Consider the following 44847-nt stretch of genomic DNA (forward strand, 5'->3'; position numbering starts at 1 on the left):
GTGTTCATCAGAGAAGCTCCATTCGGGGGTTGGCGCACCAGACCGATGGGGGTCGGCTGTGCGCAAGCACCGTCAGGCGCTAACAGGAAAGTCTTAGGGGGATCATCCGGCGCGCGGGGCGGGGGGCCTCTTCGTCGCGCCGGGACCATGTACAACGACCGGCCGGCCACCATCATTCCGGGCCCGGCACACCCACCGCGGCGGGCGGCCACCCGCCGTGCGCGGCGGTCTTCCTCGGCCGTTCACCCGGATACAACGACCCCCACCCGCCAGCCATTCCACCGTCGGGGTGCCGCCGACCACCCCCACAAACCGGACACCGCACGCAGACCGGGACGGTCGGTGGAACGGCATGGAGGTATCCCGGCCCCGGAGACATCCATGGCGTTCCACTCACCGCCCCGGGCAGGGCAGGAACCGGACATTCCACCAGATCGGGCCGGCGGCTTCTGCCCTGGGCAGATCCGCTCACCGTGAACATTGCTCACCGAAGCAGGGGTCGCGCGGCAGGGTGGGACGCATGAGACTGCTGATGCTGGGTGGTACGGGCTTCGTCGGTGGGGCCGTGGTGACCGAGGCGGTTCGCCGGGGCTGGTCCGTGACGGTGTTCAACCGGGGGCTGCACGGCACCGTGCCCGAGGGCGTACGCCGGTTGCGGGGTGACCGCACCGCGCCGGACGGGCTGGCGGCGCTGGCCGGCGGCCAGTGGGACCTGGTGGTGGACACCTGGGACGGGGCGCCCCGGGCGGTCCGGGATGCGGCGCGTGCCCTGACCGGGGCGGTGCCGCACTACGTCTACGTCTCCAGCGGCTCGGTCTACGCGCCGCCCGTCGGGCTGGGCACGGGCGAGGACGCCCCGGTCTTCGCCGCCGAGGCGGATGCGGGCGACGGGGACTACCCGCACAACAAGGCGGGTGGGGAGCGGGCCGCCGTGGAGGTGTTCGGCGACCGGGCGTTGCTGGTGCGGGCCGGGCTGATCCTCGGGCCGGGCGAGGACATCGGGCGGCTGCCCTGGTGGCTGCACCGGGTCGCCCGGGGCGGTGAGGTGCTCGCCCCCGGCCCGCGCGACCTGCCGGTGCAGTACGTCGACGCGCGGGACCTGGCGATCTGGCTGCTGGACCGGGGGATCGAGGGCGTCGGTGGGGCGTACAACGTGGTCAGTCGGACCGGGCACACGACGATGGGTGAGCTGCTCGACGCGGCCGTGGCGGTGACCGGCGCGGACGCGACGCTGCGCTGGACGGCGCCGGACCGGCTCCTGGCGGCGGGCGTGGAGCCCTGGAACGACCTGCCGATCTGGATCCCGCGCGGGCACGAGTACCGCTGGTTGCAGGAACGGAACGTCGAGCGGGCCTACGCGGCGGGCCTGGTCTGCCGGCCGGCGGCCGACACGGTCGCGGACACGTGGCGCTGGCTGTGCGAGGTCGGTCGGGTGCCGGCCCGGGCGGGTCGCCCGGCGCGGGCGCCGGTCGGCCTGGCCCCCGAGCGCGAGGCGGCCCTCCTGGCCGCCCTACCGGCCTGACCACCGAGCCCCGCCGCCCTAGCGCGCCGGCAGGCCGCGGCGAGGCTGGGCGGCGGGTCAGCGTCAGGCCGGTGCGACCGGCACGTCGAGTACCTCGTCGACCGGGCGGCGCGGGGTGGGCCGGCCGGGCTGGCCGAACCCGATCCGCATGACCATCTGCGGGGTGCCGAACCGGCCGAGGGACAGCCGCAGGGCCTCCCGCGCCCCGGGCACCTCGATGGGCTGGGAGAGCATCGACACGGCCAGCCCGGCGTCGGTGGCGGTGAGCAGCACCCGTTGCAGGGCCTGTCCGGCGACGATCTGGTCGGTGGCGGTGTTCCCGGCCGAGCCGAGCACGGCGACGAGCGGTTCCGGCTCGAAGTCGCGGCCGGGGGCCCGGTTGCGGCCGCCGAAGCCGCGCTGCGGCAGCAGGTCCTGCGGCTCGCTCTGCGGCCCGCCCGCCGTGGTGGGCACGCCGTCGGGGGACGGCTCGGAACGGATCCACCGGGTCCGCTCGGTGACGTAGGCAGGATCGCGCTCCAGCACCCGGTGGGCGCTGCGGGCGATCTCGGCGAACGCGTTGACCGCGCTGGTGCCGATGACCAGCTCCAGCCAGCACTGCTCGGCGCGGGCGGCCTCGCCGAGGTGCCAGCGGGCGTCGGCGGGGACCGGGTCGGGCCAGAACGGCGCCCGGTTGCTGAACCGGCGGCCGACCGCCCCGTGCAGGCTCTGCTCGGCAGGGGTGGGGCGGCGCGGCACGTCGGGGACGAGCCGGGCCACCACGTCCGGGTCGCCGGGATACGGGCGGAGCCGGACCATGGCCGGGGTGCCCGCCACGGCGAGCGCCAGCCGCAGGTTGAACAGGGCCGCGCCGCAGGCGATCCGGGCGCCCCAGCCGCTCGGGTCGGTGGCCGGCAGCCGGCGCCCCGGGTCGACGGCGAGTTCGATCCCGCCGTCGACGAGCCGGAACCGCCACGGCTGGGTGTTGTGCAGCGACGGCGCGCGCACCGCGTCGGCGGTCGCGTTCCGCAACTGTTCGACGGTGTAGCCCGTGGTCATGGTGGTGCTCCCTCCGTGCGGGCCGGGTCGCCCTGCCGGTCGGTCCATCCCCACGGTGCGTCACCGGTCGGTGCCGGGAGCAGGGCCGGAGGTCCCCACCTCGCCGGGTCCGTCTGCCCGCCGGGGCGCGTGACGGTCGGGACCTTCGGCCCGTGCGGGACGCCCGTGCGGGAGGGTAGAAAGGACGGATGATCCGGGTGTTCCTGCTTGACGACCACGAGGTCGTCCGTCGTGGCCTGGCCGACCTGCTGCAGAGCAGCGGCGACATCGAGGTGGTCGGCGAGTCCGGCTCCGCCCAGGAGGCGTCCCGCCGTATCCCGGCGCTCCGCCCCGACGTGGCGATCCTCGACGCCCGGCTGCCCGACGGCAACGGCATCGACGTCTGCCGGGACATCCGCGCCGTGGACTCGTCGATCAAGGGGCTGATCCTGACCTCGTACGAGGACGACGAGGCGCTCTTCGCGGCGATCATGGCCGGCGCTGCCGGCTACGTGCTCAAGCAGATCCGCGGCACCGACCTGGTGGACGCGGTCCGGCGGGTGGCGGCTGGGCAGTCCCTGCTCGATCCGGCGATCACCACCCGGGTGCTGGAGCGGATCCGCAGCGGCGTCGAGCAGCCGCGCGAGCTGAAGTCCCTCACCGAGCAGGAGCGGCGGATCCTGGAGTACGTGGCCGAGGGGCTGACCAACCGGGAGATCGCCGGCCGGATGTTCCTCGCCGAGAAGACGGTGAAGAACTACGTCTCCAGCGTGCTGGCCAAGCTCGGCCTGGAGCGTCGTACGCAGGCCGCGGTGCTGGCCACCCGGCTGCTCGGCAAGACCCACTGAGGCGCGGGGCGCCCCGCCCGCTCAGTCGCCGAGCGGGACGCTCCAGCGCAGCTCGGTGCCGTGCGGGGTCACTCGGCTGAGCCGGAAGTCGCCGCCCAGCCGCTCGGCCCGCTCGCGCAGGTTGACCAGGCCGCTGCGGGCCGCCTCCGGGTCGCAGCCGATCCCGTCGTCGGTGACCGTGACGCTCACCCAGCCGGCGTCGACCCGCACCTGGACCGACACCCGGTCGGCCCGCGCGTGGCGTACCGCGTTGGAGAGCGCCTCCCGGAGCACGGCGGTGAGCTCGGGGCGGAGCTGGTCCGGGACGGCGCTGTCGATCGGGCCGACCAGCTCCAGGTCGGGTCGGAAGCCCAGCGACCCGGCGGCCACCTCGATCGCCTCGCGGATCTCGGTGCGCAGCGCCGCGCTCATCGGGGTGCGCAGCTCGAAGATGGTGCGGCGGATGTCGCGGATGGTGGCGTCCAGGTCGTCGACCGCCTGGTTGATCCGCTTGGCCACCTCGGGCCGGGTGTTCATGGCCCCGCTCTGCAGTTGCAGGCCGGTGGCGAACAGCCGCTGGATCACCACGTCGTGCAGGTCGCGGGCGATCCGCTCGCGGTCCTCCAGGACCACCAGCAGCTCCCGTTCCTCCTGGCCGCGGGCCCGCTCCATGGCCAGCGCGGCCTGGCCGGCGAAGCTGCCCAGCAGGGCCACGTCGTCCTCGGCGGCGGGACCGCGGTCGGGCCGGTGCGCGATGACCAGCACGCCGTGCAGGGTGTCCGCTGCGGCGAGGGGGGAGACCACCGCCGGCCCGGCGACGACCGGCTGTGACCAGGGGGCCGCCTCGGCGAGGTTCTCCAGCAGCTCGTGGCGGCGTTCGGTGACCGAGGCCACGAAGGTGGTCTCGTCGGCCGGCAGCACCGCGCCGACCAGCTTCCGGGCGGTGTCGTCGGCGCCGTCGACCACCTCGACGGTGAACTGGCGCTCGTCCTCGTCGTAGAGCAGCACGAGGGCCAGTTCGGCGTCGGCGACCTCCCGGGCCCGCCGGGCGACCAGGGTCAGCGCGTCGGTGCGGCGGACCTCGCCGAGCAGCACCGAGGTGATCTCGGCGGTCGCGGCCAGCCAGCGTTCCCGCCGGTGCGCGAGGGCGTAGAGGCGGGCGTTCTCGATCGCCACGCCGGCCGCCGCGGCGAGCGCGACCACGATCTCCTCGTCGTCCTCGGTGAACTCGGCGGCGCCCTGCTTCTCGGCCAGGTAGAGGTTGCCGAAGACGTGGTCGCGGATCCGCACCGGGACGCCCAGGAAGCTGTGCATCGGTGGGTGGTGGGCCGGGAAGCCGTAGGACCGGGGATGCTGGGTGATGTCCGGCATGCGTAGCGGGCGGGGGTCGTCGATGAGCAGGCCGAGCACGCCCCGCCCGTGCGGCAGCTCACCGATCTTGGCATGCAGCTCGTCACTGATGCCGTGGACGATGAAGTCGTGCAGCAGCCGGTCGGCGCCGATCACGCCGAGCGCGCCGTAGCGGGCGCCGACCAGCTCGCAGGCCGACTCCACGATCCGCTGGAGGGTGCTGCGCAGGTCGAGGTCGGAGCCGATGCCGACGACCGCGTCGAGCAGGGCGCGCAGCCGCTCCCGGTTGGTGACCACCTCGCCGACCCGGTCCAGCATCTCCTGGAGCAGCTCGTCGAGCCGCACCCGGGACAGCGGGGTCAGCCCCAGCGACGGGGGGACGTTCTCGTTGCGTGGGTTCGGTGCGCTGGCCACCCGGCGATGCTATCGCCCGGTGGCCGCCCGCAACGAGGTCCGTCAGGAGAGCTGGCCGCGCACCGCGGAGGTGTCCACGGTCTTTGCGGTCTCCAGCCGCGGGGTGTGCGGCGGGCCGGCGTGCGTCGGGTCGGCCAGGCCGAGGCGCAACGAGATGTACGGGAAGCCCAGGCCGGACAGCATCTGCCGGAGCGTCTGGCGGGTGCCCTCGACCTCGACCACGCCGGAGAGCGGCACCAGGGACACGCCGTGCCGGGTGGCGGTGAGCCAGGCGGCGGAGAGCGCCTCGCCGGCGCGCAGCCAGCTGTCCGGCTCGTCCTCGGCGCCCCAGAGGATCCCGTAGACGGCGGCCCGGTCGTGCCCCTCACCCACGGGCAGGGTGCCGGGGCCGAAGTCGCGGGTCGGGACGGTGGTCCGGGGGGCCTGCTCCGGCAGCACCTCCGGCGGCAGCCCGGTGCCGGGGGCGGCCCGACTGGTCCAGTACGCCAGCTCCTCCTGCAGCTCCGGGCTGCCCTTCTCGACCTCCGCCGCGTGCTGGGCGGCGGCGGCCAACTCGAGCTTCTGGTCGTCGTCCAGCACCTGCAGGTTGACACCCTCCCGGGTGGCCGCCCGGTCGATCTCGCCCAGCACGGCGGTCGGGATCGGCTCGTCGCTGACCGGCCGGCGGTCGGTGTGGCGGACCTGCATGCACTGGACCGTGCGCATGGCGTCCGGGTCGGCGCCGGTGGGCTTCAGCCCGGTCAGCCGGGCGACCAGATCGGGCTGGCCGGGGTCGGGCATGCGCTCCACCACCGGCGTCCAGCCCTCGGCGGCCAGCGCCACCCGGGCGTGGTGCAGCGCGACGCCGCAGCTCAACACCAGCAGCCGGCCCTCCGGATCCAGGACGCTGAGGTGACGCTCCCGGACCACGCGCAGTTCCAGCGCGTCGGGCAACACCGTCCAGTGCCACGGCTGGGAGTTGTGCACCGAGGGGGCGTGGCCGGCCATTCCGGCGGCCTCCGCGAGCGCGGTGGTCAGCGGGCGATCGGTAGCCGGCGTCTCGTGGCTCATCGTCACGACCTTTCCTGTTTCTCCCCATCGTGCCCCACGCCCCGGTGCGCCCGGGTGGGGATGCCGCTCGCACCATCCTCGGCCATGTCCGCGGTGGCCGCACGCGTCGCACGTCCCGCGCCCACCCCGCCCCGCCCGCCGGGAGGGGTCAGCGTTCGCGGACCACCGCGACCGGGCACTGGGCGTGCTGGATGAGCTGCTGGCTGACCGAGCCGAGCAGCATCCCGCGCAGCCCGCCCCGGCCCCGGCTGCCGACCACCACGAGCTGGGCCGCCCGGCTCTCCTCGACCAGCAGCGCGGCCGGGCTGCCCGGGCTCGCCACCACCTCGACCGGCACGTCGGGGAAGGACTCCCGCCAGGGGGCCAGGTCCGCCTCGGCGGCCGCCCGCTCGGTGGCGTTGGCTTCCTCCTGGTCGAAGCCGGGCGGCACCCGCCGCTCGCCGGGCGGCTGCCAGACCCGCAGCGCCCGCACCGGCACGTCCCGCTGCACGGCCCGCTCGACCGCGAAGCCGAGCGCCTGCACGGAGGACGGCGAGCCGTCCGCGCCGACCAACACCGGCCCGGAGGTGGCCGCCTGGCCGTCCCGGACCACGATCACCGGGCAGTGCGCGTGGGCGGTGACGGAGATGGCCGTGGAGCCGACGAGCAGCCCGCCGAAGCCGCCGTGGCCCCGGCTGCCCAGCACCAGCATCTCCGCCTCGGCGGAGCGTTCCTGGAGGACCAGCGCGGGCGGCCCGTCGAAGACCTCGCCGTGGACGGTGAGCCCGGGCCGCTCGGCGGCGGCGTCCGCCGCCGCCTTGCGGACCAGTTCCTCGACCTGCCGCCGGGCCGTCTCGTCGGGCCAGACGCCGGGGGCCACCCCGGGACCGATCCAACCGGCCACGGTCAGCCATTCGAAGACGTACGCCAGCCGGACCGGCCGGCCCGAGCGGCCCGCCTCGTCCAGCGCCCAGTCCAGGGCCACCGACGCGTCGGTGGAGCCGTCGTAGCCGACCAGGATCTCCTCGGTGTTCACGGTGCTGGCCTTTCGTTCGCGACTGCGGGGCTCGCAAGCTCACTCCTCACGCTCACTGGCCGCCCCGCACACCCGGGTCGGTCTCCCGGATCCAGCGCCACTCGGCGACCCGGGGGTCGTCCTCGCCGCAGCGGCGGGTGTAGTCGCGGCAGGACTGCCGCGTGTCCACCATCTGCTGGCGCAGGTGGGCGGCGCGCGAGCGCAGCCCGGGCGTCCGGTCGATGACGTCGATGACCAGGTGGAAGCGGTCCAGGTCGTTGAGCATCACCATGTCGAACGGCGTGGTGGTGGTGCCCTCCTCCTTGTAGCCGCGGACGTGCAGGTTGTCGTGGTTGGTCCGGCGGTAGGTGAGCCGGTGGATCAGCCACGGGTAGCCGTGGTAGGCGAAGATGACCGGCTTGTCGCGGGTGAAGATGGTGTCGAACTCGCTGTCCGGCAGGCCGTGCGGGTGCTCCGACGGCGGCTGGAGGCGCATCAGGTCGACCACGTTGACCACCCGGACCTTGAGGTCGGGCAGGTGCTGACGGAGCAGGTCGGCCGCGGCCAGCGTCTCCAGGGTCGGCACGTCGCCGGCGCAGGCGAGCACCACGTCCGGCTCGCTGCCGTCGTCGGTGCTGGCCCAGTCCCAGATGCCCAGGCCGCGGCGGGTGTGCTGGATCGCCTCGTCCATGGTCAGCCAGTTGGGTGCCGGCTGCTTCCCGGCCACCACCACGTTGATGTAGTGCCGGCTGCGCAGGCAGTGGTCCATGGTGGAGAGCAGCGTGTTGCCGTCCGGCGGCAGGTAGACCCGGACCACCTCAGCCTTCTTGTTGACCACGTGGTCGATGAAGCCCGGGTCCTGGTGCGAGAAGCCGTTGTGGTCCTGCCGCCAGACGTGGCTGGAGAGCAGGTAGTTCAGCGACGCCACCGGCTCCCGCCACGGGATCTGCCGGGTCACCTTGAGCCATTTGGCGTGCTGGTTGACCATCGAGTCGACGATGTGGATGAACGCCTCGTAGCTGGTGAAGATGCCGTGCCGGCCGGTCAGCAGGTAGCCCTCCAGCCAGCCCTGGCACAGGTGCTCGGAGAGCACCTCCATCACCCGGCCGTCGGGGGAGAGGTGGTCGTCGCCCGGCAGCCGGCTGCCGACGAACGCCCGGTCGGTGACCTCGAAGACGGCGCTGAGCCGGTTCGAGGCGACCTCGTCCGGGCCGAACAGGCGGAACGTCTCCGGGTTGCGGGTGATGACGTCCCGGACCCAGGGGCCCAGCGCGCCGGCGGCGCCGGCCATCGGCGTGCCCGGCTCCTTGACGTCGACCGCGTAGTCGCGGAAGTCGGGCAGCTCCAGCTCGCGCAGCAGCCGGCCGCCGTTGGCCACCGGGTTGGCGCTCATCCGCCGGTCGCCGGTCGGCGGCAGGTCGGCCAGCTCGGGGACCGGCCCGCCGGTGGCGTCGAACAGCTCCTCCGGTCGGTAGCTGCGCAGCCACTGCTCCAGCTCGGCCAGGTGCGCCGGGTTCTTCCGGACCGCGTCGATCGGCACCTGGTGGGCGCGGAAGGTGCCCTCGACCTGCTTGCCGTCGACGTCCTTCGGCCCGGTCCAGCCCTTCGGCGTACGAAGGATGATCATCGGCCAGCGGGGGCGCTCGACCTCGCCGCCGGAGCGCGCCCGGCGCTGGATCTCGGCGATCTCGTCGACCGCCCGGTCCAGCGTCGCGGCGAGGGCCTGGTGCACCCGGGCCGGGTCGTCGCCCGCCACGACGTACGGCTGGTAGCCGTAGCCGCGCATCAGGTCGAGCAGGTCCTCCGAGGGGATCCGGTCGAACACCGTCGGGTTCGCGATCTTGTAGCCGTTGAGGTGCAGGATCGGCAGCACCGCCCCGTCCCGGGCCGGGTTGAGGAAGACGTTGGACAGCCAGCTTCCGGCCAGGGGGCCGGTCTCCGCCTCGCCGTCGCCGACCACGCAGGCGACCAGCAGGTCCGGATTGTCGAACGCGGCGCCGTACGCGTGGCTCAGCGCGTACCCCAGTTCGCCGCCCTCGTGGATCGAACCCGGCACCTCCGGCGCCACGTGGCTGGGGATGCCGCCGGGGAAGGAGAACTGGCGGAACAGCCGCTGCATGCCGGTCTCGTCGCGGGCGATGTGGTGGTACAGGTCGCTGTACGTGCCCTCCAGCCAGGTGTTGGCCACCAGGGCGGGGCCGCCGTGGCCCGGGCCGGTGACGAAGATGGCGGACAGGTCCCGGTTGACGATGACCCGGTTGAGGTGCGCGTAGAGGAGGTTGAGGCCGGGGCTGGTGCCCCAGTGCCCCAGCAGCCGCGGCTTGATGTGCTCGGGCCTGAGCGGCTCGCGGAGCAGCGGGTTGTCAAGCAGGTAGATCTGCCCGACGGTGAGGTAGTTCGCCGCCCGCCAGTAGGCGTCAATCCGGCGCAGCTCGTCCTCGGTCAGTGGGCTGTGCAGGTCCAGAGCGGTGTCCATGCTGCGTTAGCCTCTCGCGGCTCGGGGTCTTCTGCCACCCGGGAGCGGATCCGCCGCCCCCGGCCCGTCCAGCCTCGTCCTGCGACCACCGGGTCGGGCAGGGCCGTAGGTCCCGCGCCCGGCGGGCGTCACGACCCCTCCCCGTTCTCGGGGTCGAGTCCACGGACGACGATCACCGGGGCCGGCGAGTGGTAGAGCAGCGTCTGGCTGACCGCGCCCAGCATGCCCCGCAACGGCTCGTCGCCGCGCGCGCCGACCAGTGCCACCTGCGCCGAGCGGGACTGTTCCAGCAGGACGGCCCCGGGGTCGCCGCGGACCGTGTGACACTCGACGGCGACCCGGGGATGCCGGGCCCCGTGCCGGGCGACGGCCTCGTCGAGCAGGTGGTCGTCGTCGGGGTGGCGGTTGGGCTCGACCACCCGGATGGCGAGCAGCCGGGTGCCCCGGCCCTCGGCGCAGTCGAAGGCGTACGCCAGGGTGGCGCGGGAGCTGTCCGAGCCGTCGAAGCCGACCAGCAGCGGCCCCTGCGGGGGCGGCTCGGTCCGGGCGACCAGCACCGGGCAGCCGGCCCGGGCGGCGAGCTGCACCGCCGGCGCGTCGGCCGGTACGCAGGACGCGCAGCCGGCCATGCCGCCGTCGCCGACCGCCAGCAGGAACGCTGAGTCGGAGGCCCGGACCAGCGCCTCGACCGGAGAGCCCTCGACGATCTCATCGGTCACCGGCACCGCCGGCGCGGCCTCGGCGACCGCCCGCCCGGCCTGCTCCAGCAGCTCCTCGGCGGCGGCGCGCGGGCCACTCACCGAGAACGACTCCATGGCCGCCGCCCAGTTGAAGGCGTGCAGCAGGTGCAGCGGCCGGTCGTGCGCGGCGGCCTCCCCGGCGGCCGTCCGGACCAGCTGCAGGTCCTCCGCCGAGCTGCCCACGCCGACCACCACCGCGCCGTGGGTGGGTGCGGGCATCCCGGCTCACCTCCCGACCGCGCTCTCCTCACCCACCGTAGTCGGGTGCGTGCCCGCCGGGACCGGGTCGGCGGAACTGCTGCCGGCGGGAGGGTCAGCGCGGGTTGGGCAGGGCCGGGTGGACGCGTACGACGACGGCGGTGGCGTTGTCCTCGCCGCCCTCGGCCAGGGTGGCGGACAACAGGGCCTGCGCGGTCCGGGCCGGGTCGCGCCGCGCGGCCAGCAGGTCCCGCAGCCGGTGGTAGTCGAGCTGGTCGCTCACCCCGTCGGTGCAGAGCAGCCAGGTGTCCCCGCTGCGCAGCGGCACGGCGAGCAGGTCGGGCTCGGGCTTGTCGGGGTGGCCGACGTAGCGCAGCAGCTGGTAGCGGGCTCGGGCCGCCTCCGGCGAGTCGGGCGGCCACCAGCCGTGCAGCAGGCCGAGCCAGGCCATGGTGTGGTCGACGGTCACCAGTTCCAGCAGCCCGTCGCGCAGCCGGTACGCCCGCGAGTCGCCGAGCTGGACCAGCCAGCCCTGCCCGCCGCCCGGCTCGGCCACGAGGGCGGTGAGCGTGCACCCGGCGAGCCCGGCCAGTCCCGCGCCGGCCCGGCGTACCCGGAGTTGGGTCTCCGCCGTGGCGGCGCGCAGCCCGGCGGCGTCGACCGCCGGCCAGCCGGCGCGGACCTGCGCCACGAAGGTGGCCATCGCGGTGGCGCCCGCGATCCGGCTGCCCTCGCCGTCGCCCATGCCGTCGGCGACCGCCGCCAGCGGCAGTTCCGGGTCGACGTGCAGCACGTCGAAGTTCTCCGGGTAGCGGTGCCCGACCACGCTGCCACCGGCGATCTCCAGGGTGAGCCGGCCGACGGTCAGCCGACGGGTGGCCTGGACCGGCTGGTCCAGGGGGCGGCGGCGGAACACCTGCGGACCGTAACACCGGTCCGGGTCGCGGATCGGCAGGTCGCGCCCCGTGTCGGTCTGTCAACCGGGGTTGACAAACGGGCTCCGTCAACCTACGTTGACAGAATGAGTCAGGCGACGGAACTCGCGGCGGCGGCCGGCAGTACCGACCCGAAGGTCGGGCTGCGGGCGGTGCTCGCCCTGCGCCGACTGCTCGAACGGCTGGAGGTGGTCCAGGTGGACAACGCCCGACGGCAGGGCTGGTCCTGGCAGGAGATCGCCGACGCCCTCGAGGTCAGCCGGCAGGCGGTCCACAAGAAACACGCCGGGCGACCGGCGGTCCGCGGAAGCTGGGAGGCGTGATGTTCGAACGGTTCACCGACCGGGCCCGCGCGGTGGTGCACCACGCGGTGGACGAGGCGCGCACCGAGGGCCGGCGCCCGGTCGGCACCGAGCACCTGCTGCTCGGCGTGCTCGCCGACGGCGACAACCTGGCCGTCCGGGTGCTGTCGGCCGGCGGCATCCGGGCCGACGACCTGCGGGCCGCGGTGGCCCGGCACACCGCGCACGGGGTCGACGGCCTCGGCGCGGCGGACGCGGCGGCGCTGCGCGAGATCGGCATCGACCTCGCCGCGATCGTCGCCCGGATCGAGGAGTCCTTCGGCCCCGACGCGCTGCGCGAGGCGGCCCCCGCGCCGCGCCGCTGGTGGGGGCGGCGTCCCGACAGCGGCCGGTTCTCGCCCCGCGCCAAGAAGGTGCTGGAGCTGTCCCTGCGGGAGGCGCTGCGGCTGCGCCACCACCACATCGGCACCGAGCACATCCTGCTCGGCCTGCTGCGGGAGGGCAACGGGCTGGCCGCGCTGGTGCTCACCGAGGCCGGTGCGGACCTCGACGACCTGCGCCGGCGGGTCGAGGCGGCGCTGCGCACGGCGGCCTGACCGATCCGGCCGGCCGCCGACACGGGGCCGGCCGGGTTCAAACCTGTTTGCGGTTCTCGCAACGTCGGCCGCCGTCGGGTCGCTGCGCCGCCCCGGTTGCTGCACACTGGCGCCGTGGACGGTGGAGACGACAAGCGCCCGGTGACCGCGGACAACCGCACCCCGCGCTCGGCCGTGGTGGTCAACCCGGTCAAGGTGACCGATCTCGACGATTTCCGCCGGACGGTGGAGGGCGCCCTCACCGCCGCCGGCTGGCCCGAACCGGCCTGGTACGAGACGACGGTCGAGGACCCGGGCCGGGGCCAGACCGAGGCGGCCGTCAAGGCCGGCGCCGAGGTGGTCTTCGCCTGCGGCGGGGACGGCACCGTGATGGCCTGTGTCACCGCGCTGGCCGGCACCGACGTGGCGCTCGCCGTGCTGCCCCAGGGCACCGGCAACCTGCTCGCCGCCAACCTCGGCCTCTCCAACGACCTCGCGGCCGGCCTGGAGGTCGCCGTCGAGCGGGGCATGCGCCGGCTCGACGTGGGCGTGGTCGGCGACCAGTGCTTCGCCGTGATGGCCGGGATGGGCTTCGACGCGCAGATGCTCGACTCCACCTCCGAGACGACCAAGAAGCGGATCGGCTGGCCGGCCTACCTGGTGGGCGCGGCCAAGCACCTGCGGGACCGGCCCATGCGGGTCTCCATCCGCATCGACGACGGGCCGCCGCTGCGCCGGCGGGCCCGCTCGGTCCTGGTCGCCAACGTCGGCCGGCTCCAGGGCGGGGTACGCCTGCTCACCGACGCCGAGCCGGACGACGGCTGGCTCGACGTGGCCGTGCTGACCCCGCGGACGCTCGGCCACTGGCTCGCCATGGGCTGGGCGGTGCTGCGGCGGCGCGGCAGCGTGCCCCGGATGGAGGTGTTCCGGGGCCGCAAGGTCGTGATCACCAGCAACCGCGCCCAGCCCCGGCAGCTCGACGGCGACCTCATCGAGCCGGGCCGGTCGCTGAAGGCCCGGATCCGGCCCGAGTCGCTCTGGCTCTGCGTGCCGCGGCCGGCGCGCCACCCCGACCTGTCGGTGGACGCCGACGCCGCCGCCGAGCGCGGCGAGCGGCTGGTCGAGGAGGGCCGCCGTGAGTAGCACCAAGCTCGTTCCCGAGACCCGGCTGATGGCGAAGGAGGAGCTCTCCGCCGACGACGCCTGGCGCACCCTCCGCCGGCACGGCGGCTGGTGCCTGCTGCGGGACGCCTTCATCCGGTTCCGCTACGGCGACGGCTTCAGCCACTCCCGGGCCTTCGCGTTGCAGCTCTGCCTGGCCGTGGTGCCGTTCCTCATCGCACTCACCGGCCTGATCACCGACCTGGGTGTCGACGAGGGCGGCAAGGTGGTCGCCGACACGGTGCTGGCGATCACCCCGGGCCAGAGCGAGTCCGTGGTCCAGGAACTGCTGGCCGACTCCGAGCGCACCGAGCGGGCCGGCGAGCTGGCGCTGACCCTCGGTCTGCTGACCGGCCTGGTCGCGCTCACCGCCACCATGGCCCAGATCGAACGGGGCGCGAACCGGATCTACGGCGTCGAGCGGGACCGTCCGGCCCTGTTCAAGTACCTGCGCGCCGCGGTCCTCGCGCTTCTCGCCGGCGTGCCCGCGCTGGCCGGGTTCCTGATCCTGGTCGGCGGCCGGGCGATGGGCGACTCCGTACGGCGGCACTACGAGTGGGGCGACCTTGCCCACGGCGCCTGGGACGTGATCCGCTGGCCGCTCAGCCTGGGCCTGACCGTGCTCGCCGTCGCGGTGCTGTTCCGGCACGCGCCCCGGCGCCGGCAGCCGGGCCTGTCCTGGCTCTTCTTCGGCGCCGGCATCGCCACCGCGCTCTGGTGGCTGGCCAGCCTGCTGCTCGCCGCCTACGTGAAGTACAGCGCCGGATTCGGGCAGACGTACGGCGCGTTGACCGGGATGATGGCCCTGCTGCTCTGGGCCAACCTGACCGGGATGGCGCTCTTCGGCGGGCTGGCCTTCGCCGCCCAGCTGGAGGCGATGCGGATCGGCGTGGAGGAGCCCGCCCAGCCCGACCTCTGGGAGCCGGAGGCCGAGCGCGAGGAGGTCCTCGACACCGGCGAGATGACCGCCCTCTGACCCGCGCCGCGCCCTGCGGCGTGTACGCGGAGCCGGAACCGGGTACTGCGCGCCTCGCAGAAGGCAAGGGAGGTGCGGGGTGACCGCGGTCAAGGAGGCGACGCGCCGCCCGCTCGGCCACTTCGCCGAGCGGAGCCTGGCGGGGCTGCTCGTGGTGGCCGGCGCGGGCGTCGGGTTCGGCGTGCTGCTCATGCTCGTCCGGTTCCACTGGGGGCCGCTCTACCACGCCGACCACGAGGCGGCCGAGTGGTTCAACAGCCTGGTGGCGCCGCACCACCCGCTGGTCACCGTGCTCCAGGCGGTCACCGACCTGGGCGGGCGGCCGGTGCTGATCTGGCTGATCACCATCGCGGTGGTCGGCCTGCTGATCCGCCGCCAGTCCCGGCTCGCGGTCTACCTGATCATCACGGGGGTGGGCGGGCTCATCCTCGACCCGTCGCTCAAGGCGCTGGTCGGGCGGCTGCGCCCGGTGGTGGACGTGCCCGTGGCCAGCGCACCCGGCAACAGCTTCCCCAGCGGCCACGCGCTCGGCTCGTTCGTCGCGTACGGGGCGCTGCTCCTGGTGTTCCTGCCGGCCGTGGCGCCGCGCTGGCGCAAGCCGGCCATCGCGATCGCCGCCGTGCTGGTCCTGCTGGTCGGGCTGACCCGGATCGCGCTGGGCGTGCACTTCGTCTCGGACGTGCTCGGCGGCTGGCTGCTCGGCGCGGCCTGGCTGGGCGTCACCGCGTACGCCTTCCGGCTGTGGCGGCGCGAGCGCGGCCGGCCGGTGCCCCCGATCGCCGAGGGCCTGGAGCCCGAGGCGGGGGAGGAGATCAAGCCGGCGCCGGCCGAGGAGCACGTGCTGGAGCACCCCCGCTCGGCCGTCGCCGAGCTGCTGGTCGGCTGGGTGCTCGTCTTCGGCGCCCTCTACGCCTTCGGCATGTACGTCAGCTACCACGCCAAGGGCACCGTCTTCGACACCCTCGACACCGAGGTCCCGCGCTGGTTCGCCGACCGGCACACCGACGCGCTCACCGACCTGAGCTGGTGGTGGAGCAAGTTCGGCGACACCCACGCCATCCTGCTGGTCTCGCTGGTGTTCTGCCCGATCGTGCTGGCGGTCTGGCGGCGCTGGCGCCCGGTGCTCTTCGTGGTGCTGGCGATGTTCGGCGAGCTGAGCCTCTTCCTGGCCAGCGCCCGGGTGGTGGAGCGACCCCGCCCGCCGGTGGAGAACCTGGACGGGCCGATGCCCACCTCGTCCTTCCCGTCCGGGCACATCGCGGCCACCATCTGCCTCTGGGCAGCCATGGCGATCATCGTGCTGCCGCGCACCGACCGCTGGTGGCGCTGGCTCTTCGTGGCCATGGCCGTGATCATGCCGGTCGGGGTGGCGACCTCCCGGATGTACCGGGGCATGCACCACCCGACCGACTTCATGGGCGCGATCCTGCTCGGCACGCTCTGGCTCTCGCTGCTCTGGTGGGTGGTCCGCCCCAACGCGGACGTGGCCCAGGGCAATTGGCCGGCCATCGAGTCGGAGCAGGTCCACGAGCTGGACGACGAGCTGGCGAAGGCCGGCCGGGAGGACTGACCGGGCGCCGATGCTGCGAGTGATGACCTGGAACATCCGGACCGGCGGGCGGGACCGCGACGGCACCGACCGCCGGGACCGGATCGTCGCCGTGGTCGCCGCGCAGCGCCCCGACCTGCTGGCCCTTCAGGAACTGCGCGGACTGGACCGCGGCGGCGGGCTGACCGGGCTGGCGGAGCGGGTGGGCATGGAGCCGCACCTGGCCCGGTCCTGCTTCGGGCAGCCGGTGGCGGTGCTGGTCCGCCCGCCGCTGCGGGTGCTCCGCGACGGCCGGGTACGCCGCCCGTTCCACCACGCCACCGCCCGGGTCCAGGTGGCCACCGGGGCCGGCCCGTTGACCGTGTTCAGCACCCACCTCAACCCGTACTCGGGTGGGCGGCGGCGGATGGAGGCCGACTGGCTGGCGGTGGCGGTGCGACGGACCGGGGGAGAGCTGGCCCTGCTCGCCGGCGACCTGAACACCCTGGAGCCGACCGTCGACCACACCGCCCGGCTGGCCGGCCTCGCCGCCCCCTACCGGCGGCGCCACCTGCGCCGCGACGGCCGCACCGTGGACACCCGCGCGGTGGGCCGGCTGCTCGACGCGGGCCTCGTGGACCTCTGGCCGCACGCCGGCGGCGCCGAGCCGGAGGGGCTGACCGTGCCGACCCGGCACGGCGGGGCCGAGTTCGCCGGGATGCGGCTGGACTACCTGCTCGCCACCCCGGCGCTAGCCGCGACGGCCCGGGCGGTCCGGGTGGTCCGCGGCGGCGACGCGGACAGCGCCTCCGACCACTACCCGGTCGTCGCCGACCTGGCGCTGGCGCCCGGCTGACCGGACCGGCCCTACGGCCCGCGGCCGGTTCAGACGAGCAGGTTCAGCAGCACGGTCAGCACGACCGAGGCGAGGATCGAGAAGAGGATCATCAACAGGCAGCCGAGGCCGCCGCCGGCGGGCCGGATCTCCGTGTTGCCGATGCGCATGGACTCACCTTCGCAGGACGGGCGCCAGCAGGTCGCGGATCGCGTCGGCGACCGGGCCGGGCGCGGTGGTGGCGACGTTGTGCGCGGCCCCCGGCACGGCGGCCGTCCGGGCGTCGGGGACCAGGCGGGCCGCCTCCGCGCGCCAACCGGCCGGGACGACCGGGTCCCGGGCGCCGGTCAGCACCAGCGTCGGCACGGTGACCCGGACCAGGTCCGCCTCGATGGCGTTGCGCACCGAGTGGGACAGGGTGGCGAGCACCCGCCACGGTCGGGCGTCGAGGACGTCGCGGAGCAGGATGGGCACCTGCCACTTCGCCTCCCACAGCGTGTCCACCAGCCACCGCCCGAACTGGCCGCGCCTGGAGCGGGCGGCCGGATCGCTGGTCGGGCCGGCCAGCACCAGCGCGCTCACCAGGTCGGGGCGGCGGGCGGCGAGCGCCGCGGCCACCTCCGCGCCGAACGAGTGGCCGAGCAGGCAGACCGGCCCCAGCCGGTACGCGGCCAACCACTCCGCCAGGAACGCCGCGTGCCGGGGCACGTCGTAGGCCGTGCCGGGGCGCTCGGTCAGCCCGAAGCCGGGCAGGTCCGGCACGTACACCGGGTGGGTGGCCGACAGGGCCAGCGCCAGCGGGGTGAGGTAGCGGTGCGAGACGGCGAGGCCGTGCACCAGCACCACGGGCGGCGCGTCCCCGCCCGGGTCGGCCGACCGGCGGGTGTGCGTACGCAGACCGTCGACCAGCCGGAACTCGCTGGTCAGGCCGGCGGCCGGCCGGGGTGCGGCCAGGGCCAGCCGCAACTCCGCCGGCCCGAAGCGCCCCGGTGGCGACGGCCGGACCGCGAGACCGGTCACAGCTCGCGCAGCCGGGGCAGCAGCTCCTCCTGGGCCCAGTCCAGGAACATCGGCTGGCTGTCCCCGCCGACCTGGACCAGCGCCACGTGGGTGAACCCGGCCTCGACGAACTTCTTGAACGCCTCGACGTGCCGGTCGACGTCCGGCCCGCAGGGGATGCTCTCGGCCACGTCGTCCTCGCGGACGAACTGGCTGGCCGCGGCGAAGGCGTCCGGGCCGGGCAGGTCGGCGTTGACCTTCCAGCCCAGGCCGAACCACCGGAACTGGTCGTGCACGATCTTGCGGCATTCGGCCTCGTCGGGGCCGTAGCAGATGGCGACCTGGCCGTAGCGCGGGCGACCGGCGCCGCCGGCCTCCTCGTACATCTCGACCAGGTGCGGCAGCGGGTCGGTGGCGATCATGGCGTCGGCGTAGTCGGCGGCGAGCGTGGCGGACTGCCGGCCCGAGGCGGCCACCGCCATGGGCACCGGCCGGTCCGGCCGGTCCCAGACGTAGGCGTCGGGCACGTCGTAGTGGTTGCCGGAGAAGGTCAGCGTCTCGCCGTTGAGCAGCGGCCGGATGATCTGGAGCGCCTCCTCGAACATCTCGTGCCGCTGCTGCACGTGCGGCCAGCCGCCCACCACGTGCTCGTTGAGATTCTCCCCGGCGCCGAGGCCCAGGGTGAACCGCCCGTCCGAGAGCACCCCGACGGTGCTGGCCTTCTGCGCCACCACGGCCGGGTGGTAGCGCCGGATCGGGCACGTCACGAAGGAGAGCAGCTCGGCCCGGCTGGTGGCATGGGCGACCGCGCCGAGCACCGACCACGCGTACGGGGAGTGGCCCTGCGAGTCCAGCCAGGGGGAGTAGTGGTCGGACATGACGAGGTGGTCGAAGCCGGCGGCCTCGGCGCGGACGGCGTGGTCGACCAGCTGCTTGGGGCCGGCCTGCTCGCACATGAGGGTGTAGCCGACGTTGACCATGGCACATCTCCTTCCGGGCGGATCGTCACCGGATACCCCGCGCAGCGGCGGTCAACCCTGGTGTCCACTTCGGCGGCCGGCCGTCTTGACGCCGGTGGCGATGCTGCCTACGGTCCGGCTTAACCGGTTCAGGCCGGGTGGCGCACCATCCTGTGGTGGGGATGACCGCCCCTGCGGCGGCCCGTGGGCGACATGGGCCGCCGCAGGATGCCACCCCGAACGGCCGATCAGCTTAACCGGTTGCCTTCCGCGTTCCATCGCCCTACGCTGATGCCTGCGTCCGCCGGGAGTCGGGCGGCGGCTGTCGGGCTCAGCCGCGCGCCGTCGTCACCATCACCGCACCCCCCACCAGGACACGGGGGAGACCTCCCTGAGGACAGCCATGAAGAAGTTGCTCTCCGTCGCGGGCGCCGCCCTGCTGACGGTCCTCGCCGCCGTCTTCGCCTTCGGGCAACCGGCGCACGCCGCCGCCGGCTTCTCGGTCGCGAACGGCCGGCTCTACGACGCCAACGGCACCGAGTTCGTGATGCGCGGGGTCAACCACGCGCACACCTGGTACCCGCAGCAGACCACCTCGTTCGCCAACGTCAAGGCGCTCGGCGCGAACACCGTCCGGGTGGTGCTGGCCAGCGGCGACCGCTGGGCGAAGAACAGCGCCGCCGACGTCGCCAACGTCATCTCACTCTGCAGGGCCAACCGGCTGATCTGCGTCCTGGAGGTGCACGACACCACCGGGTACGGCGAGCAGAGCGGCGCCATCACCCTGGACCGGGCGGTCGACTACTGGCTCAGCATCGCCAGCGCCCTCCAGGGCCAGGAGAAGTACGTCATCGTCAACATCGGCAACGAGCCGTACGGCAACCAGGGCTACGGCACCTGGGCCACCGACACGGCCAACGCGGTCAAGCGGCTGCGCGCCGGCGGCCTGACCCACACGATCATGGTGGACGCCCCGAACTGGGGCCAGGACTGGTCCTTCACCATGCGCGACAACGCCGGCACGGTCTTCGCCGCCGACCCGCAGAAGAACACCGTCTTCTCGATCCACATGTACGGCGTCTTCGACACCGCCGCCGAGATCACCGACTACCTGGGCCGGTTCCGCACCGCCGGGCTGCCCATCGTGGTCGGCGAGTTCGGCTTCAACCACTCCGACGGCAACCCGGACGAGGACACCATCCTGGCCTACAGCCAGGCCAACGGGATCGGCTACCTCGGCTGGTCGTGGAGCGGCAACGGCGGCGGCGTCGAGTACCTCGACATGGCCACCAACTTCGACCCGAACCAGCTCACCAGCTGGGGCCAGCGGATCTTCAACGGGGCCAACGGCATCCGGGCCACCGCCAGGGAGGCGTCCGTCTTCGCCGGCACCTCGCCGAGCCCGACCACCAGCCCGAGCCCGACCACCAGTCCGAGCGGCGGCCCCACCCCGCCGCCCGCCGGCTGCACCGCCAGCTACACCATCGTCAACTCCTGGCAGGGTGGCTTCCAGGGCGAGGTCAAGGTGACCGCGGGCGCCGCCGCGATCACCGGCTGGACGACGAGGTGGACGTTCGCCAACGGCCAGACCGTCAGCCAGTCGTGGAACGCCGCGGTCAGCAACAGCGGCTCGGCGTACACGGCCCGCAACGTCGACTGGAACGGCCGGCTCGGCGCCGGGGCCAGCACCTCGTTCGGCTTCATCGGCAGCTGGAACGGCGCCAACGCAATCCCCGCGGTGACCTGCACCGCGAGCTGATCCGCGACGCGCCACCGGTGGCCGGGTCCGCACGGACCCGGCCACCGCCCTTTCCGGGTACGCCCCGCCGTGATCGTTTCCTCTACCCTGGCCGTGCGCTGACCGGCGGGATCAGCCGTGCAGGGCGTAGAGGGTCAGCGCGGCCAGCGACGGCGCGTCGACGATGTCGCCGGCAAGCACCATGCCCCGGATCTCCGCGTCGGTGAACCGCCGGTGCACCATGTCCTGCTCGGTCACCTCCCGGTCCGGCTCCCCCTCGGCCAGCCCGGTGGCCAGGTAGACGTCGAAGCCCTGGGTGGAGAACCCGTACGCCTCGAACAGGTGCCCGAGGTGGGTGACCGTCCCGGCGCGCAGCCCGGTCTCCTCCGCCAGTTCCCGCCGGGCCAGGTCGGCGGCGCTGCCGCCCGCCCCGCGCCCCCAACTGCCCTGCGGGAATTCCCAGGCGCGCCGGCCGACCGGGTAGCGGAACTGCTCCACCAGCCAGAAGCCCTTCGCCCAGCGGGGCAGCACCAGCGCGAAGTCCGGTTTCTCCACCACCCCGTAGATGCCGGTCGAGCCGTCCGGCCGCCGGACGCGGTCCTCGCGTACGGTCATCCAGGGGTTGGTGTAGACGGTCCGGCTGTCCAGGCGCTCCATCGCACGATGATCCCAGCCGGGAGTGCGTCGGTCAGCTCGGGTTCGCCAGGCGGGCTGCCCGCATCAGGAGGTACTCGTGCTCGGGGCGGCTGGTGGTACGGGCGGCGGCCGACCGGTAGTGCCGCACCGCCGCGTCCCGGTCGCCGGCCATCTCGTGCAGGTGGGCCCGGGCCGCGTCGAGGCGGTGGTGGTCGGTCAGCCGGGGGTCGGTGGCCAGCGCGGCGAGGGCGGCCAACCCGGCGGCCGGGCCGTGCACCATGGCGGTCGCCACGGCCCGGTTGAGCGACACCACCGGGCTCTCCGCCAGCCGCTCCAGCACCTGGTAGAGGGCGAGGATCTGCGGCCAGTCGGTCCGTTCCGCGGTCGGCGCCTCGTCGTGCAGGGCGGCGACGGCGGCCTGGAGTTGGTAGGGCCCCACCGGTCCGCGGGCCATCGCCCGGGTGACCAGCGCGGTTCCCTCGGCGATGGCGGCGGCGTCCCACCGGGAGCGGTCCTGGTCGGCCAGGGAGATCAGCTCGCCGGACGGGCCGGTCCGGGCGGCGGCCCGGGCCTCGGTGAGCAGCATGAGGGCCAGCAGCCCGGCGACCTCGCTGTCGTCGGGCAGCAGCGCGTGCATGGCCCGGGTCAGCCGGATGGCTTCCTCGGAGAGGTCGACCCGGCGCAGGTCGTCGCCGAGGCTCGCGGTGTGCCCCTCGGTGAAGATCAGGTAGAGCACGTGCAGCACCGCGGCGAGCCGGGCCTGCCGCTCCTCCTCCGCCGGCATCCGGAACGGCAGGCCGGAGGACTTGATGCGCTGCTTGGCCCGGCTGATCCGCTGCGCCATCGTGGCCTCGGGGACGAGGAAGGCGCGGGCGATCTCGGCGGTGCTGAGCCCGCCGACGGCGCGCAGGGTCAGCGCGATCGCCGACGCCGTGGAGAGCGTCGGGTGGCAGCAGAGGAAGAGCAGCACCAGGGTGTCGTCCCGGTCCGCGGTCAGCGGCTCGTCGGCGGCCGGCGCCGTGCGCCGGTCGTCGCCGCCGCGCCGGGCGGCCCGGTCCTCCCGGTCCCGGCGGGCCGCCTCGCCCCGGACCAGCTCGATCATCCGGCGGTACGCGACCTGGACCAGCCAGCCGCGCGGATGCTCCGGCAGCCCCTCGGCCGGCCACTGGGTGGCCGCCGCGAGCAGCGCCTCCTGCACGGCGTCCTCGGCGGTGGCGAAGTCGCCGAACCGGCGGGCGAGCACGCCGAGGACCTGCGGCGCGAGTTCGCGCAGCAGGTCCTCGACGGTGTGGTCCGGTACGCCCAGGGGTCACAGCTCCTGCGGCGGCGCCGACATGACGGGGTGCACCTCGATCGGCATGTTCAGCGGCCGCCCGCCCGGCCCGGGCGCGGTGGAGATGTGCGCGGCGATCTCCACGGCCCGCTGCGGCGTCTCGCAGTCCACGATCCACCAGCCGGCCAGGAACTCCTTGGTCTCCGCGAACGGCCCCTCGGTGACCACCGGCGCGCCGTTCTCACCGGCCCGGACGATCCGCGCCTGCTGCGGCCCGCCCAGGCCCTCGCCCTGCACGAACTCCCCGTCGGCGACGAGCTTCGCGTTGAGCTCCCCCATGAAGCCGATGTGCGCCCGGATCTCCTCCGGGGTCCAGGTGTCGATCGAGGGGAAGTCGGTCCCGGCGGCGCTGAACTGCATCAGCAGCATGTACTTCACGGTTGGCTCCTCACGCCTGAACACCGATTGTCGGTGCTTTCACCCTCCGGTAGAAGCTGCCACCCCGCTTCTCGACATCCGCGACCAGGAAATTTCGAGAACATCCGACTAGTCGACGGCGGTGACCTCCAGCAGCAGCGCCTGCTCGGGGTGCAGGGCCGGGACCTGGAGCCCCACCGCGCCGAGCACGGAGCCGCCGAGCGTCACCCCGGCGTCCGAGGCGAGCCAGCCGGGCGGGGTGAGCTGCAACAGCGCCGGTTCGGGCACCCCGGCCGGGAGCCGGACCAGGTAGCGCCGCGCCGGATCCAGCCCCGGCAGCCGCACCACGCCCGGCACCTGCGCCGCCGAGGTGGCCAGCCGGGAGACCGCGTACACCGCGTGGGAGCCGTCGTGGGCGACCACGCCGTGGGCCTGCACGGCCGGGTCCGGGTGGTCGACCCGGACCACCCGCCCGGCGTGCAGCAGCGAGCGGAGCCGCTTGTGCAGCGCCACCCAGGCGGCGAGTTCGGCCCGCTCGGCCGCGCCGATCCCGCTGATGTCCCACTCGATGCCGTGGTGACCGAAGAGCGCGGTGACCGCCCGGAAGCCCAGGTCGTGCACCCGGTGGGTGGTGTGTGAGCGCTCCGGTCCGATGTGGGTGCCGACCAGCTCGGGCGGGAGCAGCAGCCCGGTCCAGCGCTGGATCGACAGGCGTTCCAGGGCGTCGTTGCAGTCGCTGGCCCAGACCCGGTCGGTCCGCCGCAGGATCTCCAGGTCGACCCGCGCCCCGCCCGACGAGCAGCTCTCGATCTCCACGCCGGGGTGCCGGGCGCGCAGGTCGTCGAGGAGCCGGTAGACGGCCACGGTCTGCGCGTGCACGCCCGGCCGGCCGCTGTGCCCGGCCTCGGTGAGGTCCCGGTTGTGGTCCCACTTCAGGTACGCGATGCCGTCGTGCTCGCTCAGCACCGCGTCGAGCCGGCCGAGCAGGTGGGCGTACGCGTCGGGGTGGGCCAGGTCGAGCACCTGCTGGTGCCGCCACTCCGGCGGCAGCCGGCCGGGGGCCTGGAGCACCCAGTCCGGGTGGGCCCGGAACAGGTCCGAGTCCGGGTTGACCATTTCCGGCTCGACCCAGAGCCCGAACTGCATGCCGTGCTTGCGGACGTGGTCGATGAGCGGTTGCAGCCCGTCCGGCCAGACGTCGTCGTCGACCCACCAGTCGCCGAGCCCGGCCCGGTCGTGCCGCCGGCCGCGGAACCAGCCGTCGTCCAGCACGAAGCGTTCCACGCCCACCTCGGCGGCGCGGTCGGCGAGACCCTTGAGCCGGTCGAGGTCGTGGTCGAAGTAGACCGCCTCCCAGACGTTCAGCGTCACCGGGCGGGGGCCGCGCGGGTGCTCCGGGCGGGCCCGCAGGTGGGTGTGCAGCACGTCGCTGAGCCCGTCCAGCCCGGCGACGGAGTGCACCGCGTGCAGCAGGGGAGAGGCATACTCCTCGCCCGGGCCGAGCACGATCTCGCCGGGGGCGAGCAGCTCACCGCCGCCGAGGGTGGCCTCGCCGGTCGGCCGGCGCTCGGCGACCGTGACGTGGTCGCCGCTCCACGCCGTGTGCACCGCCCACACCTCGCCGTGCCCGAAGCCGAACCCGGAAGTGCCGGCGACCAGCAGCAGGGTGGCGTCGTGCCCGGTCCGGCCGTGCCGCCCCTCGCGGACCCAGGCGCCCATGGGCCACGGGTGCCGCTGCGGCGCGCGCTCCCGGCACCAGCGCCCGGTCAGGTCGAGCAGTTCGGTGGCGACCGCCGGCACCGGCAGCACCGGTGTCAGCTCGCGTACCTCGTAGGGCCGGTCGCCGTCGTTGCGCAGCCGGTGCCGCACGGTCAGCAGCCCCGCCGGGCTCAGGGTGATCTCGACGGTCAGCGACAACCCGGCGCCCGGGTCCGCGGCCCGCACGGTCACCCGCGCGGCCGCGGACCCGCCGTGGTCCCGCTCCTCCCCGGGTACGCGCACCGCGTCCCCGCCACCGCCACGCGGGTCGTCGACGTCGATCGTGTCGAGGCGGAAGGCGGTCGACCAGTCCCGGCCGTCCCGGTGCCCGGCCAGCCCGGGCCGGCCGCTCCAGCCGGCGCTCGGCTCGGGCAGCAGCGACAGCACGGTCGGCGCGTCGAAGCTGCTCGGCACCACCGGCGGGATGGTGGCCTCGACCAGCGCAGGCAGGTCGCCGGCGGGCAGCGGCCCGAGGTCGGCGCCCCAGTGCACGACCCGGGGCAGGCCGGGGCCGCGCGCGTCGAGCACCAGGCTGGTCCGCGCGCGGCGCAGGTGGACGATCATCCCTTGGACGCTCCCAGGGTCAGCCCCCGGACGAACTGCTTCTGCAACAGGAAGAAGATCACCAGGGTGGGGATGGCGACCAGCACGGAGCCGGCCGAGACGAGGTTGTTGTCGGTGAAGAACTCGCCGCGCAGGTTGTTCAGCGAGCTGGTCACCGGGAACTTGTCGCCGGTGCGCATCAGGACGGTGGCCCAGAAGAACTCGTTGTAGATCCAGGTCACCTCCAGCGTCGCCAGCGCGGCCAGGGCCGGCCGGCACAGCGGCATGGTCACCTGCCAGTACTGCCGCCATACGCTCGCTCCGTCGACCATGGCCGCCTCGTACAGCTCGTGCGGCAGGGCCTTCATGTAGTTGCTCAGCACGAAGACGCAGAAGCCGCACTGGAAGGCGACGTTGACCAGGATCAGCCCCCAGTAGCTGTCGTAGAGCAGCTCCGAGTCGCTCATCCAGGCCGGCAGCGGGATCTCGGTGAACATCCGGAACAGCGGGATGAGCAGGGCCTGCTGCGGCAGCAGGTTCGCCGCCGTGAAGAGGCCGAGCAGCGCGATGTTGAGCTTCCAGCTGAACCGGGCGATGACGAACGCCACGCAGGAGGCCAGGAAGAGGGTCAGCAGCACCGCCGGAACCGTGATGTAGACCGAGTTGAGGAAGTGCTTGCCGAACTCGGCGGTCCGCCACGCGGTGACGTAGTTGTCGAGGGTCCAGCCGCCGAACGAGACGTAGCCGTGGGTGGCCGTGTACTCGTACGAGCGCAGTGAGGTGAGCACCGCCCAGAGGATCGGGAAGAGCCAGCCGACCGCCACCGCGGCGAGGAAGACGTGCAGGACCACCCGGGCCGGCCGCAGTGGCCGGCGGCGGGTGGACGGCGCCGCGGTGTCCGGCGTACGGGTCAGGGTCGCGCTGCTCATCGCCGGTCCTCCCGCATCACGGTGAACAGGTAGAGGGTGATGAAGACGAGGGAGACGACCAGCATGATGGTCGCCAGCGCCGATCCGAAGCCGATCCGGCTGGCCTCGCCCACCACGTTCGCGGTGACCAGCGCGGAGATCAGCTCCAGCCCGTTGCGCCCCTTGTTGATGACCCAGACCAGGTCGAACGCACGCAGCGATTCGATCACCGTCACGACCAGCACGATGATGTTGATGGGGCGCATGACCGGGAAGACCACCCGGAAGAAGGTGCTGACCTCCGACGAGCCGTCCACGGCGGCGGCCTCGCGCAGCGACGGGTCGACGCCCTTCAGGCCGGCCAGGTAGAGCAGCATGATGTAGCCGACGTGCCGCCAGCCGGCGGCGAACAGCACGGCCCAGATGTTCACGTTCGGGTCGCCGTACCAGTCGGTCTGCGTGCCGAGGACCGCGTTGAGCAGGCCCTGGTCGCGGCTGTAGATGAGCTGCCAGACGAAGCCGATCAGCGCCAGCGAGAGCACCACCGGCAGGTAGAGCGCGGTCTGGTAGAAGCGGCTGCCGCGCAGCTCCTTGTCGAGCAGCACGGCGAGGAACATCCCGAACGGGGTGGCCACCACGAAGAGGGCGGCCAGCCAGAGCAGGTTGTTCTGGATCGCCGGCACGAACGGCGGGTAGATGTTCACCACGTCGTCGTAGTTCTTCAGGCCGACCCAGTCGATCTCGGCGAGCGGGCCGATGCCGTCCCAGTTGGTGCCGGAGAGCGCCACGGTGGCCAGTGCCGGCAGCCAGACCAGGGCCACCACGAGCAGCAGCGGTACGAGCACCATCAGCGTGATCACCACGCGGTCGGTGCGGGACAGGAGCCGTAGCCGGCGGCCGCGACCACGCGTGGTGGTGGTCGCGGCCGGCGGCGGCACGGCGCGGTCCGCTTGGACCAGGGGCAGGTCGGACACGATGTCCTCCCCCTTTCCGCCGTCAGCTGGTGAAGATGGACTTCTTCTGGTTCTCGATGCTGGTGAGCAGGCCGCTGATGTCCTTCGGGTCCTTGATGAACTGCTGCAGCGCCGGGATCATCACGGTCGAGGCGAAGTCCGGCCGGGTGTCGCGGTCGAGGAACTGGGCGATCTCGGTGGCGGAGCCGACCAGCTCGGCGGCCTTCTTCTTCAGCGCGGTGTAGCCGCTGGTGTCGGCGCCGCTGTTGGCCACCAGGGTGCCGGGGTCGCCCTTCACCATGATGTTCGCGGCGTCGACGCCGCCGATGTACTCCAGCAGCTTCTTGGCGTTGGCCTCGGACTTCGGCTTGCGGGCCATCATGTAGCCGTCGATCGGCGCGTCCAGCGCCTTGGCCCCGATGGTCGAGTCGACCTCGGGGAAGGTGAAGAAGTCGATGTCGTCCTGCTCGTTCTCGTTGAACTGCTGTGCGACGAAGAGGCCGAGCAGGTACATGCCGCTCTTCTTCTGCTGCAGCGACTGGGCGGCCTCCTGCCAGGTCCGGCCGAGGGCGTCCGGCTGGTGCAGCGGCAGCAGCCCGGCCCAGGTGTCGAAGACCTTCTTCACCTTGTCGGAGGTCCACGCCTCCTTGCCCGCCATCAGGTCGACGTGGAACTGGTAGCCGTTGATCCGCAGGTTGAGGATGTCGAAGGTGCCCATCGCCGGCCAGCCGTCCTTGTCGGCGAAGGCGATCGGGTTGAGCCCGTCCTTCTTCATCTGCGCGCCGAGGTTGTTCAGCTCGTCCAGGGTCTTGGGCACCTGGTACCCGCGCTGCTGCCACACCGACTTGCGGTAGAACACCGCCCACGGGTAGTACGACGCCGGCACGAAGTACTGCTTGCCGTCGTCGCCGGTGGACGCCTTCTTGAACGCGTCCGAGTAGCCGGAGAGCTTGCCCCAGACGTCGCTGACGTCGCCGGCCAGGCCCTTGGCGGCGAAGAACCGCATCCGGTAGCCGGCGAACCAGGTGAACACGTCGTCCGGCTTGCCCTGCAGGTAGTTGTTGATGTTCTCCTGGAACGTGTTGTGGTCGACCGTGTTGATGTTGGCGCTGACTCCGGACGAGGTCTGGAACCCGGCCGCCAGCTTGGCGAGGACGTCCTTCGGGGTCGGGTCCGAGGCGTTCGAGCCGACCGACACGGTCTTCGAGCCCGCGCCGGAGTCGGAGTCGGAGCCGCAGCCGGCGAGCAGTCCCGTGCCCAGCAGCGCGCCCGCGCCGGCCGCGCCGGCGAGCAGCGAGCGGCGGTTCAGGCCGGCGACGGACGGGGGTACGAGTCGGGCGAGGTACTCGGCTTGCGAGCGGGGACGGGACATTGTGCCTCCTGCGTTGAAGAGGTGCGCTGCGCCCAAGGGCCGTGACGGGTGGCGGGGATCGGTGTTCGTGGCGGCCGGCGTAGATCCACCGTGAATCCACATGTCCGAACACAAACAGCCGGTGGCGGTTGAAGCTACCCCTTGGTTCGGCCCTGTCAAGAGGGCAGAAGGACAGCGATAACCCAGTTGTGACACGGGGGAGAGGCGGTAAACGTTGGAGAATCTGTCGATGTTGGAAAGTGTTGACTTGGGTGCCGTTCGGGGGCACCCTCTGCTGTCATGCGGAACTGGCACGGTGAGCGCATCTGGTACGGCGCCGACTACAACCCGGAGCAGTGGCCCGAGGAGACCTGGGCCGAGGACGTCGAGCTGATGCGCCGGGCCGGGGTCAACCTGGTGTCGGTCGGGATCTTCTCCTGGGCCCTGCTGGAACCCGCACCCGGCCGCTTCGAGTTCGACTGGCTGGACCGGGCGCTCGACCTGCTGTACGCCGGCGGGATCAGCGTCGACCTGGCCACCGCCACCGCCAGCCCGCCACCCTGGCTGGCCCACCGGCACCCGGAGACCCTGCCCCGCCGCGCCGACGGCACGATCCTCTGGCCGGGCGGGCGGCAGGCGTACTGCCCCAGCTCGCCGGTGTTCCGGGAGCGCTCACTCGCCCTGGTCGAGGCCGTCGCCGGCCGGTACGCCGACCATCCGGCCGTCGTCATGTGGCACGTCTCCAACGAGCTGGGCTGCCACAACGTGCACTGCTACTGCGACGTCAGCGCCGAGGCGTTCCGCCGCTGGCTGCGCGAGCGCTACGGCGACCTGGACTCGCTCAACGCCGCCTGGGGCACCGCGTTCTGGAGCCAGCGCTACCACGACTGGGCCGAGGTCAACCCGCCGCGGACCGCGCCGACCTTCGCCAACCCCACCCAGCAGCTCGACTTCCTGCGCTTCTCCTCCGACGAGCAGCGCGCCCAACTGCGCGCCGAGCGGGACCTGCTGACCCGACTCACCACCCAACCGGTCACCACGAACTTCATGATCGGCACGGGCATCAAGTACCTCGACTACCACTCCTGGGCCGCCGACGTGGACCTGGTCTCCAACGACCACTACCTGACCGCGGCCGACCGCGAGCCGCAGGTCGGCCTGGCGCTGGCCGCCGACCACACCCGGGGCGTCGCCGGCGGCGACCCGTGGCTGCTCATGGAGCACTCCACGAGCGCGGTGAACTGGCAGCCGCGCAACGTCGCCAAGACCCCCGGCCAGCTGCGCCGCAACAGCCTCGCCCACGTGGCGCGCGGCGCCGACGGGGTGCTGTTCTTCCAATGGCGGGCCTCCCGGGCGGGCGCCGAGAAGTTCCACTCCGCGCTGGTCCCGCACGCCGGCCCGGAGACCAAGGTGTTCCGCGAGGTCTGCCGGCTCGGCGCCGACCTCCAGGCCCTGGCCGAGGTACGCGGCAGCCGGGTCGACGCCGACGTGGCCATCCTCTTCGACTACGAGGCCTGGTGGGGCGCCGAACTCGACTCCCACCCCAGCGTCGACGTCACCTACACCGACCGGCTCACCGCGCTGCACGGCGCGCTCTGGCGGGCCGGCGTCACCGCCGACGTGGTGCACCCGTCCACCGACCTGTCCCGCTACCGGCTGGTCCTGGCGCCCACCCTCTACCTGGTCCGCGACGCCGACGCCGACGCGCTGCGCCGCTACGTCGAGGCGGGCGGGACCGCGCTGGTCACCTACTTCAGCGGCATCGTCGACGAGCACGACCACATCCGGCTCGGCGGCTACCCGGGCGCGTTCCGCGACCTGCTCGGCGTGCGCACCGAGGAGTTCTTCCCGCTCCGGGCGGGCGAGTCGGTCCGCCTCGACGACGGCACGGCCGCCGACGTGTGGACCGAGTGGCTGCACGCCGAGGGCGCCGAGGTGCTCGCGTCGTACGCGGACGGGCCGCTGCCCGGGGTGCCGGCGCTGACCCGGCACGCGGTCGGCGCCGGCGCGGCCTGGTACCTCGGCACCCGGCTCGACCAGCCGGCCACCGAACGGCTGGTCGCCCGCCTGCTCACCGAGGCCGGCGCCGGCCCGGCGGCGACCGCGCCGGCGGGGGTGGAGGTGGTCCGCCGCCGGGCCGCCGACCGGAGCTGGCTGTTCGTCATCAACCACACCGACGCCGAGGCCCGGCTGGCGGTCACCGGCGCCGAACTGCTCGGGGGCGACCGGTGCGACGGCGAGCTGGTGGTCCCGGCGGGCGAGGTGGCGGTCGTCCGCGAGGAGCCCGCGGTCCATCCCGAGACCGTCTGACCCGCGTACCGTGCCGCTTGCGCGCGAAGGAGGATTCATGCTCGCTCAGCAACGGCAGAGCGCCATCCTGGAGCTGATCCGCCAGCGCGGCGGCGTCCGGGTCAGCCACCTGGTCAGCCGCTTCGGGGTGTCGGACATGACCATCCGGCGGGACCTGGAGGTGCTCGCCGAACGGGGCCTGGTCGACAAGGTCCACGGGGGAGCGACGCTGGCCGGCCCGGGCTCGGCCGAGGAGCCGGGCTTCGCGGCCAAGTCGATCCGGCAGCAGGCCGAGAAGCGGGCCATCGTCGAGCGAGCCGCCGGTCTGGTCGAGCCCGGCATGGCGATCGCGCTCTCCGCCGGCACGACCACCGCCGCCCTGGCCGCCCGGCTGGCCGACGTCCGGGGGCTGACCGTGGTCACCAACTCGATCCCGGTGGCCGACGCCCTCTACCAGAACCCGCGCGCCGACCAGACCGTCGTGCTCACGGGCGGCATCCGTACCCCGTCGGATGCCCTGACCGGGCCGGTGGCCGAGGCGGCCATCGCCGCGCTCAACGTCGACCTGCTCTTCCTCGGCGTGCACGGGATGAGCCCGCGTACCGGGTTCACCACCCCGAACCTGCTGGAGGCGGCGGTCAACCGGCGGCTGATCGGCGCGGCCCGGCGGCTCGTCGTCCTCGCCGACCACACCAAGTGGGAGACCATCGGCATCGCCACCATCGCCCCACTGGAGGAGGCCGACCTGCTCGTCACCGACGCCGGGCTGCCGCCGGAGGGGCGCCGGCAGATCGGCGAACAGGTCGGTGAGCTGATCGTGGTCGACGTCGACTGACCCGGCTCGCTTTCAGGCACCTCACAGCCGCCCAGGTTAGGGTCCCTCTGGCCCCGCGCGCTCCAGGGTGGAGCGCGCCGACGGTGGAAGCGGAGTAGTGGCGATGGTCTTCAAGAAGATGCTGAGCGCGTTCGGCGTGGGTGGCCCCAGCGTCGACACCGTGCTGACCAACCCCAACACCCGGCCGGGCCTGACCCTGGACGGGCACGTCAACCTGGTCGGCGGCGACGCGCCGGCGAGCATCGAGCAGATCACCGTCGGCCTGGTCACCCGAGTCGAGATCGAGGGCGGCGACACCGAGTACGCCGGCGTCATGGAGTTCCACCGCATGCCGGTGAGCGGCCCGCTCCAGCTGGCCCCGAAGCAGCAGCTGTCCATCCCGTTCCAGCTCCCCGTCCCGTGGGAGACCCCGGTCACCGACGTCTACGGCCAGCGGCTGCACGGCATGACCATGGGCCTGCGCACCGAGCTGGCGGTGGCCCGGGCCGTCGACAAGTCCGACCTGGACCAGGTGGCGGTACACCCGCTGCCGATCCACGAGCGGATCCTCGACGCCTTCCAGGCGCTCGGCTTCCGCTTCAAGCACGCCGACCTGGAGCGCGGCCACATCCGGGGCGTGCAGCAGACGCTCCCCTTCTACCAGGAGATCGAGTTCTTCGCCTCGCCCCAGTACGCCCGGGCGGTCAACGAGGTCGAGCTGACCTTCGTCACCAGCCAGCACGGCGTCGAGGTGATCCTGGAGTGCGACAAGCGCGGCGGCTTCCTCAGCGCCGGGCACGACGCCTTCGGCCGGTACGCCGTCCCGCACAGCGACGCCGGCCGCACCGACTGGGTCCAGGTGGTCGACGGCTGGCTGCGCGAGACCACCTCGCGCTTCGGCAACCTGCGCGCCCAGGGCTTCGGCGCCCCGCACGGGCACCACGGGCACCGCGGCTCGGGCATGGGCGGCATGCTGGGCGGCGCCGCGCTCGGCGTGGCGGGCGGCCTGGTCGCCGGTGAACTGATCGAGGACGCCTTCGAGGGCGACTTCGGGGACTTCGGCGGGGAGTGACGGCACGCGACGATGCCCCCGGGTTTACCCCGGGGGCATCGTCGTCTCAGGTGTGGCTCCAAGTCAGTGCCGGGCCTTGCGCTCCTCACCGCTGCGGAAGTTGCTTCCGGCCTTGGCCAGACCCCGGCTACCCAGGTAACCGATGGTCAGCAGCGTGATGAAGAACCAGGCCTGCGGTGCGCGGAAGATGTCCACGCCGACCGAGTTCTTGCCGACCAGGAAGGACGCCACCAGCACGGCCGCGACCGACGCGACGTAGACCCAGAATTCGGTCGTCCGGAGCGACGGCTTGGTCTCCGTGCCGGGCGACTGGATCGCCTGCCGCTGGCCGTCGTGCATCATCGGCATCGGGCGGGTCGGCGTCTCCTGCATCGCGGCCCGGTTGGACATGTCCTGCGCCGGCCGGTTCATCGGCCTGGTGGATGCAGCCTGCGTGCTCATCTGTCCTCCTCAGGATTGATGAGTCGTTCCCTGCACACCTCCCGCCCCGCTGCCGCAGGTCGGCCACGGCACGGTTCGCGCTCTGTGGCGGGGGCACCCTCCGTCTACCCGAGGCCTCGGACAGGTAACGCCGGCCCCCGGCCGAATAGGAGCGCGCCGATCCACCGCTGGAACCAGACATCCGGGTATGCAACCGACACCGCTCCCGGGCCGGACGGCCGGCCGGTTTCAGCCGGCGGTCGACGGGCACGCAAGACGGATCCCGAGAAACCTGCGAGGTGGTTCACGTGCGTGAGGACGACATGCGGCAGCAGGCCGCCCGGCGGGCCGAGGAGCGGGTCGCCGGCGGCGTCTACGGCGAGGGCGCGCTCGACGAGGTCACCGTGCCGCAGACCGACGTGCTGCGGGTGATCCAGGAGGACGATCCGGACGACCCGGCGCACGCCCCGGTCGACCCGAACGTGTTGCGCGACGGCGGCCCCACCCGGGGCCAGGGCGCGATCACCACGACCGGCGGCACGGCCGGCCCGGCCAGCGTCCGCCGGCTGGCCCGCCAACCGGAGCGGCACCGGGGCAGGGTGGCCCCGACCACCACGGGCGACGCCACCACCGGCGGCCTGAGCACCCCGGCCGGCGGCTCCACCAGCGACGCCTCGTCCAGCGGCAGCCAGGTCGGCAACTTCACCAACGACCGAGCCAACCCAGGCTGACACCGACACCGAGGAGAGGGGGCGGCAACCGCCGCCCCCTTTCGCCGCGTCGATCATGAAGTTGGCGGCAGGAACGGAGATCCACATCGCCGCCAACCTCATGATCGTCCAGAGGGTGGGGTGGGTCAGGGCGTGCGGAGGATGCCCAGGCGCTGGGTGGCGCGGGTGAGGGCGACGTAGAGGTCGCTGTGACCGCGGGGGGACTCGGCGACGATGCGGTCCGGGTCCACCACCAGCACCGAGTCGAACTCCAGGCCCTTGGCCTGCTCGGTGGTGAGCACCACCACCCGGTTCGCCAACTCCGGCTGCTCGCCGACGGTCGCCTCCGGCAGCGCGGCGACGACCGCCGCCCCCAGCTCGGCCACCCGGCCGGCCGGCACGATCACCCCGAGCCGGCCGTCGGCCAGCCCGTCGGCCTCCCGCGCGGTCGCCTCGACCAGTTCGGCGGCGAGCCGGTCCCCGGCGACGCTCCGCTCCCACGGCGGCACGCCGCTGGCGCGTACGGAGCGTGGTGGGCGCAGCGCCGGGTCGATCTCGGCGAGCACCTCGGCGGCGACCGCCATGATCTCGGCCGGGGTGCGGTAGCTGACGGTCAGCTCCTCCAGCCGCCACCGGTCCGCCACGTACGGCGCCAGCGCCTCCTGCCACGACGGAGTGCCGGCGAGCGCGCCGGTCTGCGCCACGTCCCCGACGATGGTCATCGACCGGCTCGGGCAGCGGCGCATCAGCAGCCGCCAGGCCATCGGCGACAGCTCCTGCGCCTCGTCGACGATCACGTGCCCGAAGGCCCAGGTCCGGTCGGCGGCGGCGCGCTGCGCGGTGGTGAGCCGGTCGGCCTCCTCCTGCCGCTCGGAGAGCCGGTCGGCGTCGATCAGGTCGGTGACGCCGAGGATCTCGCCACCGTCCGCCTCGTCCTCCACGTCGATCGAGCGGGAACCGCGCCAGATCTCCAGCACGCCCTCGGCGTACTCCCGTTCCATGGCGCGGATCCGGTCCCGGCGGGCTGCGGCGGCGCGCTCGTCCTCACCGAGCAGCTCGGCCGCCTCGTCGAGCAGCGGCACGTCGGCCGGCGTCCAGCCGCCCGGCTCCCGGTGCAGCGCGGCCCGCTCGGCGTCGGTGAGCATCGGCGCGGCGGCGGCGATCCGCTCGGGAGAGGCGTACAGGTCGGCGAGCAGCCGCTGCGGGGTGAGCACCGGCCACAGCTCGTCCAGCGCGGCCCGGATCTCGGGCTCGTCGCGCAGCTCCCGGCGGATCTCGGCCCGGTCGGCCTCGGAGAGCAGGTTCTCCCCGCCGAGCGGGTCGGCGCCGATCCGCTCGGCGACCTGGTCGGCGAGCGCGTGCACGATCTCGATGTCGAACAGCGCCCGGGCCAGGTTGTGCGGGCGGTCGGTGCGGCGGACCCGGTCCCGCGCCTGGCGCACCGTCTCCGGGTCGAGGGTGAGGACCTCCCGCTGGGGCAGTTCGATCTCCAGCGGCTCGGCCGGCACCCACTGCCGGTCCCGGACCGCGTTGGCCAGCACCTCGGCCAGCACCGCGCGCCCCTTCAGCGCCGCGGTCGCCGCCGGCTCGGTGCGCCCGGCGTGCACGCCGGGGAAGAGGTCGGCCTGGGTGCGCAGCAGCACGCCCGTCTCGGCCAGCGCCGGCAGCACCTGGGAGATGTAGCGCAGGAAGGTGGCGTTCGGGCCGACCAGCAGCACGCCCCGGGTGGAGAGCTGCTGCCGGTGGGTGTAGAGCAGGTACGCGGCCCGGTGCAGCGCCACCGCCGTCTTGCCGGTGCCCGGCCCGCCCTGCACCACCATGACGCCCGGCAGGTCGGCCCGGATGATCCGGTCCTGCTCGGCCTGGATGGTCTCGACGATGTCGCGCATCCGCCCGGTACGCCCGGCGTTCAGCGCCGCGAGCAGGGACGCCTCCCCGGTCACCTCCTCGTGGGCGGTGGGCGAGGCGGCGGCGATGTCCAGCACCTCGTCGTTGAGCCCGGTGACCTTCCGCTCCCGGGTACGCAGGTGCCGACGCCGGCGCACGCCCTGCGGGTTGGCGGCGGTGGCCAGGTAGAAGGCGCGGGCGGCCGGGGCGCGCCAGTCGATCAGCAGTGGGTCGTAGTCGCCGGAGGTGTCGAAGATGCCGATCCGGCCGATGTAGCGGCACGAGTCGTCGCCGCCGTCGAGCCGGCCGAAGCAGAGGCCGGTCTCCACCGCGGAATACTGCTCGACCTGGTCGGCGTACATCCCCACGGCGGAGTCGCGCTGCGAACGGGCCTGGAGGGTGCCGCCGGTCGCGCGCAGCTCCTCGGTGAGCCGCCGGGCGGCCTGGTCCCGCATGCCGTCCAGCCGGTCGTAGAGCATCGAGACGTACTCCTGCTCGCGACCGATCTCGTCGTCCTGGTGCAGCTCACCCGACACGTCGGAGTGGGTTGACAAGCCGGCTCCTCATGGCTAAAATTGCGGCAGGAATGGCTTTACGAGCCATTCCTTTTTGTGTTTGAAATGAGAAAGATACCGCGCGGCCCGCCGCCGGACCAAGCCTCGCCGGCCGCCCGCGACCACGTCACACCGCAGGCTCGCACACGAGAACGGGGCCCGGCCGGCACACGCCGACCGGACCCCGACGGATCCCGCGGATCTCAGCCCTTCGCCGCCTCGTACAGCCGCTCCGGCCGGACCAGGCCGGCCAGCACCCGGCCGTCGTCGGTGAGCAGCACGCTGAACAGCTTGCCGGTGAGCAGCCGCCCGCTGCCCCAGTCACCGCTCACCCGCTCCAGCCCGCCGAGCACCTTCGCCATGGCCTCCGCGTCCGGCCCCGTCGCCTCGCCCGGCTTCCCCGCCGGGGCGCCCGGCCCGGCCGCGTCGAGCTTCGCGACCAGCACGGTGGTCCAGCCGGTCCCGACGGTACGCACGTCCGGCCCGTCCTTGCCCCGCTCGGGCAGGTGCTTGCCGGCCGGCCCGCGGTCGTCGCCCGCCGACTCCTCGGTGACCCGCACACCCGGCGGCGGGTTGAACCGGAACTGGTCGGCGTCCGGCGTGCGGAAGTCGACCTGGGTGAACGCCACCTCGAACGCCGGCTCGTCCGCCCCGTCGGCGAGCACCTCGAAGCGCAGCGGCACGTGCTCCTTCGCGTCCAGCGCGATCCGCACCTGGTGCACCAGCGAGTCCCGGTCGCGCGGCGTCAGCACCAGCTCGTAGACGCTGCGCCCGGCGACCGTGGCGGAGCGGCCCACGGTGACCGCGGTGCTCGGGTCGATGGCCTCCAGCGCCCGGTCGGCGGCGTCGGCCGGGGTGGCCGGCGCGGTGTCGAGGTCCTTCCCCTCCGCCGGCAGCGTCCGGTGCGACGCGGCGTTGTCCCGGCTGCTCCAGGTCCAGACGTCGCGCCCGTTGCGCAGCACGTCCCGCTCGCCGAGCGTGTCGACCAGGGCCACCCGCTGCCGGTCCGGGCCGGCGTACCAGACGCGCAGCGTGTGCGTGCCGCTGATCAGGCTGGCCAGCTCGTTCCCGCCGACCTGCCCGGCCAGCTCGGCGATCCGCGGCAGCCCGAGGTCGGCGCGCTGCACCACCGTGCCGGAGAGCCCGTCGAGGCGGGACGTCCGCAGGTCCTCCAGGAGCTGAGCGGCGGTACGCGGCGGCAGCGCCGGGTCGGCCCCGGCGGCGAACGTGCCGACGGCGGCACCGCCCCCGATCACGGCGACCCCCGCGGTCACCGGGACCAGCCAGCGCAGCACGGCGCGGTTCTTCAGTACGGACATGTTCTGCACCTCCTGACGGTAGATGCTGCACCAGGGACGCTGTGAGCGTGCTGAGGAGATTCCCTAGGGGGTGTCACCGGATGGCACCCTTGAGCCGTGCGGTTGCTGGTGGTGGAGGACGAGACGCGGCTGGCCGCGTCGCTGCGGCGGGGCCTGCAGGCGGAGGGCTTCGTGGTGGACGTCGAGGCCACCGGCCCCGGCGGGCTGGACGCCGCCCGGCACGGCGACTACGACGCCATGATCCTCGACGTGATGCTGCCCGGCCTCTCCGGCTACGAGGTGGTCCGCCGGCTGCGCGCCGAGGAGCGCTGGCTGCCGGTGCTCATGCTCTCCGCCAAGGACGGCGAGTACGACCAGGCCGACGGGCTGGACTGCGGGGCCGACGACTACCTCACCAAGCCCTTCTCGTACGTGGTGCTGCTGGCCCGGCTGAGGGCGCTGCTGCGCCGCGGCGCGCCGGAGCGCCCGGCCGTGCTCGCGGTCGGCGACCTGCGGCTGGATCCCGCCCGCCGGCGGGTGACCCGGGCCGACGCCGAGGTCGCCCTGACCACCCGCGAGTACGCCCTGCTCGACTACCTGATGCGCCGCCCCGGCGAGGTGGTCTCCAAGACCGAGCTACTGGACCACGTCTGGGACGCCGCGGTGGAGACCGCCCCGAACGCCGTCGAGGTCTACGTCGGCTACCTGCGCCGCAAGATCGGCCGGGACCGGCTGGAGACGGTCCGGGGCGCCGGCTACCGGCTGGCCACATGAGGCGGCGGCTCACGGCGCTCCTGCCCAACCTCGGGCTGCGGTCCCGGCTGCTCGCGCTCGGGGTGCTCGGCCTGGTCGTGGGGTTCGCGCTCGGCGGGGCGCTGCTGCTCGGCGCGCTCGGGTGGACGCTGCAGCGCTCCGTCGACGACGAGGCGCTCCGCACCGCGGACGCGGTCGCGCTGCTCGCCGCGGAGGACGCCCTGCCCGACCCGCTGCCGGTGGCCGGCGGGCAGCTCCGCGTCCAGGTGGTCGACGGCCAGGGCCGGATCCGCGCGGCGTCCATCGACGCCGACAGGCTGGTGCCGATGCTCGGCCCCGACCAGCTGCGTGCCGGGGAGCGGCAGCGGCTCGTGGTGGACGGGCGGCGGGTCGGGCTGACCGGGCCGGTCCGGGTGGTGACGGTGCCGGCGGGCACCGCGGACGCGCCGCTCACCGTGCTGGTGGCCAAGTCGATGTCCGACGTCCGGCACAGCCTGCACGTGGTCCGGAACCTGCTGCTGGTCGGCTTCCCGCTGCTGGTGGCCGGGCTGGCCGTGGTGGCCTGGCGGGTGGTCGGGGCGACCCTGCGCCCGGTGGAGGCGCTGCGCAGCGGGGCCGCCGAGATCACCGGCCGCGCCGGGGCGGAGCGGCTGCCCGTGCCGGCGGGGCGGGACGAGATCCAGCGACTGGCGGTCACCCTCAACGACATGCTGGACCGGCTGGCCGCGTCCCGGGACCGGCAGCGGGCGTTCGTCGCCGACGCCGCGCACGAGCTGCGCAGCCCGGTCACCAACATGCGCACCGAGCTGGAGGTGGCCCGGCGGCTGGGCGCCGGGACGGACTGGCCGGCGGTGGCGGAGAACCTGCTCGCCGACACCGAGCGGCTCAGCCGGCTGGTCGACGACCTGCTGCTGCTGGCCCGCCTCGACGAGCAGGCCGCCCGGCCGGACCGTCCCGCGCCGCACGCCGTCGGCCCGGTGGAGCTGGGCGAGCTGCTGCGCGGGGTGGCCGGGCGCTATCCGTCCCCGCCGCTGCACCACACGCCGCCGCCCGGGCCGCTCTGGACCGAGGGGGACCCGGGGGAGCTGCGCCGGGTGCTGGTCAACCTGGTGGAGAACGCGCTGCGGCACGCGCACGGCGAGGTGCGGCTCGCGGTCACCGGCCCGCACTCCGACCCGCCGGTTCCCCGGCAGCGCGGCGGTTCGGCGTACCACCTGATCACGGTGACCGACGACGGGCCGGGCATCCCGGCGGCGGACCGGGAGCGGGTCTTCGCCCGTTTCACGCGGCTGGACGACGCCCGGGCGCGCGACGCCGGCGGCGCCGGCCTCGGCCTGGCCATCGTGCGCGAGCTGGTCCGCCGGGCCGGTGGCGCCGTCGAGCTGGCCGACGCCACGCCGGACGCGGCGGCGCCGGGGCTGCGGGTGACGGTACGGCTGCCCGCGCTGGCCGACCCGGAGGCGGACTGACCGCGACCGGCGTCAGCCGATCCGATCGGCGAGGGCCCGCACGGCGGTCTGGTACGTCGTCTGCGTGTGGTAGGGCCAGTGCCGTTCGAGCGGCGGCGGCACGGTGTCCGCCGGGTCGATCGCCAGGCTGACCGGATCGCGGAGCCGGATGTCGACGGACCCGGTCCCGGGGACGTCACACGCCGCCCGCCCGTCGCCCGATCGGGGAAAGACGGGCCCACCGACCGGATCGGTGTCCCGCCACAGGTTCCGCCACCGCCAGTCGAGGCGGTCGCCCAGGTCGCACAGGGTCTGCCCGCCGAGATAGGCGGGATAGAGGCGGGTGTAGAGCCGGCTCAGCGGGGTGCCGTGGGTCAGCAGCGCCACCCGGCGCAGGACCTCCGGCGGCAGCTGGAGGATCGTGGCCGCGGCCAGGACCGAGCCGTGGCTGTGCCCCGAGATGACCACCTTGCCGCGTGCGCCGAGCGCGGACACCCGCTTGGCGAGTTCGGGCACGGCCCGGGCGGCGTAGCAGGGCGGCGCGAAGGGATGGACGGTACGGGGCCAGAAGTCGCCCAGGTCCCACAGCGCGGCCACCGTGCGTCGCGTCTCCGCCGACCGGTAGGAGCGGAAGGCGAGGATCATGAGGCCGATGACGAGCAGGCTGATGAGCCAGACCCCGCCGTCGGTCACGTACGCCGTCAGCAGCGTGGTCTCGGCCGGGTCCCTGCTGAGCCGGGCGACCAGCTGGGTGGGCCCGATCCCGACCAGGTCGAACGCGATGGTGGCCAGCCCCAGCGAGGACATCACGAAGAACGTGACGAGGATCGGGCCCAGCTCGTCGGTCACGTGGGAGCGGGCGATGGTCTCCCGGACCACGTCGCGCCGGGACGCCGCACCGGGTGCGACGTCCGGGTAGTCCCGCTCGACGATCCCCGCGGCGCGGCGCCGCCTCCGCCGCCGGCTGATCACGAGCGTGAGCGAGGCGGCCCCGGTGGCGACGAGCAGGGCGGCCAGGCCGGCCAGCGCGGCCCACCAGTAGGCGACCGGCGGGTCCAGGGGAGCGACGCCCGGGGGGTCCGGCCAGATCGGGCCGGGGAGGGCGCCGCGGTCGAGGAAGTCGGCGACCCGGAAGACCAGGGTGGCGGCGAAGGCGCCGGCGACCGTCACCGACGCCGCCGCCACGACGGGCATGCCGAGCCCGGCGAGGACGGACCGGCTGCCGGTCTTCCGGGGCGCCATCGTGACGAGGGCCAGCACCACCAGCAGGACGCCCTGCGCCCCGAGCAGGGCGCCGACCGCCCCCTCGTAGCCGGGCAGTTGGCCGGGCAGCGAGTGGACGCCGCGCGCCAGGGCGGCGTAGCCGAGGCTCAGCGCGCTCAGCCCGATGGTGGCGGCCGACAGCGGGCGCAGCACACGGCGGACCCGGGGCGGGGTGGCCGGGACGGGCAGGCAGAGCAGCACCGTGCCGCACCCGATCAGGCCGACGGCGGCGGCGAACAGCACCCGCCCGGCGACACCGTCCGGGGCGGAGATCCCGGCGAGCAGGCTGGCGTCCAGCGTGCCGGCGCCGATCGCCACGTGGATCTGGCGCAGCCAGGCGGGCGTCCGCTCGTCGTCCCAGAAGCCCGGGACGTCGAGGCACTCGCGCGCCCCGGCGCCCTCCGGGTGCGGCTGGGGCGGGCGGAACCCCTCGAGCGCCCGCGCCGACCGTGCGCCGATGCCCCAGACGACGCGCAACGCGACCAGCGGGACGAGCGACAGCAGGGCCAGCCGGGGGCCGGCCGGAAGGTCGCCCAGCCAGGACAGGTAGGGGCGGTTCGCGCGGCACCCGTCGTAGGGCACGCACTGCCAGCCGACCAGGTCGAGCGTCACGCCGACGACCGAGAGCACGAAGGCGGCGGTCAGCGTCCCGGCGAGCAGGCGGCACAGCACCCGGAACAGGCCGGACCGGCCGGTCGAGGCCGGGCGGAGCCGGATCGCCAGGTTGCTCAGCATGAACGGCAGCAGCAACAGCATGGACGCCGTCCGCACCGCGGCGCCCGCGGTCAGGGCGCCCCAGCGGTACGCCTCGACGGCGATCCCGGGGGTGGCCCCGCCCGCCGCCCCGACCCCCGGCCGGGGCCGGTAGAACCCCGCGTGACGGTCGCCGGCGACCAGGTCCACGATCGGGTGGTCGAGGATCTTCTCGGCGGTGCCGCCGGACACCCCGTGCACTCTCAACTCGACGGTCTCGCCCTCCGCTGCTGTGCCCACGCCGACAGGGTCACAGACCGGCACCGGGCCCATCGCCGATACGGCGCAAACCGCGGGGGACCGGTGGGTCAGCGGCGCCGTTTCGTGCAGACCGGCGTGGTCCGGGCGACCGTGTCGGTGGACCAGACCACCGCGACCGTGAAGCAGTAGTCGGTGGTGCGGTCGAGGCCGTAGGCGATGTAGTCGACCGAGCCGGCGGGCAGGCTCAGGAAGGTGCGCTGCGGCTGCCCCGCGCGGCCCCCGGCGACCACCACGGGCCCCTCCGCCCCGGCCGGGTACGTCCAGCTCAGCACGATGCTGTCGCGCCGGTCGGTCAGGGCGAGCCGCCCGGGCGGGGTGCCGGGGGAGGCGGCCGGGGCGGCGCTGGGCGGCCCGGTGGTGGGACCGGCCGAGGAGTCGTGCCCGGTCGGCGCGGGCGCCGGGCCCCGCCGGTCGTCCACCCGGGACACCCCGGCGATCACCGCGATGGTGCCGAGCAGCAGCGCCACCACCACGCCGGCCACCACCAGGGGCAGCCAGGGTGTGCGCCGGCGCTCGGCGGCGGGCGGCCGGGGCACGTGCACCGGCAGGTGGCGCGACGGCTCCTCGGGCTCGTCGGCCTGGGAAACCCGGCGTACGCCCGCCGGCTCGGAGTCGGCCAGGCCGACCACGGTCGGCGGCAGCGCGCTCTCCCCGGGCCGCCAGGGCTCCTCGGCCGGCTCCTCCGGCGGCCACGGGTAGTCCGCGAACGCCTCGTCGTCCGCCTCGGGCGGCGTGCGGGGCGTCGGCACGTGCGCGGCGTCGGCGGCGCGGTCCGGCGGGCGGTAGAGCGGCGTCTCGACCGGGTCGTCGAGCGTCGGCGGCTGGTAGGGCGGCAGGTCGGGCGGACCCTCGGCGGGCGGGGGGACCCGGGCGGCCGGCACCACCGGCGTCTCCCGGGCCGGCGGCTCGGCCCCGCCGCAGACGTGGTCCGGGTCGGCGGCGGCCCGGGCCAGCCCGGCGACCTGGGCGGCGAGCGGGTCGTCGGCGGCCAGGTGCTCCCGGCACAGGTCCTCGGCGAGGGTCAGGTGCTCGTGGGCCTCGGCGTAGCGGCCGCAGTCGCGTTCCATCGCGCCGAGCTTGGCGAGCATCTTGATGCCGCTGGGCTGGCCGTCGCCGTAGACCTCGCGGTGCAGCTCCCAGGCGTCCTGCAACCGGTCGCGGGCCACGTCGCACTGGCCGCGCGCGTATTCCACGGTGGCCAGGTCGGCGTGCGCGGCCAGCACCCGCTGCGACTCCGGCCCGTCCCGGGCGGTCAGCTCGATGATGACGTCGGAGTAGAGCCGGGCGGCGCGCGCGTCGCTGCCGACCCGGTGCAGCACCGCGGCCAGGGTCGCGGCGGCGGTGACCGTCCGCTCGTCGGAGCGCCCGAACAGCCGGGTGGCCGCCGCGTACGCGAACGCGGCCCAGCCGCGCGCGGAGTGCGGCTCGCCGAGCGCGACGAGCACCCGGGCCTGGAGACCGGCGGCCTCGGCCAGCTCCGCGGATGCGTTGGCCGGACGGGGATCGGCGTCGCTCAGCGCGTCGGCGAGCAGTCGCTGGGCACCGGCGAGGTCGCCTTCGGACACCAGGTGGTGCGCCTGGACAGTCAGGTCAGCGAAGCCGGAGGACACTGCCCCATCGTGCTCATCCGGCGACGGTAAGTACAAGCCCCGCAGTGGATCAGTTTGGTCGCGATCCGGTCAGGTGGTCGGCCAGCGTCTCGCTGATCCGCCGCAGCTGGTCCACCTGGGCCGGGCTGAGCGCGTCGAACAGGTGCCGGCGTACCCCGGCGACGTGGCCGGGCGCGGCCGCGGCCAGGGTGGCGAAGCCGGCGTCGGTGAGCACGGCGAGCTGGCCGCGCCGGTCGGTGGCGCACTCCTCCCGGCGGATCCACCCGGCCGCCTCCAGCCGGGCGGCGGCGTGCGAGAGCCGGCTGCGGGAGGAGCCGGTGGCGTCGGCCAGCTCGCTCATCCGCAGCCGCCGGTCGGGGGCCTCGGAGAGCCGGACCAGGATCTCGTAGTACGCGTGCGGCATCCCGGCGTCGCGTTGCAGCTCGCGGTCGAGGGTGTCCATCAGCGCCCGGGAGGCGGTGAGGAACGCCCGCCAGGTCCGCTGCTCGTCGGGGTCCAGCCACCGGGTCATGACGGCCATCATAGCGCTCGTTGTTGAACGCTCAACCAAACCGCGCTACCGTCGGGTCATGGGTATCCACCGGCTCAACCACGCCGTCCTCTACGTCCGTGACCTCGACCGCAGCGTCGCCTTCTACCGCGACGTGCTCGGCTTCCGCCCGGTGCCGATGACGCCGGACGGCTTCCGCGGCGCCGCCTTCCTCCAGGCGCCCGACTCCACCAACGACCACGACCTCGGCCTGTTCGAGATCGGCGCGGCCGCCGGAGCCTCCCCGGCCGGCCGGGCCACCGTCGGCCTCTACCACCTCGCCTGGGAGCTGGACACCCTGGACGAGCTGGCCGCCACCGCCGAGCGGCTGGCCGCCGCCGACGCCCTGGTCGGCGCCTCGGACCACGGGACCACCAAGAGCCTCTACGGCCGCGACCCCGACGGGCTGGAGTTCGAGATCGTCTGGATCGTCCCCGCCGACCTGCTCGACGACGCGGCCGTCGCCGCCCGCAAGCGGATCGGCCGGCTCGACCTCGACCGCGAGCGGCAGCGCTACGGCGGCCAGACCCGCGGCGGCGTGGGCATCTCCATTCCCGCCTGACCTGCCATGCTGGCAGGATGTCGACCGACGCCGTCCTGCGCGAGCTGCTCGTCCGGCAGCTCGACCACTGGCTGCCCGCCGCGCTGCACCGGTCGCGGCGGGCCACCCTGGCCCTCGCGTCCGCCGGGAGCGACGTCGGCGGCGCGGAGGCCGCGCTGCGGGTGGTGGCCGAGTTCGCCGACCGGCTGC

At 74.0% G+C, this 44847-nt stretch carries 38 protein-coding genes; 16 read left to right on the plus strand and 22 right to left on the minus strand.

Annotation, left to right across the window (positions count from 1 at the left end; genetic code table 11):
• Positions 1 to 520: 520 nt before the first annotated feature.
• Positions 521 to 1522, plus strand: coding sequence for an NAD-dependent epimerase/dehydratase family protein (locus ABZV78_RS18000; RefSeq protein ID WP_355639854.1), 1002 nt, complete (start codon positions 521 to 523; stop codon positions 1520 to 1522).
• A 63-nt stretch (positions 1523 to 1585) separates the two neighbouring features.
• On the opposite strand, the gene ABZV78_RS18005 is transcribed toward ABZV78_RS18000, so the two are convergent.
• Positions 1586 to 2560 (minus strand): nitroreductase, encoded by a 975-nt coding sequence (locus ABZV78_RS18005; RefSeq protein WP_355639856.1) that lies wholly within the window; start codon positions 2558 to 2560, stop codon positions 1586 to 1588.
• 188 nt (positions 2561 to 2748) lie between these two features.
• Here ABZV78_RS18005 and ABZV78_RS18010 point away from each other — a divergent pair, with 188 nt between their 5' ends.
• A complete protein-coding gene (locus tag ABZV78_RS18010; RefSeq protein WP_355639857.1) occupies positions 2749 to 3387 on the plus strand; it encodes a response regulator transcription factor in 639 nt (212 codons plus the stop codon).
• Positions 3388 to 3408: 21 nt separating this feature from the next.
• Here the strand turns inward: ABZV78_RS18010 and ABZV78_RS18015 are convergent, their stop codons facing one another.
• The 6 genes from ABZV78_RS18015 to ABZV78_RS18040 form a co-directional block, all read right to left on the minus strand.
• Positions 3409 to 5079, minus strand: a complete 1671-nt coding sequence (locus ABZV78_RS18015; protein WP_355639916.1) for a GAF domain-containing sensor histidine kinase — start codon at positions 5077 to 5079, stop codon at positions 3409 to 3411.
• A 93-nt stretch (positions 5080 to 5172) separates the two neighbouring features.
• Positions 5173 to 6180 (minus strand): nitroreductase, encoded by a 1008-nt coding sequence (locus tag ABZV78_RS18020; RefSeq protein ID WP_355639859.1) that lies wholly within the window; start codon positions 6178 to 6180, stop codon positions 5173 to 5175.
• 148 nt (positions 6181 to 6328) lie between these two features.
• Entirely contained in the window at positions 6329 to 7195 is an 867-nt protein-coding gene (locus ABZV78_RS18025) for a universal stress protein (RefSeq protein ID WP_355639861.1), read from the minus strand.
• 52 nt (positions 7196 to 7247) lie between these two features.
• Positions 7248 to 9650 (minus strand): phosphoketolase family protein, encoded by a 2403-nt coding sequence (locus ABZV78_RS18030; RefSeq protein WP_355639863.1) that lies wholly within the window; start codon positions 9648 to 9650, stop codon positions 7248 to 7250.
• Between the two features lie 128 nt (positions 9651 to 9778).
• Positions 9779 to 10609 carry a universal stress protein gene (locus ABZV78_RS18035; RefSeq protein ID WP_355639865.1) on the minus strand — a complete coding sequence of 277 codons (831 nt, stop codon included), beginning with the start codon at positions 10607 to 10609 and terminating at the stop codon, positions 9779 to 9781.
• 94 nt (positions 10610 to 10703) lie between these two features.
• Positions 10704 to 11504: a PP2C family serine/threonine-protein phosphatase gene (locus ABZV78_RS18040; protein WP_355639867.1), complete on the minus strand. Its 801-nt coding sequence runs from the start codon at positions 11502 to 11504 to the stop codon at positions 10704 to 10706.
• A gap of 105 nt (positions 11505 to 11609) precedes the next feature.
• On the opposite strand from ABZV78_RS18040, the gene ABZV78_RS18045 reads away from it, so the two are divergent.
• The 6 genes from ABZV78_RS18045 (at position 11610) to ABZV78_RS18070 (ending at position 16921) form a co-directional block, all read left to right on the plus strand.
• Entirely contained in the window at positions 11610 to 11846 is a 237-nt protein-coding gene (locus ABZV78_RS18045; RefSeq protein ID WP_089010418.1) for an HTH domain-containing protein, read from the plus strand.
• Entirely contained in the window at positions 11846 to 12421 is a 576-nt protein-coding gene (locus ABZV78_RS18050; protein WP_355639918.1) for a Clp protease N-terminal domain-containing protein, read from the plus strand. Before ABZV78_RS18045 ends, ABZV78_RS18050 begins: the two co-directional genes overlap by 1 nt.
• 114 nt (positions 12422 to 12535) lie before the next feature.
• The gene (locus tag ABZV78_RS18055; protein ID WP_355639869.1) at positions 12536 to 13543 is read left to right on the plus strand and encodes a diacylglycerol kinase family protein; all 1008 of its coding nucleotides are present in this window, start codon (positions 12536 to 12538) and stop codon (positions 13541 to 13543) included.
• Entirely contained in the window at positions 13536 to 14537 is a 1002-nt protein-coding gene (locus ABZV78_RS18060) for a YihY/virulence factor BrkB family protein (RefSeq protein WP_355639871.1), read from the plus strand. The genes ABZV78_RS18055 and ABZV78_RS18060 overlap by 8 nt, the downstream gene beginning before the upstream one ends.
• 79 nt (positions 14538 to 14616) lie before the next feature.
• Positions 14617 to 16107 (plus strand): phosphatase PAP2 family protein, encoded by a 1491-nt coding sequence (locus ABZV78_RS18065; RefSeq protein WP_355639873.1) that lies wholly within the window; start codon positions 14617 to 14619, stop codon positions 16105 to 16107.
• Positions 16108 to 16117: 10 nt separating this feature from the next.
• Positions 16118 to 16921 carry an endonuclease/exonuclease/phosphatase family protein gene (locus ABZV78_RS18070; protein ID WP_355639875.1) on the plus strand — a complete coding sequence of 268 codons (804 nt, stop codon included), beginning with the start codon at positions 16118 to 16120 and terminating at the stop codon, positions 16919 to 16921.
• Between the two features lie 153 nt (positions 16922 to 17074).
• On the opposite strand, the gene ABZV78_RS18075 is transcribed toward ABZV78_RS18070, so the two are convergent.
• Together ABZV78_RS18075 and ABZV78_RS18080 are read right to left on the minus strand one after the other, a co-directional pair.
• Positions 17075 to 17920: an alpha/beta hydrolase gene (locus tag ABZV78_RS18075; RefSeq protein WP_355639876.1), complete on the minus strand. Its 846-nt coding sequence runs from the start codon at positions 17918 to 17920 to the stop codon at positions 17075 to 17077.
• Positions 17917 to 18879 carry a TIGR03557 family F420-dependent LLM class oxidoreductase gene (locus ABZV78_RS18080; protein WP_355639878.1) on the minus strand — a complete coding sequence of 321 codons (963 nt, stop codon included), beginning with the start codon at positions 18877 to 18879 and terminating at the stop codon, positions 17917 to 17919. Before ABZV78_RS18080 ends, ABZV78_RS18075 begins: the two co-directional genes overlap by 4 nt.
• A gap of 382 nt (positions 18880 to 19261) precedes the next feature.
• Between ABZV78_RS18080 and ABZV78_RS18085 the strand changes: the two genes are divergently transcribed.
• Complete coding sequence (locus ABZV78_RS18085; RefSeq protein WP_355639880.1) at positions 19262 to 20617, plus strand: cellulase family glycosylhydrolase; 1356 nt, start codon at positions 19262 to 19264, stop codon at positions 20615 to 20617.
• A 111-nt stretch (positions 20618 to 20728) separates the two neighbouring features.
• Here ABZV78_RS18085 and ABZV78_RS18090 read toward each other — a convergent pair whose 3' ends face one another.
• The 7 genes from ABZV78_RS18090 to ABZV78_RS18120 form a co-directional block, all read right to left on the minus strand.
• On the minus strand, positions 20729 to 21253 hold the full coding sequence (locus tag ABZV78_RS18090) for an NUDIX hydrolase (RefSeq protein ID WP_355639882.1): 525 nt from the start codon (positions 21251 to 21253) through the stop codon (positions 20729 to 20731).
• Positions 21254 to 21284: 31 nt separating this feature from the next.
• On the minus strand, positions 21285 to 22538 hold the full coding sequence (locus ABZV78_RS18095; protein ID WP_355639920.1) for a sigma-70 family RNA polymerase sigma factor: 1254 nt from the start codon (positions 22536 to 22538) through the stop codon (positions 21285 to 21287).
• A gap of 3 nt (positions 22539 to 22541) precedes the next feature.
• Complete coding sequence (locus tag ABZV78_RS18100; RefSeq protein ID WP_355639921.1) at positions 22542 to 22934, minus strand: YciI family protein; 393 nt, start codon at positions 22932 to 22934, stop codon at positions 22542 to 22544.
• A 117-nt stretch (positions 22935 to 23051) separates the two neighbouring features.
• Positions 23052 to 25244: an alpha-galactosidase gene (locus ABZV78_RS18105; protein ID WP_355639884.1), complete on the minus strand. Its 2193-nt coding sequence runs from the start codon at positions 25242 to 25244 to the stop codon at positions 23052 to 23054.
• Positions 25241 to 26152 (minus strand): carbohydrate ABC transporter permease, encoded by a 912-nt coding sequence (locus ABZV78_RS18110; RefSeq protein ID WP_355639886.1) that lies wholly within the window; start codon positions 26150 to 26152, stop codon positions 25241 to 25243. Before ABZV78_RS18110 ends, ABZV78_RS18105 begins: the two co-directional genes overlap by 4 nt.
• A complete protein-coding gene (locus ABZV78_RS18115) occupies positions 26149 to 27105 on the minus strand; it encodes a sugar ABC transporter permease (RefSeq protein ID WP_355639888.1) in 957 nt (318 codons plus the stop codon). Before ABZV78_RS18115 ends, ABZV78_RS18110 begins: the two co-directional genes overlap by 4 nt.
• A gap of 22 nt (positions 27106 to 27127) precedes the next feature.
• Complete coding sequence (locus tag ABZV78_RS18120) at positions 27128 to 28456, minus strand: ABC transporter substrate-binding protein (protein ID WP_355639890.1); 1329 nt, start codon at positions 28454 to 28456, stop codon at positions 27128 to 27130.
• Positions 28457 to 28735: 279 nt separating this feature from the next.
• Between ABZV78_RS18120 and ABZV78_RS18125 the strand changes: the two genes are divergently transcribed.
• The 3 genes from ABZV78_RS18125 to ABZV78_RS18135 all read left to right on the plus strand — a co-directional run bounded on the left by ABZV78_RS18125 (position 28736) and on the right by ABZV78_RS18135 (position 32610).
• Positions 28736 to 30745: a beta-galactosidase gene (locus ABZV78_RS18125; RefSeq protein ID WP_355639892.1), complete on the plus strand. Its 2010-nt coding sequence runs from the start codon at positions 28736 to 28738 to the stop codon at positions 30743 to 30745.
• Between the two features lie 37 nt (positions 30746 to 30782).
• Positions 30783 to 31559: a DeoR/GlpR family DNA-binding transcription regulator gene (locus ABZV78_RS18130; protein WP_355639894.1), complete on the plus strand. Its 777-nt coding sequence runs from the start codon at positions 30783 to 30785 to the stop codon at positions 31557 to 31559.
• A gap of 103 nt (positions 31560 to 31662) precedes the next feature.
• Positions 31663 to 32610, plus strand: coding sequence for a sporulation protein (locus ABZV78_RS18135; RefSeq protein ID WP_355639896.1), 948 nt, complete (start codon positions 31663 to 31665; stop codon positions 32608 to 32610).
• 63 nt (positions 32611 to 32673) lie between these two features.
• Here the strand turns inward: ABZV78_RS18135 and ABZV78_RS18140 are convergent, their stop codons facing one another.
• Complete coding sequence (locus ABZV78_RS18140; protein WP_355639898.1) at positions 32674 to 33051, minus strand: hypothetical protein; 378 nt, start codon at positions 33049 to 33051, stop codon at positions 32674 to 32676.
• 287 nt (positions 33052 to 33338) lie between these two features.
• Between ABZV78_RS18140 and ABZV78_RS18145 the strand changes: the two genes are divergently transcribed.
• Positions 33339 to 33761, plus strand: coding sequence for a hypothetical protein (locus ABZV78_RS18145; RefSeq protein ID WP_355639900.1), 423 nt, complete (start codon positions 33339 to 33341; stop codon positions 33759 to 33761).
• A 125-nt stretch (positions 33762 to 33886) separates the two neighbouring features.
• On the opposite strand, the gene ABZV78_RS18150 is transcribed toward ABZV78_RS18145, so the two are convergent.
• Positions 33887 to 36106 (minus strand): AAA family ATPase, encoded by a 2220-nt coding sequence (locus tag ABZV78_RS18150; protein ID WP_355639923.1) that lies wholly within the window; start codon positions 36104 to 36106, stop codon positions 33887 to 33889.
• Positions 36107 to 36384: 278 nt separating this feature from the next.
• Positions 36385 to 37500 carry a sigma-E factor regulatory protein RseB domain-containing protein gene (locus ABZV78_RS18155; RefSeq protein ID WP_355639902.1) on the minus strand — a complete coding sequence of 372 codons (1116 nt, stop codon included), beginning with the start codon at positions 37498 to 37500 and terminating at the stop codon, positions 36385 to 36387.
• Positions 37501 to 37596: 96 nt separating this feature from the next.
• Between ABZV78_RS18155 and ABZV78_RS18160 the strand changes: the two genes are divergently transcribed.
• Together ABZV78_RS18160 and ABZV78_RS18165 are read left to right on the plus strand one after the other, a co-directional pair.
• Positions 37597 to 38253: a response regulator transcription factor gene (locus ABZV78_RS18160; protein ID WP_355639904.1), complete on the plus strand. Its 657-nt coding sequence runs from the start codon at positions 37597 to 37599 to the stop codon at positions 38251 to 38253.
• Positions 38250 to 39701 carry a HAMP domain-containing sensor histidine kinase gene (locus ABZV78_RS18165; RefSeq protein ID WP_355639906.1) on the plus strand — a complete coding sequence of 484 codons (1452 nt, stop codon included), beginning with the start codon at positions 38250 to 38252 and terminating at the stop codon, positions 39699 to 39701. The genes ABZV78_RS18160 and ABZV78_RS18165 overlap by 4 nt, the downstream gene beginning before the upstream one ends.
• 12 nt (positions 39702 to 39713) lie before the next feature.
• Here the strand turns inward: ABZV78_RS18165 and ABZV78_RS18170 are convergent, their stop codons facing one another.
• The 3 genes from ABZV78_RS18170 to ABZV78_RS18180 form a co-directional block, all read right to left on the minus strand.
• Complete coding sequence (locus ABZV78_RS18170; protein WP_355639908.1) at positions 39714 to 41936, minus strand: hypothetical protein; 2223 nt, start codon at positions 41934 to 41936, stop codon at positions 39714 to 39716.
• 68 nt (positions 41937 to 42004) lie between these two features.
• Entirely contained in the window at positions 42005 to 43567 is a 1563-nt protein-coding gene (locus ABZV78_RS18175; protein WP_355639910.1) for a tetratricopeptide repeat protein, read from the minus strand.
• A 49-nt stretch (positions 43568 to 43616) separates the two neighbouring features.
• Positions 43617 to 44087, minus strand: coding sequence for a MarR family transcriptional regulator (locus ABZV78_RS18180; protein ID WP_355639912.1), 471 nt, complete (start codon positions 44085 to 44087; stop codon positions 43617 to 43619).
• A 49-nt stretch (positions 44088 to 44136) separates the two neighbouring features.
• Between ABZV78_RS18180 and ABZV78_RS18185 the strand changes: the two genes are divergently transcribed.
• Positions 44137 to 44658: a VOC family protein gene (locus tag ABZV78_RS18185; RefSeq protein ID WP_355639914.1), complete on the plus strand. Its 522-nt coding sequence runs from the start codon at positions 44137 to 44139 to the stop codon at positions 44656 to 44658.
• The last annotated feature ends 189 nt before the right edge of the window (positions 44659 to 44847 follow it).

It is taken from the genome of Micromonospora sp. NPDC004540 (genome assembly GCF_040610095.1).
Lineage (GTDB): Bacteria > Actinomycetota > Actinomycetes > Mycobacteriales > Micromonosporaceae > Micromonospora.

Excerpts from the sequence above, each read along its gene's own strand:
- ABZV78_RS18105 (WP_355639884.1), bottom strand. The coding sequence starts at position 25,244 with ATGATCGTCCACCTGCGCCGCGCGCGGACCAGCCTGGTGCTCGACGCG.
- ABZV78_RS18085 (WP_355639880.1), top strand. The coding sequence starts at position 19,262 with ATGAAGAAGTTGCTCTCCGTCGCGGGCGCCGCCCTGCTGACGGTCCTC.
- ABZV78_RS18090 (WP_355639882.1), bottom strand. The coding sequence starts at position 21,253 with ATGGAGCGCCTGGACAGCCGGACCGTCTACACCAACCCCTGGATGACC.
- ABZV78_RS18150 (WP_355639923.1), bottom strand. The coding sequence starts at position 36,106 with ATGCTCTACGACCGGCTGGACGGCATGCGGGACCAGGCCGCCCGGCGG.
- ABZV78_RS18070 (WP_355639875.1), top strand. The coding sequence starts at position 16,118 with ATGCTGCGAGTGATGACCTGGAACATCCGGACCGGCGGGCGGGACCGC.
- ABZV78_RS18185 (WP_355639914.1), top strand. The coding sequence starts at position 44,137 with ATGGGTATCCACCGGCTCAACCACGCCGTCCTCTACGTCCGTGACCTC.
- ABZV78_RS18030 (WP_355639863.1), bottom strand. The coding sequence starts at position 9,650 with ATGGACACCGCTCTGGACCTGCACAGCCCACTGACCGAGGACGAGCTG.
- ABZV78_RS18035 (WP_355639865.1), bottom strand. The coding sequence starts at position 10,609 with ATGCCCGCACCCACCCACGGCGCGGTGGTGGTCGGCGTGGGCAGCTCG.
- ABZV78_RS18010 (WP_355639857.1), top strand. The coding sequence starts at position 2,749 with ATGATCCGGGTGTTCCTGCTTGACGACCACGAGGTCGTCCGTCGTGGC.
- ABZV78_RS18050 (WP_355639918.1), top strand. The coding sequence starts at position 11,846 with ATGTTCGAACGGTTCACCGACCGGGCCCGCGCGGTGGTGCACCACGCG.
- ABZV78_RS18120 (WP_355639890.1), bottom strand. The coding sequence starts at position 28,456 with ATGTCCCGTCCCCGCTCGCAAGCCGAGTACCTCGCCCGACTCGTACCC.
- ABZV78_RS18180 (WP_355639912.1), bottom strand. The coding sequence starts at position 44,087 with ATGGCCGTCATGACCCGGTGGCTGGACCCCGACGAGCAGCGGACCTGG.
- ABZV78_RS18125 (WP_355639892.1), top strand. The coding sequence starts at position 28,736 with ATGCGGAACTGGCACGGTGAGCGCATCTGGTACGGCGCCGACTACAAC.
- ABZV78_RS18045 (WP_089010418.1), top strand. The coding sequence starts at position 11,610 with ATGAGTCAGGCGACGGAACTCGCGGCGGCGGCCGGCAGTACCGACCCG.
- ABZV78_RS18005 (WP_355639856.1), bottom strand. The coding sequence starts at position 2,560 with ATGACCACGGGCTACACCGTCGAACAGTTGCGGAACGCGACCGCCGAC.
- ABZV78_RS18135 (WP_355639896.1), top strand. The coding sequence starts at position 31,663 with ATGGTCTTCAAGAAGATGCTGAGCGCGTTCGGCGTGGGTGGCCCCAGC.
- ABZV78_RS18155 (WP_355639902.1), bottom strand. The coding sequence starts at position 37,500 with ATGTCCGTACTGAAGAACCGCGCCGTGCTGCGCTGGCTGGTCCCGGTG.
- ABZV78_RS18000 (WP_355639854.1), top strand. The coding sequence starts at position 521 with ATGAGACTGCTGATGCTGGGTGGTACGGGCTTCGTCGGTGGGGCCGTG.
- ABZV78_RS18100 (WP_355639921.1), bottom strand. The coding sequence starts at position 22,934 with ATGCTGCTGATGCAGTTCAGCGCCGCCGGGACCGACTTCCCCTCGATC.
- ABZV78_RS18080 (WP_355639878.1), bottom strand. The coding sequence starts at position 18,879 with ATGGTCAACGTCGGCTACACCCTCATGTGCGAGCAGGCCGGCCCCAAG.
- ABZV78_RS18020 (WP_355639859.1), bottom strand. The coding sequence starts at position 6,180 with ATGAGCCACGAGACGCCGGCTACCGATCGCCCGCTGACCACCGCGCTC.
- ABZV78_RS18140 (WP_355639898.1), bottom strand. The coding sequence starts at position 33,051 with ATGAGCACGCAGGCTGCATCCACCAGGCCGATGAACCGGCCGGCGCAG.
- ABZV78_RS18130 (WP_355639894.1), top strand. The coding sequence starts at position 30,783 with ATGCTCGCTCAGCAACGGCAGAGCGCCATCCTGGAGCTGATCCGCCAG.
- ABZV78_RS18165 (WP_355639906.1), top strand. The coding sequence starts at position 38,250 with ATGAGGCGGCGGCTCACGGCGCTCCTGCCCAACCTCGGGCTGCGGTCC.
- ABZV78_RS18110 (WP_355639886.1), bottom strand. The coding sequence starts at position 26,152 with ATGAGCAGCGCGACCCTGACCCGTACGCCGGACACCGCGGCGCCGTCC.